Origin of the sequence: Nitrosomonas marina (genome assembly GCF_900111605.1) — a bacterium.
In the GTDB taxonomy this organism is placed as follows: Bacteria; Pseudomonadota; Gammaproteobacteria; order Burkholderiales; family Nitrosomonadaceae; genus Nitrosomonas; species Nitrosomonas marina_A.
This window is the reverse complement of the sequence record NZ_FOIA01000023.1, coordinates 1-57,671: the sequence shown is the minus strand read 5'-3', so window position 1 is coordinate 57,671 and position 57,671 is coordinate 1. Positions and strand designations below refer to the sequence as shown.

The following is a 57,671-nucleotide window of genomic DNA, read 5'->3' as shown; positions in this document are numbered from 1 at the left end:
CCGCTTTGTACGAGTTCATTGCGAATTTCTTTCTGCAATTCGAGATAGCGTTTGTGTAACGCGGATTTGATCTGAGCCAGTTGCTCTTCAGTAAAATTTGCCATAATATTCTCTCCTGCCCGGGATATAGCGTCCTATTCAATCAGCACAATCTGCAATTGCTGATCACAATCAGCGTAACGCGTAATCCTATATACTCAGCGAACACAAGACCTTCAGGCTTGCGATACGCATCCCAAACCATTCATGCCTCAACATGGGCCAATTGTTTCAGATGCTTCAAATCTGAAACAATCTCACCTGCGTTTTGCGACGCCTGTACTGACCAGTAAACCTTGACTATGTTGCCAAACGGATCAATCAGAAAAGTATTGCGTTTAGCGAATTTTACAATACCTAAATTTAAAAGTGAGCAGTAGCGCGCAGCCGTTTCAGCTGTCGTATCAGCCAGTAACGAAAAATTCAGACCGAACTTGTTTGCGAAACGATCATGGCTGCTTACTGTATCAACGCTGACACCGACCACTTCGACTTCGAGTGTCTTCAGTTTGTTAAAATTGTCGCGAAAAGCGCACGCCTGACGCGTGCATCCCGGCGTGTCATCCCTAGGATAAAAATACAATACCAGCCATTTACCTCTGAAATCAACCAGGCGTTGCGTATTACCATACTGATCCGTCAGTTCAAATTCAGGTGCAGCCTGGCCGGGCTTAAGCAACTCGCATTTATTTGCAGGTTTGAGTAGCCAACCAGCCAGACCCAGTAATGCCAAAAAAACTACAACAATCAACCATTCCATCAACCGCCGCTCCGTCTATTCATCACAGATTGTTAACCCAACCCATAACGCTTATCATAGGCCAATTCACACCGGGATGCCAGATACGGAAGAAATGCGAGCAGGCTTCCCTTTTACCAGACATAGACTCTATTTTATATAATTACAGGCTGAGAATGCTGACTATTCAAGCACAATTACTCATCGGTTAAATATCATGATTTATACCCAGAAAAAACCTGCGCTGCTCATCATCGGCTTGTTGATGCTTGCCATTTGGTTCGGTGTGGACACGGGGTTATTAAACCCGGTACTGGCACACCTATCATCGGGAAAACCCTATAAATATCTGAACGAAATTAGCTCTCTGCCACTTTATTTTGGCGTCGTAGCCGTCGTCACGGGATGCTGGCATTGGCTGGGTCCACATGAAGAAGGCCAACTGGATTACTATTCCTCCACGATTGCGGGCGGTATGCTCATACTGCTCATAACCATGTTGATACGCTGGTTCATTGCACCGCAAATCGAGGTTATCAGTGTGGATCTTGGCTTAATCGGCAACACTGGAAAATATATTCACGAATTGCTAGGCCTTAACTACGTCGTCCTTGGCATCGTCGCTGGCATTATTATCGCCAACGTTTTCAAAGTGCCGGATTGGGCCAGGAATGGGGTACGCCTGTCCCGACTGGGACTCAAAACAGGTGTCATTTTGCTCGGCGCCCTGTACAGCGCAGCCGAACTGAAAAATCTGGGAGGCCTGTCTATTATCATGATAGGTTTTTTTGTACTGGGCTCGGTAGGTATCGTGCTATGGATAGGCTCGCGACGCAACATTTCCAATTCAATGGGCGGTGTGCTGTCAGCCGGCATGGGTGTTTGCGGTGTATCCGCAACTGTAGCAGTCGCTCCCGTCGTTCAGGCAAAACCCGTTGAAATCGCCTATACAATTGGAACCATCTTATTATGGGGCGTTGGCTGCATGTTTGCTTTTCCCATTATCGGCCACTTGCTGGACATGAGTTATGTACAGTTCGGTGCGTGGGCAGGCACGGGTATTTTGAACTCTGCCCAGGTCGTAGGCGCAGCATTGGCTTTCCAGCCCGATGGTATAGAGACGCTGATGGTGGCTGAAATTTTCAATATCACTCGCGTCTTGATCCTACCGGTTATCGTGCTCTGGCTGGCCATCTGGTACGTCAAAAGAGAAGGCACAACCTCATCTGGCACAACCTCATCCGGAATTAACGTTGGGCAGGTAATCATTACAAAATTTCCTGTATTTGTGCTGGGTTTTATCCTTATGTTTGCATTGTCCACAACAGGAATGTTTGCGCCGGCCAGCCATTACCAGGGTAAATATTTCGGCAATACGCCGGCACAGGGATTCAAACAGGAGAACCTGTTAAATGCCGAACAGACCGAGCAATTGCGCGCTGAAATAATCGTTATCGACGAGAATGAGGACCGCGTTGCAGTAAACCGCCTGATCAAAAACGGAAAAATCATGACGATTGAAGATGATAATGCCATTCGCAGCATTATCAATGCCGGCACTTTATCCGATGAAGCCACTGCCATTCTTAGCGCCGCACATGACGCGGTGCGACACACCGCCAGGAAAATCGAAGCGTTTCGTCAATGGATTACCTGGCTGTTTGCATTTGGATTGGTCGGTCTCGGTATGCAGATCACGGTCAGCTCAATGAAGCAGGCGGGCGGAGAGCCAGCGATTATTGGTGGCATTGTCGGTTTTATCAAAGCGGCCTTGTCACTGATTGTGGTCATCCTGCTCATTGGTGATACCGTATAAAATACAATTAATCATGGAGATGTGTTATGCAGAACAAAGAGATCAAAACTTTTGAACGAGGTTCAGCCTTGTCGATTTTCAGCAGCGACCGTAAAGAGGATTTGATAGCCCTTATACTGGCTTTTCTTCTGGCCATGGCTATATACTTCATCTATTAGGTAGCCGTCAATTGCCTGCCTTTTCATCCTAAGACTTCAAAACTTTCCGAACGCTATGCTGCTGTTCAGACATATTCTGCTTGCAAGCCACGGTACTCTGGGTGCTATTGCGGCTGAAGACATGGCTTTACAGATTTGCGCCGACAACGGAATGATCGATCACCTGATCGTAGTACCCGAATTCTGGCAAGGGATGACTGGCGATGACTGGCTCAATAACGGCGTTACCCGGGATCAGTTCCAAAGCTATCTGCAAACCGAACTGGGCAGGGAAATCGACCAGCAATGCCAACGATTGCACCGCAAGATTTCTGCATCCGCCTGCACTTACAGCAGTCTGATTCAGTTTGGCAGACCCGATCAGGCTTTGTTGCAGTGCACAAAAAAGCAGAGATACGATCTGGTTGTCCTCGGGTCGCCACGACCACGGCGCATGCCTGATTTGATGGCGTTACGATCCACAATGCTGACCAAACAGCTCGTGACTGCCATGCAGACAGCAATACTGGTCGCTCCCTACCCAAAATAACACCGCCAACAGCACCGTGATATCACAGCGCGAGAACGAAAAATCATCCATATTACACAAACCGGACAGCGATCAGGATGCCGCATGGGCCATATTACACACGCCACTGGACACTGCAGCGCTTAAACTGTTCTGTCAGGACATCGAGCGTCTGTTTCGTATCAACCCGATGGTCAATTTCAACAGATGGCAAAAGACCGGTCACAATCGCTACCATTGCACAGGCCAAAACATCAGCCAGCAACCGCCATTCAATTTTGAACTGACATTTACAGTCAGGCCCTTGCCCGATGGTATCCAGATCGACTACGAACAAGGCTTAAAAACCCGAACAACATTTGTTATTGAACCACTGTCACTTCCTCAGGGGAATCAGCATCCCTGCCAAACAAAACTGACAATTACCGATTTTTATGACGGCATGTCCGAAGATGCACGCAAACAATACTTGCACCTTGTAGATAAAAGCATCACCGCCTGGGCCGGCGATTTACAGCAGTATCTGATCAACTGGAACAAGTGGTCGCGTTATCGGTTGTGGCGCGCCTACATGCGTTATGTCTGGCAACCAATGCGGCCTATGGGCCGGCGCATCGTCGCCATCCTGATATGGTTGACCGTTTTCGAAATGATTTTGATTTTACTGGGTGCAGCGGTATATTATCTGGAGAATACTCAATGACAATATTTAACGTAACGAGGATAAATCATGAATGAAGAACTAAAACCGATCGACCCGGAAATGGTTGCCTGCGAAGTGTGCTTAAAGGAAATCCCATTATCCGAAGCTAAAAGCGGCGAAGCCAGCGACTACGTTCTGCATTATTGCAGCCTGGAATGTTATGCAAAATGGAAAGAGCAATCCAAGGAATAATAATATCGATGCTTTACTTGCGTTCCGCTCACTCCGACTGCTGTCGCTGCAATTGATTGATCTGTTCCATCAACATTTGCCGTTCTTCCTCCAATGCCCTGAAACGCGCATATAGTCTGTCAAGATCGACAGTATATTTTTCAATACGGCCTCTTCTGTCCTGCTGTTGCTGCAGCGCCTCCTCATATTCTGGTGCAGGCCCGCTTTTTATGTTGACATCTGGAAATTCCGCCAGCTGCGAACCCAGCATTTCGTGTCGACGCAACTCCTGAATCATAAGAAATTGCTGATGAGTAGCCTGTGCATCCTGCTGGACGCGCATCAATGCCCGCTCCAGTTCTGAAATCTGCTGTTCCTTTTCAGTTCGGCCATCAAGGGGAAATGCCAGCAACACCAGTAACATCATCACCATACTCGATTTCAAAACCCGACCTCCTTTGCGCGTTATAATCGTTCAAACACTGCCGCGATGCCCTGCCCTCCGCCTATACACAGTGTCACAAGCGCAAACCGCCCGCCTGTGCGGTGCAGTTCATAAATCGCTTTAATCGTCAGTATCGCACCAGTAGCGCCAATGGGATGTCCAAGCGCGACCGCACCGCCGTTGGGATTGGTTTTCATCGGATCAAAGTGTAACTCTTTTGCCACTGCGCAGGCTTGTACTGCAAATGCTTCGTTAGATTCTATAATATCGATAGCGTTCATCTTCAAATGAGCGCGCTCTAGCGCCTGCTGCACCGCCAGTACCGGCCCGATACCCATATACCGCGGATCTACGCCAGCATGCCCATAAGACACCAGACGTGCAATAGGTTTCAAATTACGTTTTTCGGTCGTTTTCCCTTCCATTAAAACAACCGCAGCCGCGCTGTCATTGATGCCGGATGCATTACCCGCCGTCACTGTACCATCATCGCAAAAAACCGGCTTAAGTTTCGCCATGGTCTCCAAATCCACAGCTTCACGGGGATGTTCGTCAGTATCAAACATAGTGACGCCAGTACGCGTTTTTATCTCGACCGGAAGAATCTGCTCCTTAAAATACCCCTGACGAATTGCATGAATAGCGCGGCGATGACTCTCAACCGCATAGGCATCCTGCATTTCACGGCTGATTTGCCATTTGCGCGCAATGTTTTCTGCAGTAATGCCCATGTGTACATGATCAAACGGATCAGTCAGCGCGCCAACCATCATATCGACTGCACCGGTGTCCCGCATCCGCTGCCCCCAGCGCAATGCGGGCAACAAATACCCGCCACGGCTCATTGATTCCGCACCGCCCGCAATTGCGGCGTCGGTATCATTGAGTATAATTGCCTGACTTGCAGAAATTATAGCCTGCAGACCACTGCCGCATACGCGATTGACGGTTAATGCTGCTGTTCCCTGCGGCAGCCCGCCATTGATACAGGCCACCCGCGCCAGATACATGTCCCGCGTTTCACTGTGAATCACATGGCCCAGAACGCCATGACCAATTTCTTCGGGGTCGACCGCAGCCCTGTTTACTGCTTCCCTGACAACTTGTGCGGCCAGATCAACCGGTGCAACACCCTTGAGGGCGCCGCCATAATCGCCAATCGCAGTCCGCACACCGCTCAGCACGTACACTTCTCGCATGGAATTCCCTTTATTGTATTTACACGGTGTTTATGGGTATTTCAGCCGATACCCGGTGAGTACGACTTTCCCCAACAATTCATTAATCACAAAGCCGACATCAAACTCGATCTGTTTCAACCGTTTACCACTTGTTCTTCATTCAGTCTGTCGAGCTGTCTGCCCTTTTTTGAGTCAGGGAGCCACTTTTCCAGCATCGCACGCAGTTGCGCCAAAGAAAAGGGTTTTGCCAGCAGATCATTCATACCGGCATCCAGGCATTTCTTCAGATCGCCCGACAGTGCATTAGCCGTCAAAGCCACGATAGACAACCCAGCATATTCTGGCAATTGCCGTATCAAACGGGTAGCTTCATAGCCGTCCATAACCGGCATCTGGCAATCCATGAATACCAGATCATACTGTTGATGTTGTACCATCTGATAAGCTTCCTGACCGTTCAGGGCAAATGCTACCTCAATTCCGACATTCTGCAACATCGAACTGGCAACCTGCTGAAACCAACATCAACAGGCTGGGTCGGTCATACTGAGAATTTGCCTGTATGGCGTGCGCAAGCTGTAGCCCGTTCATTTCGGGTATATGCAAATCTACAATAACCAGCAGGAATAATAAATTATTCTGCATGGTCCGCTCCATAGCCTGTAGCGCCTCACCGCCATCAGCTGCACATTCAACTCGCATTTTTCCAGCCTGCCAACTGGCTCATCAGAATTTCACGATTGGCCCGGTTGTCATCGACGACTAAAACCGGTATGTCGGTGAGTGGCTCGCTTGCATGTTGATCAAGTATCGGCTCTAACGCCTTGTCTAATTGCACTTCAATATAGAAACGCGACCCTTTCCCCGGACCACTTTCGACCCAGATACGGCCACCCATTAATTCTACAAGTAACCGGCAATTTGCCGCACCCGGACCTGATCCGCCATACTGTCGCGTCGTTCTGGCATCCGCCAGGGAAAATGTTCAAAAATTTCAACATCACTATCAGGCACAATTCCAATGCCGGCATCCTCTACACAAAACCGTATTTTGATTTGTTTTTCAGCTTCATCCATTTTCACCGTTCGCACGATGACTTCAGCCTGCTATGTGAATTTAATGGCATTATTGATCAGATTAATAATTTGCCTGAGTCTAAACGAATCACCATACAGATTTAATGGCATATTCGGCGGCTTAAACTTAACTGCCCGCTCCATCCCCTTGCTTTTAGCTTGTTGCGAAAACATGACAACAGCATCATCAACAAGACGCAACCAATCAAAATAAAATCGACCGACTCCAATTGCATGAAACCGGATTCTATTTTTGAAAAATCAAGGATATCGTTAATGACTGCCAGTAAATGCTGACCGGATGTCTGCACGGATTCAGCCCAGACCATCTGCTGCGGACTCAATTCATTGTTCAGCGGCGAATCATCAATCCAGTGAATATGGCAACGCGCCAATAATGAGCGCCGGACCGCCTGGTTTGCGCCAGCTGAGGCTGCCTGCATTAATGCTGTTTTGCTGTATGACTGCAAGTACGTCATATCCCCCCTCAACTGAAGGCACTGCATTCACAATAGTGCCGCAGGACTGATCCTGCATTTTTGTATCGAACACATCATCCCCTTCGTTAACGGGCTCATCTGTCGCAATCTTTGCCAGATACATGCGACGCTTGAGCTTACCGAGATATTGTGTGCGCGCAACAATTTCCTGCCCCGGATAACACCCTTTCTTAAAACTGACGCCACCAATTATGTCCAGATTGATCATTTGCGGCAGAAACTGCTCCTGTGTTGCCGCGGTAATAACAGGAACACCTTCGTGTATTTCCCGCCTGCGCCAACAGGCTGCACCCGCAGGACGGGCATTGCCATTAAATAAATACCATAATTCCTGCGCATCCTTCTCAGAAACGATAAACTCGAAACGGTCGGGTGCATGACATATCACATGGGCATGTGCGCCGTGGATGATTTTCAACGCTGAACCGGTATTCAGGTCGAGCTCGGCGCCAGTCATTGACCTGGCAAGCTTATTGGCCTGTGCACCCGCAATACCAATGCGCACGTATTGCCCGCTGCGATCATGAATATCAACTTTCGATCGCAACACGAACATGGATAGCCGTTTCTGAATGGACGTGCACAGATCCACGGGAAGCTGTAGCATCCATTCACCGTCTATTTGCATAATGATGAAATTCGCGAGTATGCGCCCTTTTGGTGTGCAGTAACTGCCATATTTCGCCTGATTCGCGTTGACTTCTCTGATATCGCAGCTTAACTGATTCTGCAGAAACACACCCGCATCCGCGCCTGAAAAACCCAGCAAACCGTAATGCGACAGGTCGACCAGTATCGTACCTGCCTGCGCATGCTCCAGCTCCGACACCGGGTCGCCGAAATGCACAACCTGCCCGTTCTCGATCAAGGCATGCTGGGTTTGTAGAAAATTACGCCAGTTTTCCTGCATGTGCTCAATATATAAAATATGTCAAGGGAGCTGATTATACGGCCATTCACATTGAAGCAAAACATCATACGTCGAATGTCAGAATTACTGCGATAGTATTTTGTTTGTATACTGTAACAAGTTTAGGGTATAACAAAGCTTTTGCGCACACGAACCCGAGATACACGATTATGGAGCAAATGGTTCAGGCGATTGAAGACTCGAGAACACCTATCGGGCATATTGAAGAGGTTCACGGCCCGGTTGTTGATATTGTCTGCGAACGCCTGCCACCACTGCACCAGGCCTTGTTTTGCAGTTTAGACCATCAGCACTACCTGTTCGAGGTATACCGGCACCTGGACGCGCAGCGCGCCCGCGCCATCGCTTTGCATTCAACCAGTGGCCTGAAACGTGGAATGACTGTTTTCGACAGCGGCGGACCTTTACGCGTTCCGGTCACACAGGATTGCCTGAGCCGCATACTTGACATGTTCGGTATGCCTCTTGATGACAAACCGCCGCTGAAAACAACGGAAATGCGTAATATTATCGCACCGCCGGCATTGCTTTCTGAAACGGTGCCTGCATCCGAGATCCTCGAATCCGGAATCAAGGTCATCGATTTGCTGTGCCCGTTTATCAAAGGTGGAAAAACCGGACTGTTTGGTGGTGCCGGCGTGGGCAAAACCGTGCTGATCATGGAATTCATGCATGCGATCGTCAACTTGCACCAGGGTGTGTCGGTGTTTGCCGGTGTTGGTGAACGTATTCGCGAAGGCCATGAATTGTGGCATGAAATGCGCGAAGCCGGCGTCATGCCGCAAACGCTCATGCTGTTTGGACAAATGGATGAGTCACCGGGTATTCGTTTCCGCGTGGGACTGTCAGCACTGACTTATGCCGAATATTTGCGTGATTCCATGCACAAGGAAATCCTGTTGCTGATGGACAATGTTTTTCGTTTCGTACAGGCTGGCAGTGAAATTTCCGGTCTGCTCGGGCGCATGCCGGCCACGGTAGGCTATCAGCCGACACTGATGAGCGAGGTCGCGGAGTTGCAGGAACGTATTATTTCAACACACAAAGGCAATATCACAGCTGTAGAAGCCGTTTATGTACCTGCTGACGATATGACGGATCCGGCCGTCAGCACAATTCTGTCACACCTTGACACCACGATAATTTTGTCGCGCAATCAGGCCGCCAAAGGTATTTACCCTGCTGTTGATCCGCTTTCTTCATCCAGCAAAATGATGGACCGCGTGTTTCTGGGTAATCGCCACTATGAAGTCGCAGAGCGTGTGCGTGAACATCTGGCACGGTATCAGGAACTTGAAGACATGATCGCAATGATGGGTATGGAAGCGCTGTCTGAAAAAGATCACCGCATTGTGATGCGCGCACGCAAACTGCAACGCTATTTGACACAACCTTTTCACGTTATGGGGTCACACAGCGGTATTCAGGGCGCATCGGTCAAGCTGGAACAGACTTTGACCGATTGCGAGGCTTTCGTGCGCGGTGATTTCGATACTGTTCCGGAAGAACAGTGTTATATGCGAGGCACCATGGGAGCATTGTCATGAGAACGTTCACTTTGCACCTGCAAAGCGCGACGCAATATACTGTAGTAAAACAAGCAACCAGCTTTGTCGGCGCAGACGCATCGGGCAGTTTTGGTATTCTTGCAGGCCACGCACGGATGATGACTGCACTCGATTACGGCCTTGCGCGTTACCAGACCCACAATGACGACTGGTACTATCTTGCATTTCCGGGCGGAATTCTTTACTTTCTTGACAATCAACTGTATCTCAATTCGCGACGTTTTTTGTGCGACAGTGATTATGAACGTATCAGCGCCGGGCTCATGCAGCAACTGCTGGCGGAAGAGCAGGCACTGCAAACGATAAAAAACAGCCTGAATCAGCTTGAACAGGAAATGTTCCGCCGCCTGTGGGAAATAAAACGAAGCGGCGCTCACTTATAGGCAATAGAGCAATGAACGACAGGCAGTTAAAAAAAACTGTTGAAAAACAAATCAAGCGGATGAAAAAGGCCGAGAAGGAACGATCGACGCTCATCGCACAAACCATCTTTATGGGCACATTGTCATTATTGTTCATTTTACCGGTCCTGGCGGGAATTTACCTCGGCAACTGGCTGGACGACCGGACTGAAGGCTATTCCATCCACTGGACAATAGGTTTGATGCTGCTCGGCATTATTATTGGCATTGTTAATGTTTACCTGTTCGTGCGAGAACACAAATAATGGAAACAACCACTGCCGCATTTTATATCGGACCGTTTGGCATTACATCCATCGTCATCACGACATGGGGGATCATGCTGGGGCTTGGTGTCTTTTGCTGGCTCGCCACCAGAAATCTGTCACTTGAACCCGGCCCCATGCAAACGTTACTGGAAGGCATTGTTTCGGCCAGCGAAGCCGCCATACAATCCGTATTACCCGAACATGCGCGCGAACTGCTGCCGTTTATCACAACCTTGTGGATTTATCTTGTGATAGCCAATCTGACCGGTTTGATTCCACTGTTGCACTCGCCAACCGGCAATCTGTCCGTCACAGCCGGTCTCGCCCTGCTGGTCTTCTTGTCAGTACACTGGTTTGGCATCTACCACAACGGCATCCGTCACTATTTAAAACATTATTTAAGCCCGACCCCACTGTTGCTGCCTTTTCATTTGATCAGTGAAGCAACGCGCACAATCGCGCTGGCCGTACGTTTATTTGGCAATATCATGAGCCTGGAGCTGGTGGCACTGCTGGTATTAATCGTCGCCGGGTTACTGGTACCGATTCCACTGCTCATGCTACATATTGTCGAAGCACTGGTACAGGCTTATATTTTCGGAATGCTGGCACTGATTTATGTTGCCGGCGCTATGCAATCTCAATACAGTAAAAAGGAAAACAACAATGAGTGACATGGCCTGGTTTACCATATTTTCTACCGTATGCGCTGCACTCGCCGTTGCTATCGGCATGATGTTCCCGGCGCATGCAATGGGGCGCACAATCAGCCAGGCGCTCGACGCACTCGCTCGCCAGCCCGAAGCCGAAAAATCCATTATTCGTACATTATTTATCGGTCTGGCAATGATTGAATCGCTGGCAATTTATGTACTTGTAGTTGTGCTGATCATTCTGTTCCGCAATCCGTTGCTGGAATATCTCGTTCAATAACTCGCGACTGTATTCATACGCAGCAGATGGATTTCGACTGGACCACTTTTACTCTTGAGATCATCAATTTTCTGATCCTGATCTGGATCCTGAAACGGTTTCTTTATCAACCCGTATTAAACATTATCGATAAACGACGCGCCGATATCGATCAGGCCATGGCGGATGCGAGACGCATTGAAGCAGAAGCTGTTTCACTCAAAAAGCAAAACGAACAATATCTGGTCGAGTGGGAAAATCAAAAGGAAGCAGCACATGCGCAACTGTCTGCGGAACTGGCAGAAATTCGCAAGAAAAAACTTGCCGAACTAAATCAAAAATTTGATGATGAAAGTGATCGCCGTCGAATCCTTGAAGAGCGCCGACGCATCGAATATGAAAAAAAGATTGAAGAAAAAGCAATTGCGCAAGGCACCAAATTTGTCAGCAAGCTACTGTCCCGACTGGCAACACCCGAACTCGAAACACACCTGTTTGCATTACTGCTTGAAGATCTCGCCAATATTGATGAAGCAGATAAGCATGTAATTTCTGAAGCGACTGCTGACCATGCAACATCTATACTTGTACAAAGTGCCTTTCCGTTGACAGACACTCAAAAACAGACCCTGTCCCGCGTTTTGTGTGAACAATGCCAGACCGAACTCTCGATTGATTTTCAATGCAATGAAACGTTACTGGCCGGCTTCCAGATAACGGTCGGCCCCTGGGTTTTACATGCCAACTTACGTGACGAACTGAAGTTTTTCAGTCAACCGCTGCAGCATGAAAAATAAAACCCCTTCGGCCAAGGCCCAGCCAGCTGAATCTCCGATGGCAAGACGGGCCGACTGGTTGTCCCGATACTCCTACAGGTTACGCTTATCTGAACAAGGCACGGTCATTTCAGTCGGTGACGGCATAGCCTGGATCAGCGGATTACCGTCCGCTTGCCTGGACGAAATGGTTCGTCTTGCAGATGGCAGCACCGCCCAGGTTTTCCATCTGGGGCGTAACCGGGTAGGCGCTATCCTGCTGGAGCAAACGACCCAACTCACCGCTGGCACATCTGTTTTTCTAACAGGCAATCGTTTGCAAATTGGCACCGGGGATATTTTATTGGGTCGGGTAATCGACCCGCTGGGCAGACCTCTGGATGGTGCGGGCTCGTTAACCTTCGAGGCATACCGTTTACTGGATATGCGCTCACCGCCCATTATTTCACGCGATTTTGTTTCCCAACCCATCTACACCGGCAACAAAATCATTGACACGCTCATTCCCGTCGGCAAAGGCCAGCGTCAGTTGGTCATTGGCGATAACGGCTGCGGTAAGAGTACACTTGCAATCGATACCGTCATCAATCAACGCGGAAAAGAAGTTTATTGCGTGTATGTACTCATCGGCCAGAAGCGCTCCGCCGTTGCCAGCACCATTGACTTGCTGCGCCGTTCAGGCGCATTGGCTTACACCGTGATTGTCGTTGCCGAGGCAAACGCAATGCCGGGGCTGAAATATCTGGCACCTTTTGCCGGGTGTACAGTTGCCGAAGCCTGGATGACACAGGGGCGCGACACGCTGATTGTGTATGACGATCTCAGCGCACATGCACGCAGTTATCGTGAATTGTCCCTGTTATTGCGCAGACCACCTGGGCGTGAAGCCTACCCGGGGGATATATTTTACTTGCATTCTCGCCTGTTGGAACGCTCAACGCGCCTTTCAGTCAGTCAGGGCGGCGGAAGCATGACGGCCCTGCCTATCATCGAAACTGAACAGGGCGAAATTGCCACGTATATTCCCACTAATCTGATTTCGATTACTGACGGCCAGATCTATTTGGATCATCGCCTTTTTGTGCGCGGTTTTTTACCCGCAATTGACGTCACCCGCTCGGTCTCGCGTATCGGCGGCAAAGCGCAACACCCGGTGATCAAAAAAGAAGCCGGGCGTATGAAACTGGATTATCTGCAATTTCTGGAACTGGAGATCTTCACGCGCTTCGGCACCAAGCTGGATAAAAGCATGGAAAAACGGATACAGCGCGGTCAACTCCTTCGCGAAATCCTCAAACAGGAATCGCTGTCTCCTGTAACCATCGAATATCAATTGGCATGGTTGATCGCCTACAATGAAGGCTTATTCGATGCAATCCCGCAAGAACACATCAGGTCCGCACTGAAGTATCTACAGGAACAGGTGGACAACTCGGATTTGAATATTGATTCAGGACGCGACCAATGGAAGCGGCTTATCAACGCCTGGTTAAAACAGTATCGCAATGAGCAAGCGGCATGATATAAAAACACATATTGCCACCCTGGGTGAAATAAAAGGAATTCTGAGCGCAATGAAAAATATGGCGCTGCTGGAAATCCGCAAACTGGATGTTTTTTTATCTACCCAGCAACGTGTGATCACCAGTATCGAATCCTTATCACACGATTTTCTCGGTTTTTATGGGCACCTGCAGACTATACCGGACGATTTTCAGCATCTCTGGATTGTGATCGGCTCAGAGCGTGGTTTTTGTGGCGACTTTAATAAAATGTTAGGTGAGTTTGTGCGAACTCATGATAGCCTGGACGGCAATTCGCTGTTCGTAGTTGTCGGGAATCAGTTGCTGACCAAATTTACGGATGATAAGCGCGTGGTGGCAAGTATCAGCGGTCACAGTGTATCCGAAGAAATCCAGGTTACATTACTGCACCTGGCGGAGATACTCAACCAGTTACAGCAGCAATTCAAACTTGAAAAAATTGGCCGGATCAGTGCTGTCTATCATGATAATTATGAAAAAACAGTAAGGTTCCGGCAATTACTGCCACTCGAAACACCACAGAAAGCGCCCGATTTCGCATACCCGCCGCAGTTGCACCTGAAACCCTCTCAATTTTTGGCGCAATTGACCGATCAGTATCTGTATGCTGCGCTGCACCAGATATTTTATTCATCCCTGATGGTGGAAAACCACATGCGCCTGGAGCATATGGAAAACGCCATACATCGTCTGGAAAAAAACGTGGAAAATTTACAACTGCAATATAACAAGGTTCGACAGGAAGAAATTATCGAAGAGATAGAGATTATTCTGCTCAGTGCAGAGGCATTATCAGATACACAGGCGTCCACACTTCGCCTGCACGCACAACAATCCAGGCTCGTGCGCTGACAACCATCTCTTGCCAAACGAAACATCAAACATATGAAAAATAGTATACTGGCGCAACTAATAGACAAGGCCGCACAAAACCGTAATCGATTCCTTATTTGAGAAACAATAACAAGCTGTTATAGGTAGCCATATGAAATCAACTATTTCAAGCCCTCCATGGTATTTTCGTCTGGGAAAATGGATGATCAGGAATCATATTCGGGGCGGTTACCGCCTGCTGAATACTGCCGGAAATCTGGGACTGCTCAATAAAACCGCAGAATACCGGTTAAATGAACGCATCACGATCAATGTTCCACTCAACCGCTCAGGCACATGGTGGGACGGAGAGGATGTTTTGCAATACGATGCACCGACCGTTCGGCTGCTTGCCAGTACAATCGATACACTTGCTGACCCCGCTGTATTTGTCGATTGTGGCGCGGATATCGGCATGATGTCGTTACTTACCGCAATCCACACCGACAATATAGAACGCTTCATCGCGATCGAACCGAATAAAAAAGCCTTTGATATCCTGACTGAGAATTATCGCCGCCTGCCAGTCGCTTCAGAGGCAAAATTTGGCGCAATAGGTCGAATCAAGGGCACGGGCAAACTGAACAGTCCTGATTATCTGCCGGATGACGATCATGCCCGATTCATCTCTGAGTCAAAAGACGGCGATATTCCAATATATACCATAGACGACCTGGGAATAGCGCCACAGAAAAGCGTAGTTCTGAAGCTCGATGTCGAGGGTAGCGAACTGGACGCCATATTGGGCGCCACCAACACACTGGCCAACGCCAGGCAATTTGTAGTGGATCTTGAAGCACACCCATTGGTTGCCAAGAGAACACATATCGACCCGATTGAAATACTGCGTCAGCTGAACGACATCAAACCCTGCCAGTTTACAATTTGCGAGAAACCCGAAATTACCCTGCAACTGGATAAAGATTTTTTTTCACAGGTCGAAACAGTCAATTACGACATCATCGCAGTTTCCAAATAAATAATCCCAATCCAATCAAGACATAACGCAATTATTTGTTTATTCAATGTCACAATTTCCTGCAGTGGACATAAAAGCTAAGGTACTTTCTGGACTTCGCTGGACGATCAGCGCCCGTTTTGCCAGTCAATTAATCAGCTGGATGGCTACCATCTTTGTGATACGGCTGTTGAATCCAGAGGATTACGGTTTGCTCGCCATGGCAACTGTTTTTATTTCGTTTCTGGTTTTACTGAACACACTGGGTCTGGACGCACCACTGGTACAAAAAAAAGATCTGACCGAGGAAGAGCGGCGACGCATTTTCGGTGTGATTATTGTAGCGAATTTGACTATTTTTACCGGTCTGTTTCTTTCCGCGCCGTTCATTGCGGCATTCTTTGACGAACCGTCTCTGACTGCAATCGTCAGAGTATTGTCAACCACGTTCCTGATTGATATTTTCATGACGCTGCCCCTCGCAACACTGGACAGGGAAATTGCTTTCAAGCATCGATCGATTATTGAGTTTGTTACTACAATTGTATCCAGCCTGTTCACTCTGGTATTGGCTTATTATGGATTTGGCGTCTGGTCTCTGGTTTATGGTTCGCTGTTATCGCATCTCTTAAAAACGATTGGGCTCAATCTGATTGCGCCTTGCTGGTGCAAGCCCGATTTCTCCCTGACCGGTCTAAAATCGTTGTTTTTATTTGGCAGTTTCGTGACGCTGGAACGCGGTTTATGGCATATCCATTCTGAATCCGACAAACTGATCGGCGGCCGTATCATGGGAGCCGACCTTCTGGGATATTTCGCCGTTGCTTCACATCTGGCGTCATTTCCAATTCAGAAGCTTTCCAGCCTGATCCAGTCCATAGCTTTCCCTGCATTCTCAAAAGCCAAGCAGATTACAGACAAAACCGGCGTATATTTCCTGAAAGCCAGTCAGGTGGCCAGTGTCATTACATTTCCTGTCTTTTTGGGGATTTCATGCACAGCGCCCGAGCTGGTCAAAATTTTTCTGGGTGAAAAATGGGAACCAGCAATCCTTCCTTTACAGATTCTGGTACTCGTCATGCCATTCCGGGCGCTCGGCAACATTATTACACCATTACTATGGGGAATTGGCATGCCACGGGTCAGCGCAACCAATCTGTTAATCGCAGCCATCGTTATGCCGATAGCTTTCTTGATTGGTTCTCAATGGGGTCCAGTTGGGCTTAGCCTCTGCTGGGTACTCGTTTTTCCCTTCATCTACTTAGTGTACCTGATCAGAACCTGCCCACTCATCGGAATTAAAACATCCGATTGTTTAAAAACAATTACCGGTCCAATGATCTCAAGTATTCTTATGTATCTGTGCGTGATTTCAATTAATCCATACCTGTTCGGTTCATCGGGCGATATACCGCATTTGATGCAATTGATTGCGATCGGAGCAGTTACCTATCTATCTGTGATGCTGGCTTTCTTTCGTAACGATTTATTAACGGCACTCAATTCGCTCAGAAATTAGACTATCATTTCTGTCGACAGCCTTTCCACTTCACTCGCAGCCAGCTGCTCTTCATCCTGATCCGAGTTTACTAATAAAACGGCAAAGACACCGATTAATCCGGCGATTAAATTTTGTTTTTTTCGTTAAGCTTGCAATATTCATCTGACAGATACAACTTCGCATCAAAACCGACAGTTTCAATCAAATCCGTATGTGATTCACAATGGACGGTTTATACTGGCTACTGCGTTTGTTAACAGTCATGTGATACAGGAGAACATTGTTTTGGGAAAATTAGCTTTTTTCTTGATGATCGCCGTTCTGGTTTATTGGCTTATCAAAACACGATCATCTGAAGATACTGACAATCTGGAAGATAACAGCGACGAGGAAAGTGCGGCGTCAAAATCGCTCGAAGACATGGTGCGTTGCGCGCAGTGCGGCGTACACCTGCCAAGAAGCGAAAGCGTTACCAGTCAGGGTGAATTCTATTGCTGCAATGAACACCGCCTCGAACATCAACGTGAGGACTCTTCTTCATAACCACTGTGATTACGGATATTTTTTCACCGTCACTGCTTGAACCTAAAACCGGTCTGAACAGTCCGGCGCCATCCTATCCGGATTCATTCTGGCATTCGCTTTATTTATTCAACGTTTCGCGCATTATCATAACCTGCGGGCTGGCCATATTCGCGTGGTCGTTTCAATATTCCACGCTGGGCTCACACGACGACACGCTGTTCTTTTATACGGCGTCACTCTATTTGCTATTGAGCTGCCTGTTTACACTGCTGATCAAATTGCGTAAACCCGATTTTAACTGGCAGTTAATCCAGCAGGTTTGCGCCGATGTCATTTTTATTTGCGTGATGAGTTACGCCAGCGGCGGACTGGCAGGAGGGCTGGGCATATTACTCATGATATCCCTGGCTGGCGGCGGCCTGATCAGCAAAGGAAAGCTGGCATTGTTTTTTGCGGCAATTGCCACGATCGGTATTTTATTACAGGAAATTTATGCGTTTCTCTATATCGATTCCTACACGCCTCAGTTAACCCATGCCGCATTGCTTAGCATGGGCTACTTCGTTGTTGCCTGGCTTGCACACAGGCTGGCATCGCGGGCGATAGCCAGCGAGAAGCTCGCTTTTGAGCGAGGCATCGACCTGGCAAATATGGCACAGATTAATCAGCTGATTATTCAGGATCTGCAGGAAGGGGTTCTGGTTGTCGATAAAAATGGAAACATACGTCAAAGTAATCAATATGCTGAAAAACTATTGAATCTGGGGTCGCAGTTCGATTACTTCGAACCCTGCAATCTTGCCGACCATACGCCTGAACTCGCATCCAGATTATCCTGCTGGCGTGACAACACCAATATTGCTTTCGATCTGCTGCGCCTGCCCCAGAACAACACACTGGTCAGGACCCGTTTCATTTCGATCAAAAATAACCCGCATGCAAGCGTTATCATTTATCTGGAGGATACCAGCCGCTTCCAGTCGCAGATACAGCAGTTAAAGCTGGCCGCTTTGGGTCGGCTCACAGCAAACATAGCCCATGAAATCCGGAACCCGCTGTCATCCATCAGTCATGCAGCGGAATTGCTCGAAGAGGACGAACACTATGCCGGCAACGGCAGTCACAGCGAAATTGACAGTAATCGCCGTCTGCTGCGAATTATCCACGACAACACACAACGTCTGAACAGAATTGTGCAGGACGTTCTGCAGTTGAACCGTCGTGATAAAGTCAAATCAGAAATCATCGATGCCACGGAATTTATCCGGCATTTTGTGAACGATTTCTGTCTGACCGAAAAAATCGACCATACGGTTTTTCAGTTGGACACCACACTGGATGATTCTACTTGCCGAATCGACTTTGACCGGAACCATCTGCACCAGATTCTCTGGAATCTATGCCGCAATGCCTGGCGGCATTGCCGACAACAGCAAGGCAGTATTACAATCGGGTTCGATCGCTGCAGTCACAGCAACAGTCTCTGTCTGGATATCGGGGATGACGGCCCAGGAGTCCCGGCGCACCAGATCAAACAGCTGTTTGAGCCTTTTTTTACCACGGCTTCCAATGGCACCGGTCTGGGGCTTTATATTGCACGGGAGCTGTGCGAAGCCAATCACGCCTCGCTTGAGTATGTTAATCTTGAAAACGGCTTTTTCAGGTTGATCTGCAAGGATGCCAGTTGCCATGTTTAACAAAAACATTCCCGGCTCGTCGCCAGCCGGTCACCAGTCAGCACCGCATGTTCTGATTGTTGATGACGAACCGGATATTATCGAATTGCTCGAGTTGACGCTGGCACGCATGGGCATGCAAGTGATCAGCACAATGAATACGCAGGATGCCAGGACGCTGTTGCAGTCTCGCCCGTTTCAACTTTGCCTGACCGACATGCAGTTACCCGACGGCACCGGGATCGACCTGGTACAGTATATTTCCCGACACTGCGCCGGACTGCCAGTGGCTGTGATCACAGCATACGGAACAGCCGAGAATGCAGTTGCGGCGCTGAAAGCAGGTGCCTTTGATTACCTGACCAAACCGGTTTCTTTGAAACAGCTTCGCGCCCTGGTCAAATCGGCACTGAGTCTGCCGCCGATCCGCACCGAAGCCCTGCCTGAGAAAAATACCGGCAACCAGCGCACCCTGCTCGGCGAATCGGAACCCATGCGCGAGCTGCGTTTAACCATAGAGAAACTGTCACGCAGTCAGGCCGCCGTTTATATCAGCGGCGAATCCGGTAGCGGCAAGGAACTGGCCGCCCGCATGATTCATGAACGCAGCGCGCGCCGCGATCTGCCATTCGTCCCCGTCAATTGCGGCGCGATTCCTGAAAACCTGATGGAAAGCGAGTTCTTCGGTTATAAAAAAGGCGCGTTCACTGGCGCCGACAAAGACCACGACGGCTTTTTTCTGGCCGCCAACGGTGGCACGCTGTTTCTTGACGAGGTCGCCGACTTACCCCTTGCCATGCAGGTAAAACTGCTCAGGGTTATCCAGGAAAAACAGGTACGCCGGTTAGGCGATACCCAGGAAAAAAACATCGATGTGCGCATCATCAGCGCTACCCATAAAAAACTGGGCGAATGCGTTGAAAACGGGCAATTCCGTCAGGATCTGTACTACCGGTTGAATGTAATAGAACTGGATATGCCCGCGCTGCGCCAAATGCGTGAGGATATACCGCTCATCGCAAGCAGTATTCTGACCAAAATCTGTCGCGACACGAACAGGCCGCTCTGCCGACTCGATCAGGGCGCGCTTGACACACTTACCGGATACGACTTTCCCGGTAATGTGCGCGAACTGGAAAACATTCTGGAGCGTACACTGGCGCTCTGTTCCGCCGAAAAAATTGGTAAAAACGAATTGCAGCTCAAACCCAGGGAAATGCATCAGACACCTGACAGCATACCGGCCACGGCCGGTCCTGAACTGCCACTGCAGGATTATCTGGACCGTCTGGAAAAAGAATCCATCGTCAAGGCACTTGAACAAACCCGCTATAACAGAACAGCTGCGGCAAAGCTGCTGGGGATAACGGTTCGGTCCATGCGCTACCGCATGGATCGTCTGGGACTCGATTTGAAAAAACCATTCAGATAATAGTCGCCACAGTTGTTCGCCCTGCGTTTCTTGAAATTTCAGTTGAACAATCTGCTGCGTTGTAATAAATTGCCGGATTTAAATTGAATACTTATCGTCGCTCAGACACCCGCTTGCTTATCATCTTCCTGATTCTGAACGGCGCAAGCATCCTGTTCACAAGCAGAGCCCTACAGGCGCAATGGTTACTGAACGATCTGTTGCCACAAGGCTTTTCAATACAAGTCAATCATCGCAGTCGATACGAATTCATGGACGATGAATTCAGGGCCAATCAGACTGGTCAAACAGATGTCATCGTGTTTCGCACTCTGGTCCATGGCCGCGTTCAACTGCCGGCCGGTTTTACAGTGGGCGGCGAATTTCAGGATTCACGCACGACTGTTGACAGCAATGCATTGCTCAATACGACCATCGTCAATTCCGCTGAACTGCTGCGCGCCTACCTGGAATACACTCGGCCGGATATACTGGGCGGAAATCTGACCATGCAGGCCGGCAGAATGACGCTGGATGTCGGCAGTCGCAGATTTGTTTCTCGCAACCGATTCCGCAATACCATCAACAGTTTTACCGGCGTCGATATTAACTGGCACGGCAGTGCCGGCCACAACGGACTGCATCTGCGCGGTTTCTGGACACTCCCCGGCATTCGCCTTCCCGACACGCCAGCGCTGCTGCACCAGAACAGAACCGTATTTGACGATGAAGGATTCGATTTGCAATTGTGGGGAGTTTTTGCCGCAACCAATCTTTCCAGATACGGGCGTGGCGAATTGTTCGTATTCGGCCTGCATGAAAAGAATTCACCAGGCAGTCCAACCCAGAACCGGCAGCTGTTCACGCCGGGTTTTCGAATTTTCAAGACGCCGGCAGCGTCCAATATTGACTACGAATTCGAGTCAGCCTTTCAAATAGGACGGTCCCGCGCATCGCCGGCCGATTACAGGACCATGGACCATTTTGCGCATTTTCATCATCTTGAAATCGGTTTTACGCTGCCAATGGCCTGGTCGCCCAGAATCACAGCACTCTATGACTTCGCCAGCGGCGATGAAAATCCCGATGACGGCAACAATGGCCGTTTTGATACCTTGTTCGGCTCGCGCCGCTTTGACTTTGGGCCAACCGGAATTTTCGGTGCACTGGCACGCACCAACATGCATTCACCCGGACTGCGTTTACAGTTTATTCCAAATGCCCGACTCAATGCGGCAGTGGATTATCGGGCATTATGGCTTGCCTCCGATCGGGATGCATGGGGAAACAGCGGTGTCAGGGACGAAAGCGGCCGCTCGGGAAGTTTTGTCGGTTCACAGATCGATACACGCATGCAATGGCAATTGTTGCCGGGAAATATGGACATTGAACTGGGATATACGCACATTTTTTCCGGTGAATTCATGCATCAGGCGCCCAATGCGGGCCATCGAGACGATATCAACTACTTCTATACCCAGGCTACAGTCAGCTTTTAGTTTTTTTCCTGCGAGGTCTTGTTGTCGTTGCGACCGGTTTATTGTCGGCCTGCGGCTGTCGCCCCGCCCATACGATCAGAGCAGCACCGGCCATTATCATTGGAATCGACAGCCACTGCCCCATGCTGACACCGAATGTAAGCAGCCCCATGAAGCCTTCGGTCGGTTCGCGGAAAAACTCCGCAATAGAACGCACCACGCCATAGCCGATCATAAACATACCTGTCACAGCACCCATTGGTCGCGACTTTGACGAATAAATCCAGACCAGCAGAAACAGTACAATACCTTCCAGAAAAAACTGGTACAGCTGTGACGGATGGCGCGGCAAATCGTCGACATACGGAAAAACCATTCCCCAGGACACATCGGTCGGGCGTCCCCAGAGTTCGCCATTGATAAAATTACCGATACGCCCCGCTCCCAGCCCCAGCGGTACCAGCGGCACGCCGAAATCGGTAATGTTCAACCAGTGAACACCATGCTTGCGGGCCAGAATGACCATCGCCACAATGACTCCGAGAAAGCCGCCGTGAAATGACATGCCCCCTTCCCAAATGGCGAAAATACTCAACGGATTTTCCAGATAGTAACCGAACTGATAAAACAAAACATGGCCCAGCCGTCCGCCGATAATCACGCCCAGCATGCCGTAAAACAGAATATCGTCGAGCAGTTCATTGGTAACGACTGTTTTCGGACCATATTTGATGCGATAACGCCCCAGCATAAAAAACAGCAAAAAACCGATCAGATACATCAATCCGTACCAGTGAATAGACACCGGCCCCAGGGAAATGGCTACAGGATCAATCTGTGGATGAACAAGCATGGGTGATCGCCTTTTATTACGGTAAAATACGCTTATTATAACAAGGGCGCATATCACAATAGAATGCTTTCTCTGTTACATTTTTAGAACACAGACACATTACAATATAAAAATTTCAGGAGTCAGTATGCCAGACAACAAACGCAGCCAGGCCATCACGCAAGGCACCCAGCATGCGCCAAGCCGCGCAATGTTACGCGCAGTCGGTTTTACCGATGGCGATTTCAACAAGCCTATCGTCGGTGTCGCGAACGGTTACTCCACAATCACACCGTGCAACAAGGGCCTGAATGATCTGTCGCTAAAGGCTGAACAGGCATTGCGCCAGGCCGGCGCAATGCCACAGATGTTCGGCACCATCACCGTATCGGACGGCATTTCCATGGGCACAGAAGGCATGAAATACTCGCTCGTTTCAAGGGAAGTCATTGCCGATTCGATTGAAACCTGCGTACAGGCCGAAAGCATGGATGGCGTCATCGCCATTGGCGGCTGCGACAAGAATATGCCCGGTGCGATGATTGCCATCGCCCGCATGAATGTGCCCGCTATTTTCGTTTACGGCGGTACCATCAAGCCCGGCAAATACAAAGACCAGGATCTGACCATCGTCAGCGTGTTCGAAGCCGTCGGTCAGCACAGCGCAAAAAAAATAGACGATAACGAATTGCTGCAGATTGAACGGCACGCCTGCCCCGGCGCAGGTTCCTGCGGCGGTATGTTCACAGCCAATTCGATGTCGTCCGCGTTCGAAGCAATGGGCATGAGCCTGCCCTACTCCTCCACGATGTCGGCCGAGGACGAGGACAAGCTGATCAGTTCGGGCCAGTCAGCCGAGGCGCTGGTAAACGCAATCAAAAAACAGATCCTGCCGCGCGACGTTATTACCCGCAAATCAATTGAAAATGCGATAACCGTGATCATGGCTGTCGGCGGATCGACCAATGCCGTTCTGCATCTGCTGGCAATCGCTCATGCTGCTGAAGTCGATCTGACCATTGACGATTTCGAGACAATCCGCGCACGTGTTCCGGTCATCTGCGACCTGAAACCATCCGGTCGCTACGTCACGGCAGAACTGCATGAAGCGGGGGGCATTCCACAGGTGATGAAGATGCTGCTGACGAACGGTTTGCTGCATGGCGACTGCATCACTATTACTGGTCAGACAATTGCAGAAGTACTGAAGGACATACCCGAAACGCCCCGCGCCGATCAGCAGGTCATCCGCCCGTGGAGCAATCCATTGTACGCACAGGGACATCTGGCCATCCTCAAAGGTAATCTGTCTTCCGAAGGGGCCGTCGCAAAAATATCCGGCATTAAAAACCCCAAGATTACCGGCCCCGCACGCGTGTTTGAATCCGAAGAAACCTGTATGCGCGCGATTCTGGACCGCAAAATCAACCCTGGCGACGTTGTCGTGGTCCGTTACGAAGGCCCTAAAGGCGGACCCGGCATGCGCGAAATGCTTTCACCGACATCCGCCCTTATCGGCGAGGGGCTTGGCGACTCCGTCGGTCTGATCACAGATGGTCGCTTTTCCGGCGGCACTTACGGTATGGTCGTCGGTCATGTCGCACCGGAAGCTTTTGTCGGCGGCACAATCGCACTGGTCCAGGAAGGCGATTCGATCACCATCGACGCCGAGCAACGTCTGCTGCAGCTGAACGTGTCCGACGAGGAACTCGAAAAACGCCGCGCGGCCTGGCATCCACCCGAACCACGATACACCCGCGGCGTTCTGGCCAAATATGCAAAACTGGTATCAACGGCCAGCAAAGGAGCGATCACGGATTAAAAAAACCAACCAGAAAGGTGCCATGTCATACAGATACGGCACCCGTCTCGCTCTTTTACCCGGTCAGGCAACTCAATCTGCGCACTGTGCCTGGTCAGACAGGCAGGTTTCATCAATAGCATGAGGCAAGCGTAATGTTCAGGATTAAGCATATCGATCATGTAGTGTTAAGAGTAATCGATATAAAACGGATGATGCGTTTTTATATCGATGTGCTCGGCTGTGAACTCGAAAAAACCCAGGAAAACGTTGGTTTGTACCAGTTAAGGGCAGGTTCCTCGCTGATTGATCTGGTGCCAGTGGACAGCAGGCTCGGGAAAATGGGAGGCGCTGCTCCCGGTATGGAAGGCCGGAATCTGGATCATTTCTGTCTGAGAATTGAATCGTTCGATGGTGAGTCAATTTTGAGCCACTTGTGTGAAAAAGGGTATGACGGAAGCCGTGTCGAATCAAGGTACGGTGCCGAGGGAGATGGTCCATCCATCTACGTGAAAGACCCGGAGGGTAACACGATTGAACTGAAAGGCGCACCCTGGGAAACACAGGATACCTGAAACCCTTCCTGGCGAGTACTTGCAATCGAAACATGCGATATGACGCCAGTTCAAATACCGCAGCATTTTAAAATCGAAAACCCATGTAACGCAATGCATACCTGTTATCGTTACCCACCCTGTTTCACCCAGAATGTTGCAGCAAACCCGGTCGACACCCAGAAGCAGGGCATTCTATTCTCAATGTGATATGTCCTCCACTCTCAAGCAAAAACAGTACAAAAACTGATATCTCGTATCCTGATCCACCTTCTTCTGAATTTTAAACGACCAAGCAGGTTTTCTCCCTTCTCCGCTGACAGGTTCATACGTGTCTGTTCTTTTTCAATACTCACAAAAAAACAACACTTTTCATGATGTTTTTTGACATTGATAAAGTAAATTATTATTTATACCGGTCAACCAATTGTAAAAGATAAATAAAAATGCTATAAGCCAATCAAAAGGATCAGGGCTGCGGAATTATCGTTGAAATAAATATAAGCAATAGTTAACGTCCGGGCCTTCGTGTAAACGTCTGTGCGGGTTGTACTGTTATGCAGAAAATAATAGCTGGATCAATATTGCTATTGACCGTATTGAACGGTTTTGCGCATCAGCCGTACACCGGTGCCGATCATCATGAACCGGCTGACGTGGACGGTACCGCGGTCATTGTTATGCAGCCGGATGAAAATAATTATGACGAAATTCCTGACATCGGGATCGCAAGACAACCGCAACAGCTCCTGAACATTCTTTCAACCGAAGTTCCTCCCGCGCGCGCCATGCGTCTTTCCTGGCAGCCGCAGCAATCCCTGGACGGATTGCACTTGCCCACACCCGTGCTCGTCGTCAACGGCGCCCATACAGGACCAGCAGTATGTCTGACCGCAGCAATCCATGGCGATGAATTGAATGGCATCGAAATTGTTCGCCGCATCCTTCATGATCTGAACCCGGAACAATTATCGGGAACGGTAATCGGTGTCCCGATCGTTAATCTGCAGGGCTTTCACCGAACATCACGTTACCTGCCTGACCGCCGCGATCTGAATCGCTATTTTCCGGGTAATCCCGATGGCAGCTCGGCTGCTCGCATCGCACATTCTTTTTTTCAGGAGATCATTCAGCACTGCCATTTTCTTGTCGATTTGCATACCGGTTCCGCCTATCGTACGAATATGCCGCAGATCAGGGGAAATCTGAATGTTCCCGAGGTTGCCGCTTTTGCACATCTGTTTGGCATACCTGTCATTCTGCATAGCGAGGGAACAGAAGGCATGCTGCGCCATGCCGCAGTTAACGCAGGCATTCCGTCGGTCACGCTGGAAGCAGGAAAATCTCAGACGCTTCAGGAATCCGCAATTCGATATGGCGTCAAAAGCATACTGACATTACTCAACAAACTAAATATGATTGAAGTCGATAGCGATCCGGTCATGCTTGAAGCTGTTTTCTATCAATCCGCATGGATTCGCGTCAATCAGGGCGGTATTCTATTCAGTCATGTCCAGCTTGGCGAGCAGGTAATGAAAAACAGCGTGCTTGGTGTCGTGACCGACCCGATCACCAATGCGCGCAGTCAAATTGTTTCTCCCTATGACGGCCGGATCATTGGCATGGCGGTTGACCAGGTGGTGATGCCGGGTTTTGCGGGTTTTCATATTGGCATTCAGCAGACGGAAGAAAAAATGTCAACAATAGGCGGAATGCTCAATTTACCGTCTTTCCCGCTTTCAGGCCGCACTCCTGAATCGGAATAGGATATGTCACATTGGGGTACTGCAAGCCTGTGCCTGCCATTATCATGCCAGAAACGACTGAAATTGAATCATCACCTGCCCGATTCAGGCAGCGCATGCAGAACCGTTATCCGCATTATTAGTAGCCGAACACTCCATTAACTGCAAAACGGCCAGAACTGGTACCAGCGCCGGCAGCGGAACTGTTCATCGCAACGGCGCAGCTGGGCACCATATTCGCGTGCTGTATGGTCGACGCGTTCGGCTGTCCGCAGCAGCCATTGTTTGTTGCGATAGGTGCCACGGCGGTAGCCGCCATGCCCTTCATGATATGCCAGATACAGGTTTTTCGGGTCCCACTTGGAAATACCAAGCTGCTGATTGCTTTTATGGTTATACCAGCCGACAAAATCCAGTGCATCCGCCATATCTGAACGGCTTTTGAACAAACCGCCGGTCGCATCCTTGTAGTCCTTCCATGCCGGGTCCTGGACCTGCGCATAGCCACTGGCTGAAGAGGCCCTGCCCAGTGGAATAAACAAAAACCATTCGAACGGCGGTTTGGCATTGTGACGATAACTGGATTCATGCCGCACAAAAGCCATCAGTATATGCGCCGGAACGCCCCATTTGTCCTCTGAAGCTCTCGCGTAATCGTACCAGTCAGGTTGCTGTTCAAATACAGCGCACAAATCATGCTGCTGACGTGGCGGGCTGGCGGCGCAACCGGCCAGCCCGGCAAACAGCAGCAGGACAACAACCGCTTTGAAACCCGGTCCGGTTGAACGCACTGATTGAAACAGTCTGGAAAAGAAGACGCGCATTGCTTTGTGTAACATAGTGAGTATTGACCGCTACCAGCGTACCGTCACAACATACAGTTATTCCACATCCTGACTTCGTGCAAGGCAGGTTCAAGGAGCGGATTCTCGGTCTGCACCGGATTTGAAGCACTGATAGACGCCGAACCTGCGCCTGCCGTCATGAATTTCGGTAATCGGCACAATAGTATCGCCACCCAACAGCGCAGCTTCGTTGCGTGCAAGATTGGCCAGTTCTGCGGCAACTTTCTCGGCGTCACGATCAAAAACGAATTTGCTGACCACCCTGGCGTTGACATTTCCCAGTCTTTTACACGACTGGACCGCCCGTGTCGATTGAACCAGCCGAACACCTTCACCCAACGAACTCACCTTGACCCACGCACAGGAAAACAACATCAGACAGCAGCAAACAACAACCGCAATATTTCTCATCGCGCACCTTGATTCAAAAAAATCGAAAATTAATAACATGATGAATATACGAATCGATCACACGAACTACAGGACATGTTTCAAACGCTTGATCGGATTCCGGGAATATTGAATAAACACGAAAAAGTAAAAGCAGTCATTACCGTAATCACGCACATCGCATCGATTCTGAATGCCATCACTATATTTTAGCATCGACAGCTCAAACCAGACACAACCTGTTTTGCCCTGGCAAAAACAAACTTTCACATGGGATTGACTTCAATCGCAATATAGAACAGTAACGTACCGACACCGGCGGTACCGATACGTTACCAGTTAAAGTCGCCAGTCAGTATAAATTATCAAGCGGTTTTGACTGACACAGGGTTAATGACTCAATTATTTACACAATTCGCAGGCTACTTGCGCCACAGTCCCGCGTATCTGTGTTTTGAAGCAGCGCCGTCAAATGCAGTCAGCATCATGGTATTAAAACCGCTGTCCACGGCACTTTTCCATTCCTTCTGCAAAACGGATGCACTCATGCCGTGTCTGGCTTTTAGACTGCCGCCGCCGTTATGTGCAAAAATCGCAGAAAAATAAGTAGTGCCTTTGTGCTTGTAGGCGTTGAGATAAACGGGTGTTTTACCTTTCTTCCTGAAATCACGAAACACGTTTTGGTAATCGCTCTCTTTGATCCGGGATTTTATGTTCCAGCCACCATAGTTCCTGTTTCTGTAAAGCACCGTATATTTCAGCGTACTCCCGGTTGAAGCAACGGAAACGTTCACCGGTTCGAGGTTTCTTTTTTTGGCCACTTCCATAACCTTCATGTGCTGGTCATAAGTCAATCCATGACGGGCCAAATAATCTCCCTGAACTGCTTTCATAATTACGTTGTAACGAACATTCCCCCCTATTGTGTAGCTGTCAACAAAAATGGGGGCCAAATGCTTGTTGGTGTTAAATCGCTTTTGATACGCTGCGCCGCTCAAACCGAAATATGCCTTCCATTTTTTGCCTGAAGCCGGTTTCCAGCTAAAATTGAGATATCCCTGGTTCTTCACACTGTATCCATCGATCCATTCCAGCTCATAACCCGAATCGACCAGATGATCAAACAACCGCTGAAAATCGTCATCTTTATAACCAAACCGCGTGTACTCATTGAAAACTGTCCGCGGTGGCCAGATTAGAATCTTTCCGTCAGGGATTTCTTTTTTGGCAAAGCTTTTCCATCCGTTCAGATCAGCGTCGGTGCTGCTTTTGTATAAACCGCGCTCAAAAAACATTTTTGCTGCTTTACCGTTCTGTACCATATGAAGATGCAGATGCGGGCCAGAAGAACTTCCTGAATTACCCGCTTTCCCCAAAAACTGGCCTTTTTTGATCGTTACCGTTTTATTGGCCGGTAACATCACATAATTTTTCTCAGGATTGGCATCGGATTTTGGCTTGGGAAACAGCTCTGCATTGTTAGCGCATAATTTACCGGGAATCGAGCCCGGAATCATATGAGCATACAGTGCTCTGGTTCCATCAGCATGATCCACCCAGAGCATGTTACCGCCTCCCGGAATTTTATCTTTCCGGGCATGCCGCTTTCCGGGGGCCGGGTTTTCAGGTGCATTACGCCAGCAGCCGACTATCGTGCCATCCCCAATAGCATAAATCGGTTTGCCATATATCAGATAATCTGAATTTTTCTTGCCGTCAGCGCCCTTTTTGACAAAACTCCACTTTCTGTTGCCCAGATAACGCTTTACGTTAAAATCTTCGCCCTCGCCCTGTATCCCGCTGGCATGATCTCCGGTAAAGACCCGTTCACCCGGTTTTAAATCCTCGGCTTTGAAAGGCAGGGCATAGTACGTCACTGATCCTGCCTTACTGTAAGCATCCTGCATATACCCGATAAACAAACCGATGCCAATAATCATCATCCAGCAAAACCTGAATGATCGATTCCTAAATATATCGTGTATTCCATACGTTGTGATTGTATAGCTGTTCATTGACCTATCCTCCAATCCAGTCATTAATGAGTCACTGTGACTGCAGACCGATTGATCCAGCACAACTGTTTATTTCGAACCGAATTCAGGCAGCGCTGGAAGCGTTCTAAGCGGACTCATCAAATCCAGAGATAATCAAAAACAAAGAAAAAGCGGATGGCTTTTTCTTGTCAGGAGTAAAACACTTTAGCGGTGATACACAAGACAGGCAGTGGCAAATGCCACATTTACATCACATATCGGTCAATTTTTCTGAATAACTGCAAACGGCTTCGACAAGACAGAAATTTTCTAAAGAACCAGGGGGCATTTAACCTGACAGGATCATACTGTCCGGTACAGTCCTGCTCAGCCATGTCACAGACACAGCATGGTTACCGGCACTTTAGCGCTGGTCCCAGTTTGTCCCTGCTCACGACTCCAGTCGGGGCGCCTTTTCATCATCTCTTCGATGAATCAGAAAATACACCACCGGAATCACCAGCAGGGAAAACAGTGTTGAGGCGAAAATGCCGAAAATGAAACTCCAGGCCAGCCCGGAGAATATTGGATCGAGAATGATCACGAAGGCACCGAGCATGGCAGCTCCGGCGGTCAGGAAAATGGGGCGCAGACGGATCGCACCGGCCTCGATCAGAGCCTCTGCCAGCGTAACATCGCCACCGGCGCGGATACGCTCGATAAAATCGACCAGTATGATTGAATTGCGCACAACGATACCGGCAAGCGCAATCATGCCGATCATGGCGGTTGCTGTAAAATAGACTGGATTGGAATAGCCCTCGATGGGCGAGGCCGCAACCAGATTGAGCAGCCAGAAGCCGGGCATGATACCGATTATCGTCAAGGGAATGGCGATCATCATGACCAGCGGCATGGTCAGCGAACCGGTTTGACCGACCAGCAGAATATAAATCATCACCAGCGCGGCCGCAAACGCCAGTCCCAGATCGCGGAACACATCAACTGTGATTTTCCATTCTCCCTCACCAGCCAGTTCCACGGTGTAACCTTCAGGCAGCGGACGCTCGGCAAGTATGCTCTGCAGATCAAAAACTGCCTCAACAGGGCTGCGTCCCGCCATTTCAGCGATAACAAAATGCACCCGGCGCAGGTTCTTGTGATAAACCGGCTGATCCGCATTCAACACGACTGCATTCGCTATCTCGCTCAAAGCAATCAGGTCGCCTTGCGCGTTTTTCACCCGCAGCGCCAATAAATCGGCAGCCGATGAGCGCGACGCGCGCGGCAGTTGCAGCAGGATTTCAAGCGGCTGACGTTCGTTACCGGCATGCACAATGCCGACGGTATGACCTGCGGCAGCAATACGCAGCGTTTGTGCAACCTGCGCGGCGTTGATCCCGGCCAGTGCGGCTTTTTCACGGTTCAACTGAAAATGAATCTTGTCATGCACCGCTTCGGAAAAATCATCGACATCGACTACGCCGTCTATCGTTTCGATATCGGCGCGCACCCGTTTGGTAACAGTCACCAGATCACCAATACTGGCCTCGGGCGGGCCGTAGATTTCCGCAACCAGACTGGCAAGCACGGGCGGGCCGGGGGGGATTTCCACGATTTTCAGATTGGCACCAAATTGTTTTCCAATCCGTTCTATTTCAGGCCGAATGCGCAATGCGATTTCATGCGATTGATGCCTGCGCATGTCTTTGGGTAGCAGATTTATTCGAACATCACTCATATAACCGCCATTGCGCAGATAGTACCGACGCACCATGCCATTGAAATCCATCGGTGATGCCACGCCGGTATAGGTCTGATAATCGGTGACCTCATTGACGGTAGCAAGATATTGCCCCAGGGTGCGCGCGACTTCGTCTGTCTGCTCCAGCGTTGAGCCGCGGGGCATGTCGATGACGATCTGCAATTCGTTTTTGTTATCGAACGGCAACAGCTTCAACGGAACTGCACGGGTAACCGCCAGCATCACGGAAACCAGAAAAGCGGCCAGAATAATCAGCAAAAAAAACCATGCCCTTCCAGACGTTGCCAGCAACGGCTGCAACGTGGCGCGATAAATCCGGTAAACCGGCGTGTGCTCGAGATCGTCAGACGTTTCATGCTTCGGCTTGTGATAGTCACTTTGCAGCAGTTTATAACTTGCCCATGGTGTTACGGTAAAGGCAACAATTAACGAGATGAGCATGGCTACAGGAACATTGAAAGCCATCGGTGCCATGTACGGCCCCATCATCCCGGTAATAAAAAACATTGGCAGGAATGACACGATGACAGTAAACGTCGCCAGTATGGTTGGCGGCCTGACCTCGTCAACGGCTGTCAGCAAGGCATCCAGCGGCGGTTCCTTGCGCAGCTGGTAATGCCGGTGAATATTTTCGACATCGACGATCGGGTCATCGACCAGCAGCCCCAAAGACAGAATCAACGCGAACAGCGTGACCCGGTTGATGGTATAGCCGGTAAGATAATCCAGCAGCAGCGTCAGCGCCAGTGTCATCGGCACTGCAATCGAAACAATAAACGCTTCTTTCGGTCCCAGCGAGAATGCCAGCAGCGCCATGATTATCACAATCGCAAAGCACAGATGCTTGACCAGCTCGTTGACTTTGTGATTGGCGGTCTCCCCGTAATCCCGCGTCACGCTCAGCAAAACATCCTGCGGAATCAGCGTACCATGCAGCTCCTCAGCCATCGCGAGAACGTCTTCGGCCACAGTGACCGCATTACTGCCCTTGCGTTTGGCGATGGCAACCGTCACCATCTGCCGCTCCTGTCCGGCGTGCGGCTGCTCACCCGTTGCCTGGCCGACCGTGACCATATTCTCAACCGCGGGGCCAAAACCGATGCGCGTATAATGCTCGACATCGGCAGGCCCATCGACTATGCGTGCCACATCACGCAGATAAACCGGTCGATTGTCGACGCTTTTGACAACGACGCCCCCCACCTCAACGGCAGAACCGAAATGCGGTCCGGCCTCCAGCAGAATTTCACGATTACTGCGTTGAAAGCTGCCGGCCTGCACATTGACATTGGTTTCCGTCAACGCGCGCGCAACTTCCATCAAAGTCACACCGTGCGCTGCCAGCCGCGCCGGGTCGGCGTAGACCGACACGCGCCGCTGTTCGCCGCCGACCACCCAGCTTTTACCGACATCGTCGATACTCCTGAACGCGGTAATCAATTCATCTGCGATACGGCGCAGTGCCATTGAATCATAGCGGCTGTGTTGCGATGACAACGTCAATAACACGATAGGCACATGATCGATCTCGACCGGATTGACTCTCCAGCCGGTAACGTCCGGCGGAATCAGATGCTGATTGGACAGCAGCTTGTTCCAGGTTTTGATCAGACTGTCTTCATAGCTCTGGCCGACATAATAACGGACAGTCACCACCGCAGCGCCTGGCCTGGAAACGGAATAAACATACTCCACTCCCTCAATCTGCTTCAGTAATACCTCCAGTGGCGTTGCGGCCAGCTTTTCCACCTCCTCACTCGACGCACCGGGATACTCAAGCAGCACGTCCATAACCGGCACAACAATCTGAGGGTCTTCTTCACGGGGTGTCAGTATGAGTGCGACAGCGCCCGCCAGCATTGAGATAATCAGAAACAATACTGACAGCTGCGAGGTTGTAAAGACTTTGACGATTCTTGTCGTCAAACCATGCTTTATCGCTTGTTTGTTTTCGCTGCCCATGCCCATCACTGCGGCTGACTGGAACCGGTCATGACAATTTCACCTGCGCGCAAACCGGAAATAACCTCGACCCGGTCACCGATGGTTTTTCCTGTCCTGATATGACGCATGGACTGACGCCCGTCCGACAATACCCGGACAACTTCCAGTTGCCCCAGATACTGCACGGCACTGACCGGTATCAGGAGTGCCACATGCTGACCGCAGGACTGCTCCAGCCAGCCGAAATGGCCCGGCTTCAACCCTTCGATGGCCGGCAATCCAACTTTGATCAACTGCGAGTGCGTCTGTGCATCCATTTCGGGAATAATTTCATCAACTGGCGCACTGAAAGTCTGGTTCAGCGTATCAATCCGCACCGTCACTGCCTCACCGACACTGAATTCGCCGGCACAGGCAGCCGGAACTTCAACTTCCAGCCTAAGCCCGTGGGGTATCTGCAGCGTCACCACGGGCACGCCCGGCAATCCCATGTCCCCCGGTTGTTTGAGACGCTTGATAACAATACCGTCAAAAGGCGCCCGCAACAGTGTGTCCGCCAGCCGCGTCCTGATTTCGTTCAACGCGCCGGCAGCCTGGTCGGCGCGCGCGCGCGCTTCTTTTGCCAGCGCGACTGCGGCGTCATAACTTTCGCGGGTTGCAGCTTCTTTTTCAAACAGACTGCTGATCCGCTGCTCGTCTGCGCTGGTACGGACCGCATGCGCACTGGCACCGGCCAAAGCAGCGAGCGCCGCTTTTTCCCGAGCCCTGAGATCACGCTCATCCAGACGCGCTATCACATCGCCTTTCTTAACAGCGTCCCCCGCATTAACGTTGATCTCTGTAATCAGGGCTGTCAGTCTGGGAGCAATACCTGCAACGGTTCTCGACTTGACGGTACCGGGCCAGGCAAGCATATTGCCAACCAGTTCCTGTTCGACGACCGCCGTAGGACTGGCTTGTGTACTTGTTTCACCTGTCAGTGGATTTGTCCCCGGGCCTATTTTGCTGATGAAGCCCCCCTGCATATAAACCAGCAAGAGAACCAGAACCAGTGTCACCGCGACAATCGACATATATTTTTTGATAGTGTTCTGTCCACTTGCCCAAGACATAAGTATTCCTTTATTTCCAGTCGCCAACTGCTTTTTTTAGTGAAATTTCAGCGCTCAGTGCGTCGTAATGTGCTGCGATGGAATTGGACTGCGCTTTATTTCGCGCGACTTCGGATTCAATATAGCGTGTGACCGTCGCCATGCCGGCGCGCCGTTCTTCGTTCACCAGCCTAAACGCCTCCTCCGCTGCGACAACCGAAGCCTCTGAAACCTGCAACCGCGCCAGCGCTTCTTTCAACCTTAAAAAAGCAGTTTTAACTTCCTGCTCTATTGCCAGCCTGGTTTTCCGCTCCACTTCGCGCATTTCTTTTACTTTTCGTTGCGCGGCGCTGACACGCTGCCTGGTGCCGAATCCTGAAAACAGATTCATTTCAACAGCGACGCCGACAGTGACATTGTCCTGCTGACCGGAAAAACCGGGTGACTGGCTGTTTTGACCGTAACTGACAAATGCGTCCGCCTTAGGCAGATAAGCGCCCAGCTCGACTTTCAATTCGCGCTCGCTGATCTCAACCTGTCTGGCAGCCGCCATGATTTCCGGACGTTCAACCAGAGCCCGTTCAAGCAGTTCGTTAAACGATGTGCGTATACTGGGTCTGTTCAATCTGGATGCAGCCGCGACAGCAAACGCTCCAGGTTTCTCCAGACCGAGTAAATTGGCAATACTGGTTTTGGACAGCTCTATACCGTTGGCCGCACGGATTTCCGCCTCCTTCGCCTCTGCCAGCTTGACGTCCAGCGACAGCACCTCGGACTTCAACGTGGTTCCCGCTTCGTACTGCAGTTTTGTCTGATTGAGCTCGCTGGAAATGGCATAAATGGAATCTCGCGCCACCTTCACCGCTTCCTGCGCGGACAGATAGGCATAATAAGAAACCGTTACCGCTTCGACCAGCGCATTTCTTACCGACGAACGTTCAAATTCGGCTGCATCGACGCCGAGTTCAGCCGCCCTGCTTTTTTGATAATCCTGCCCCCCTCGAAACAACGATAATGAACCAATGATTTCCGGACGAAAGTTTTGCCGGTAGCCGGGGCTGTTAATGTTCTGCATAGCACTGGCATCAAAATCACGCTGCGCCACTATCATGGCAAAAACCTGCGCCGGATTGTTGGAATGTTCGTAACTTGCCCTGGCTGAAACCTGTGGATAAAAGGCAGCCAACGCCACACCCAGACGGGCTTCAGCCTGTTTGATGCGTTCGATGGCGATTTGCAGATCGGGATTGTTTGACAGAGCATAGTCAATCGCCTGATCCAGCGTAAACATCTGGGCAGCAGATTCTCTGCCTGCCGCTTCACCGGCATCAGGTGCAAACACGGCGCTTTCGTCTGCCGCCAATTGCGACGATATGACAGTTAATATCAGAATTAATACCAGCTTGTTTTGAATTATTCTTGGCATATCTCCACGCATGAACAACGATTAGCAGTGACATCCATGAAACCCGGAGAAACTGTCGACACACACGCTCGGCTGAGATTCAGGATAAATGTCATACCTACTTTTACAGTTGTTCCATCCGCAATCCGTATAAAACAGACCGATAATACATAAAGTGAACGTTAACCGCTTGTTGATCAACCTTTGTTCGACTTAAGCAGGCCTTCAAAAGGCGCCACCGGGTTTGATGCCCAGTTTTTTAAGAAGCATGGCCATAGGACAGAATCCGGTAAATGCCGATTGCAGCAGGTTTGCACCGACAAAAGCAGTAAACCACAACCAGTTTGCCGAATGAAAATGCGCCAGCAGCAGGCTGATTAAAATAAAGCTGCCGGCAACTGCCAGTACCGCCCTGTCAATCGTCATTTCATTCACCTTTTTCCTTTAACCGGGTCAACCCCATGAGTTTAAGAACTAACTTTTCATAGTAAGGCTCGGTAATGCCTTTGCGTATTTTACGCATAAAATATTTCTCGAAACCGATTTTGGCAAGATGCACCCATTTGCCTTCAGAAGACCAAGTCGTATTGCGTGGAGGAATTTGCGGCTGTGCCAGAAAAGCCACGCCGGTATCGCCGAAATCGGCCAGGCATAATGCATTCCATGTCGCCTTGTGTGACGGTTCTTTGCCGGACAATTCTTCAGCAATGTTATGCGCGACCGTCGTTACCATGGATTCAATCATGTAACCGGTTTTTGGCGCTCCAACCGGCAGAGGTGTTTTTTCTATCGGTGGTATGGCGATGCAGACACCAACGGAATAAATATTTTTAAAAGCCATATTACGCTGAAATTCATCCACCAGCACAAAACCGCGCTGATTTACAAGACCTTCCGCCTTGACATGACGCACCGCATCGACACCTGTAAAGGCGGGCAGCATCATGGAATGCTTAAATGGAAGCTCGTGCTGCTTTTTGTTTTTTCCTTCGTCGTCGACTTCGGTCACAAAAATCATTCCAGGCTCGATCTTGTCGACCCGGGCATTTGTTATCCATTTAATCGTTTTGTCGCGCAGCGCACTTTCCAGCAATCCTTTGGTATCGCCCACGCCACCCAGACCAAGATGACCGATATAGGGCTCTGAAGTGACAAACGTCATCGGCACCTTGTGACGCATTTTGCGTTTACGCAGTTCCGTTTCAAGAATCATCAGGTACTCATAAGCCGGACCAAAACAGGAAGCACCCTGCACTGCACCTACAACAATCGGGCCGGGGTCTTCGATAAATCTGCGCCAGTCTTCCGCAGCGGTGGCAGCATGATCGACGTGACAGACCGAAGACGTATAACCTTCCGGCCCCAGGCCGGGAATTTCGTCAAAAGCCAGGCGCGGCCCCGTCGCTATGACCAGGTAATCATAAACCACAGTCGACTGATCATCGAGCAACACCTGATTGTTGTCCGGGTCGATAGATGCTGCCGCTTTCTGAATAAACTCAATGCCCTTTTTGCTCATGACCGGCGCAAGCTCGATCTTCAAGGCCTCTGCCGTCCGCCATCCGGACGGCACCCATACATTTGACGGTACAAAATGAAACGTCGGTGTGTCGGAAATCACAGTCACTTCATGGTGCTTGCCAACGGCCTCCTTCATTTCATAAGCCATCGGTACGCCGCCGATACCCGCACCCAATATTACAATACGCGCCATGTTTGCCTCCCATTGACTGATACCAAGCAAATACCCAGCCGTTCAGAAATCTGACCAGGACCCCGTCCCGCCCGTATTACCGCAAATCATGTTTCAACCAAGCATAAAACAAAACAACCAAAAAAGGAATAATATTCAAGCGAAGCCGATTCTGCTGCTGCAATCAACGATATACGAATGCCAACCACAAAACAATTAACACATTACTGTCTCCACCTGAAAATTATGTTCCGCCGATTACAAAATCCTTGTCGACAACACAGCCGCATGGCGTTTTCAGGAATGGACAAAGATCAGAAACGGCTGAACTCCCATTTTAGTATTCTGCTTTTATGTTTTACTTATTTTTGATAGCACCGCTACAATAATTGATTGCCCGGCCATCTTCGATTAAGGAAAATCTGCGACGGTTTCACATGCCCACAACGGAAACAGTCGATAAACCGGTTGTAATTTGTGTACTATGCGATCTGGCATTTAAACAAACATCTTGTACATTCAATGAAACCAACCAAGCTGATATCCTTCCTGTTTATTATTTTCTTTCTCAGCGGGTGTTTATCGCCACTCACGCTGAACAGAGCAGTCATAGTTTATGATGACGCGGTTACCAAGGCAGAATCCGAACAGCTATTGATCAATATTGCCCGGGCTCAGCATCATGAACCGATTCATTTCACCAGAGTGCCGAACATTGCGGCCACATTCGATTTTCGCATGAATGCAGGGGGTACACCTGCGCTGACAGGTGACTCGGGCGGGTTACTGATGCCGTTATTCGGCGGCAGCATTGCCGAGAATCCCACGTTTACCATTATTCCGATCGAAGGCGAGGAATTTACCAGGCGATTGCTGACACCGTTTCATCAGAGTAAACTGACCCTGCTGTTGCGTCAGCACTTTGATGTCGATCTGCTGCTGCGCATGATGGCGCAGGAAGTGCACCTGCACCCTCATCATTCACATGACATCGAAATCAGCCCTCCGGTCGATTTCGAGCAGCATTTCCGCTTCAAACGGGGCAGGCATCGGAATGCCTCCGACAGAAATACGATAGAGCTGACGAGGGAGCAGGCTAACCGGGTGCGCATGCGTAGTCAAAGACACCAGAAACAGGTCACTTATCACAACAATCCATCCGATAACCCGGGATACGAAATGTTCCGCAAGGTGGCATTGCATCTTTCGGCCATTCAGGACCAGAAACAGCTTTACGTCGAGCCGTTGACCTTTGAGCGGAGCTGGACCATTCCAGCCGCATCTGTATCAGCGGAGGGATTTCAGGCACTGGAAAAGGAATTTACCGTGCGCTACAACGCGGAAGACAACACTTACACACTCAGCAAACAGTCTTTGGGACCAATCCTCATTACAAATTATGATCCCGATATCGTCTGCTGCGAGGAACGCGCGGAGCTATTCGAAATGACCAGTCCGTGGATCACACATGATGTCGCTTTTGATATCCACCCCGACTATGCGGGCGGTGAATGGCCCATTCAAGGGTCTTTCCGGCTCAGAAGTTTTCATTCCATACTCAATTTTCTGGGCCACGCACTCGGCGAAAACCCGGAATATGACGTTGAAAAAGACGCGCGGACACCACCCATCGCCCACGATGAAAACCCCAGAATGACACTGGATCTTAAGGTATCGGACACACCGCTGTCAGGCGCCGGACTGACCGTCAAATCACATGGCAATTACTATGCGATAAACACCGCGGAACCAGACGCGCACTGGAACCGGAACGCCTTTCAATTGCTGTATATTCTTTTTCGCATGACAATCACGGACGCACCGCTTCTAGGCGCGCCAAGTATTACCATTGCCAAATAGCTGGCCGTCGGCTCCGGTACCATAGGAATATTTCACTCAGGAGGCTTAGTTATGCACAATCTAACCGAGATAGAAATCAACGCACTGAACGCGGCGCTGGATGATGAATACAAGGCCTGGTCTGTCTATGATCAGGTGATCGCCGATTTTGGAACAGTACAGCCTTTCAGCAATATTCGCGCAGCGGAAGAAAGACATATCGCTGCACTGCATACGCTGTTTACGCAATACGCTCTGCCAATTCCAGAAAATTCCTGGCCCGGCAAAGTGGAGCGTTTCGCCAGCATACACGCTGCCTGCGAAGCCGCTGTGGCTGGCGAAATCGCCAATAGCAAAATGTATGACCGGTTAATGAAAGCAACAGATCGGCCGGACATCCTGGCAGTATTGCAGAACCTTCAGGAAGCATCGCAGCAACGCCATTTACCGGCCTTTCAGCGCTGCATTGAGCGCCACGCCCGGCAGAAAAGGTGATCCCAGCCAAAAAATATTCCACGACTTACAAAATAGCAGCAAGTAATGAGCGATCGGCAGGTTCAGAACGTGTATCAAAGCAAATACGTATTAACACGTATTTATTTAACTACTCCGTTTTGATACACTGCAATAAATATAGTCTGGTGTTGTTACCATTCCAATAATGGATAATCAGCAGAACTTTTCGAGCGGCTAGGTAGAGTGATGAAGAGAAGCGAGAAGCTTGTATCTTTTCTGAATTTCATTTTGCCCAATTTCAAAGGAGAAACGTTATGCGAAGAATTTATTTTCTTGTTCCGAATATTTCTGTCACCAAAAAAATTGTCGATGAGTTGCTGCTGGCCAAGATCGAGGAAAAGCATATTCACGTCATCGCAAAACGCGGCACCCCGCTGGAGGATCTGCCCGAGGCCAGCCTGCTACAAAAAAGCGACTTTATACCTGCCGTTGAGCAGGGCGTTGCACTGGGCGGCGCGACCGGCCTGCTTGCAGGACTGGTTGCCGTGGCATTGCCACCTGCATCGACCGTAGTCGCCGGCGGCGTTTTGCTCGCCACCACGCTTGCGGGAGCCGGCGTGGGATCGTGGCTGGGCGGCATGGTTGGCATGAATGTCGGCAATCGCCGCATCAAGGAATTTGAAGATGCTATTGAAGCAGGAGAATTTCTGGTATTGGCGGATGTCGCACCTGAACGCGTTGATCAGATAGAAGCATTAATCAAGCAACATATACCGCAGGTTGAAGTCGAGAAGACCGAGCCGAGAATACCCGCTTTTCCATAAGCCAAGTTGCTTTGATATTGCCCGGAATACGCTTGGCCGTTCACTCCTGCACTTACTGCACTTGTGATGCGAGAGTGAATGGTTTTTTTGATCTTTCTGACACATGCCATCCGGCACCATGTTGATAACGTTCAGTCAAAAGCCTGCGTGCCTGCTGCCTGTCATGGCCAGATTCCTCGAATCAAGGTTGCATTTGCCACACGCTCAATCGCGGTCATCAGGGCGACGGTACGAAAATCAGGATTACCAGGCTGCTCACCGGATATCGTATCAGCACATTTTTCTTCGCCGACAACGAAATTCTGCCAGCGTTTAAATACTGTATCCACACAATCATAAATTTTCCGTTTCAGCTTGGTATTCACAGTTTCCAGATCCCACTGCTCGTTGGCATGATTCTGTACCCATTCAAAGTAGCTCACTGTTACTCCACCCGCATTGGCGATGATATCCGGAATCAGATAAATTCCATTCTGTTGCAGAACCAGATCCGCGGCAGGTGTCGTCGGATTATTGGCCGCTTCGACAATGAGTCTGGCTCTGACATGATGTGCGTTACCGGCATGAATCTGGTTACCGACCGCAGCGGGAATCAGGATGTCGCAATCCAGTTCGATCAGTTCCTCATTAGTCAAGGATAATGTACCCGGCATGCCCACCAGGCAACCGTGTTCCTTTTTGAACTGAATGACGTCATCCAGGTTAAGGCCCGATTCGGCAAAAATACAGCCGCTGCTATCGCTTAACGCCACAATTCTGGCACCCCGCCTGAAAAACTCCTGTGCGGCAACTCTGCCTACATTGCCAAACCCCTGGATAGCAATCCGTGCGCCCGCCACCTCGGAAATCTCCGGGACCAGCCCTTTTGTCAAGAAACGTTCAGTTGCATACAGGCAACCGAGGCCTGTTGCTTCCGTACGGCCGTACGAGCCTCCTAGTTCAATGGGTTTTCCAGTGACGATCGGGCGGTTGTTTCGACCAGGGTTGAGCACATCATAAGTGTCGTAAATCCAGGCCATCGTCTGCTCGTCAGTATACATATCCGGCGCCGGAATGTCGGTATAAGGTCCGATGACTTCCAATAATTCCGAAGTAAACCGTCGGGTAATCCGGCGCTGTTCATTTTTACTGAGCGCTTTGACATCGCAGCAGACTCCTCCCTTGGCGCCTCCGAACGGGATATTTACCAGCGCACATTTCCAGGTCATCAGCTTGGCCAGTGAAATCACTTCCTCTTCTGTTATGTCGGGATGATACCGCACCCCGCCCTTACCCGGTCCAAAGACAAGGTTGTGAATCACCCGGTAACAGCGAAACGTCCTGACCGAACAATCATCCATCTCGATGGGAAAATGAATGATATGAACACGCTTCGGCTGTTTCAGAAAATCAACCAGGCCGCTTTGCAGATGCTGGATATACAGACGCGCCCGGTCAAACTGCTGCTCGCTGATCACCAGCGGATCAAGTATCTCTTCAGTCATTGCAGGATTATTGTTCAGTTACGTAAGTTCTGGTCGAATGAATCATAACACGGTATTTTTAAACCAGGAAAACGGCACAATTAAACTGACAACCGGCATGGCATAATCCTGCCGAAATGGCGGGCGGTCATCAATGACTGACCATTGAAAGGATTGTAAGCATACTGATTCAATCGCCTTCGCCACCGAGATAAGCAGTCCATGCAGCCAGCCCGTCGCTCATTTACAAGACGACACAAACCCCTTTACTGATGATTACCGGATTGAATAAAACTTACAAATCCACCAAGGAACGCTTCAAGCTGATCCCGTACAGTTTCATCTGTTAATTCACCGGTTTCATCGAAAACCTGCTGCGCTCTTGAAACCATTAACTGACCGCCAAACCAGGTACGCGTGCCCAGTCTCTTAAGCACAGGAAGCCAGGCATTCTGTGATAAAGCGGTACCGAAACCGCCCGGTGTCGCTCCAATAACAGCAACCGGACGCCCGCCGAATACTTTTGAGATTGTTTCTGGCGGGCGCGACAACCAGTCGATGGTATTTTTGAAAACACCCGGTATCGAATGATTATATTCAGGTGTGGCCAGCAATATACCATCGGATCTGGCGATTTTATCCTGCAGCATGACAACAGCGTGCGGCACGCCTTTCTCAGCCTCGAGATCGCCGTCATACAGCGGAATGCCTTCGGGCGTGACTACTTCAAGCTCGACATCCGCTGGTATCAACTTTCCTGCTGCCCGCAGCAAGGCAGTATTCAGCGATCTTTTACGCAGACTACCCGAAATACCGACGATTCTAATCACAAGTCCTCTCTGGTTTATCTGAACTCGATTTTCAGAAAATTGCTGCTTGATCTGTAGCAAGCATATGCTGTCTCGGCACGCCAGCATTTCCGACCACAATAAACGCTGCATACCCCTTTATAGGGTCACGGCCACCCTCTTTTCGATTGGCCTGATGAAATCGCCTGTAGCGGCGCTAAAGGCTGCCGAGGCGGATTCAGGGCCTTCATAAAATACCTGACACACTCTGACTGCTGGCCGGTCGGCATCGAGGATAGAAACAACTCTGAAATACAGCAGGTTTTACAACGCGCTAAAAGGCAAAATACGCTTGAGAACAGGCAATGTCAAGAAAATTGACAGCCTGTCCATTGGTGCAGAAACTCAAGAAAGCTGGATCGCCCACATTACAGAGGCCAGCAATAAACAACAACATTGGCCTTTTAGGACAAAGCAGATAAAATTTCAGGCATATCGAATATATGTGCTACTTCTTGCCCTTTTGCTTGTAGCTTCTTTACCACCAATACGCCGTGTGACATCAGAAAAAACACAAAGAAAATAACAGATTTCCAGCATACCATACATTAGAACGCAAGAAAAAAACGCAGATACGTCAACGATAAGCACAGGCAGTTCAGCAGATCAATATTTGGCGCAATTCTATGAAGAAACAGAATGAAATCACCGTAGAGTCACTGGATCAGGAAGGTCGTGGTGTCGCACGACAAAACGGCAAGGTCATTTTCATCGAAGGCGCGTTAACCGGCGAAACAGTGACGTATCAAACGTTTAAGCGCAAGCAATCCTACGAAATGGCGCAGGTTGAACAAATAAAGTGTGAATCACCGATGCGCGTTAAACCCAAATGCCGACACTATGGTGTCTGCGGCGGCTGTTCCATGCAGCATGTGGATGCAATGACCCAGGTAGCCATTAAACAGCGTATTCTGGAAGACACTCTCGCGCACATCGGCAAAGTCAGACCGGATGAAATTCTGCCGCCAGTTTACGGCAGCAGCTGGGGCTACAGGCAACGCGCGCGTATTTCGGTACGTTATGTCCGGCGGAAGAACAGAACGCTGATCGGTTTCCATGAAAAACACAGCAGTTTTGTCGCTGATATGCAGCACTGCGAAGTTCTGACACCCAAAATAGCCAGTTTGCTGCCCGAGCTGGCATCCGTCATTGATCAGCTGTCGATTCGCGACCGACTGCCGCAGGTCGAAGTCGCATCGGGTGATCATATTGATGTTCTGGTACTGCGCATTATGCAACCGTTAACAGATACCGACAAGCAACTGCTGCGCGATTTTGCGGATGAACACCGGATTCAGTTCTGGCTGCAACCCAAAGGTCCGGACAGCATTTATCCGTTTCACCCGCTGAATGCGGCACAGTTGTCTTACAGCCTGCCGGAGTTCAATGTGGTCATGCCATTTGCACCCACCGAGTTTACCCAGGTCAACGGCACAATCAACCGCGTCATGGTCGGTCGCGCGGTACGCCTGCTTGATCCACAACCAGGCGAACACATTGGCGATTTTTTCTGCGGCCTCGGCAACTTTTCCCTGCCGATTGCGCGCAGCGGCGCAACAGTCACCGGTATAGAAGGCAGTGACGCACTGGTCAAACGCGCACAACAGAATGCGGCGATCAACGGCTTGTCCGCCAGCACCCGTTTTTTAGCAATGAATCTGTTTAAAATGACACCGGAGGCATATGCCAGCCTGGAAAATTTCGATAAGCTGCTGATCGACCCGCCGCGCGATGGCGCAGTTGCGCTGGTCAAATCGCTGACAGGCATTCACGCACCGCGACGTATCGTCTACGTATCGTGCAAGCCTTCCACGCTGGCGCGCGACGCCCAGATACTGGTCCATGCACAGGGTTATCAACTAAAAGCTGCCGGCGTCATGAACATGTTTCCGCATACGTCACATATAGAATCAATTGCGGTGTTTGAACGCCTATAAAACGATACCTGCATTTCATTCTCGCTTACCGCAAACTGCGGCCGCTATCAGTATTGAAAACACGTACGCAAGTATGCCACTCTCAAACGTTGAAACAATTCATGCTTTGGCATGTTGCACGTCACCCGGCACGTGCAGAGCTGATTAAGATAGAATGTGCTATTCCTGAACACAGGGGTCCTATCATGAATCTCGAATACCCGCGATGGCATCGCCTGCATCAACAACAAGACAAAACCGCGTCAATCAGCGCCGCCGATAAATCGGGACTGCCGCCCGGTGCCCTGATTCATGTTGGTGAGAAACATGAATCCCCGGGGAAAATTTCAGTCGTCCAATACAACGATCAGACCATAACCGAATGCGAAATTGAATCCATAACCGATTTGCAGCAGCTGCAAAGCAATGAAGCCATCACCTGGGTAAACATCGACGGCCTGAGTAACACGCGTATTATTGGTGATATTGGTACGCAATTGAATATTCACCCGCTGATTCTCGAGGACATTCTCAGCACGCACCAACGCCCCAAGCTGGAAGAATACGATGACTATATTTATCTGGTGGTAAAAGGTATCGGCGCGGACTACCACGACCGGCTGGAGCTGCGCTATGAACAGATCAGCATTCTGCTGCTTGCAAACTGCGTCATTACATTCAAGGAGAAAGCCGACGATATTTTCAGGCCGGTCCGTTTCCGGCTGCAGAACCGCAAAGACCGCCTGCGCCAGTATGGCAGCGATTATCTGACCTACGTGCTGCTGGATACTGTCGTCGATGAATATTTTGTGATTGAAGACCATCTGGACGATATTATCGATCCACTGGAGGACAACCTGCTGGCCAACCCCGATCAGAAAGCACTGCGGACGATCCAGCACTTCGTCGTGAATTGATCACCATGAAGCGCAGCATTTCGCCGTTGCGCGAACTGCTATCGACTATACAGCATGCCAATACAGGCCTGATCCAGGAAAAAACACTGCGGTATTTCGGTGACATCTACGATCATGTCCTGCGCGTTACCGATTCACTGGATTCCTACCGCGAACGAATCGCAGTCATCCAGGATGTTTACTTATCCAGCATCAGTAACAGAATGAACGAAACCATGAAAATCCTGACTATTTTCGCGGCAATCTTCATTCCGTTGACATTTTTGGCGGGAATTTACGGTATGAATTTCGAGTATATGCCCGAACTGAAATGGCGCTGGGCGTACCCTGCGCTATGGCTTGTGTTTATTGCCATCAGTATTGGCCTGGTCCTGTATTTCAAACGCAAAAAATGGTTGTAATGTGCAGTTCAACGTTGATTTCGTACACAATGTTTTTCAGCGATTTACGCAATGGCGTTACTTCTGACACAGTCGCGGCATTCATTGCAGTATGGCTAGTACGCTATAAATATCATATTGATAGCGTACTAGAATGTATTTTCAGACAAATAATAAATCGCCTCGTTGTATTTACCCAGCGATTTGAGATTATCGAATACTTTTTGCTCTTCCTGATCAAGAACCGATCTGAACATCAACGCAACCACACGCATCGAGCGGTTAATGGCGAATACATAATAAATGGTTAACCCGGTTGTTTCCGAAGAAACGTGATACACGTCCACGTCAATCGTCCTGGTCCAGTCACATGCGCGATCACCGCGCACGAGGCGCAACAACTCACCCGAGATGACCTGCACGGGCCTTAGTTGCCGTTCCAACGCTATTTTTTCCAGTACATCATAAAGCGGTTCGAATGCATCGGGTTCCGGCAGTTCGAATCTTGTTTTCATCTATTATCCTCAGCTCTCTATCAGCAGCACTCACAGATAATCGGCTTTATTGATACGAAATATCTTCATTCTGTAGGCCAGCGTGGACGGCTTGACACCGAGCAGTTCTGCGGCACCATCCGCACCGGAAATACGCCAGTTTGTACTTTTGAGGACGGCGATCATGTTCATTTTCTCCTGCTCGCGAAAATCCGCATCGGTTAGAAGTTTTGTTTTTTCTACCGGCTTGGCAGACAACTGACCGGCCGGCCTGTTCCGTCGAATATGATCAGGCATTGCAAGATCCAGCCTGAGCCTTTGACCATTTGTGAGAATAACTGCTCGTTCAATAATATTTTTAAGTTCCCGGATATTGCCCGGCCAGTCATAGCTGCTCAACTGGTCAAGCTGCTGGCGAGTCAGTTTGAGCGGCTCGCGACCGAATTCCTGACAGATATTTTTCAGAAACTGCATGGCCAGCGGCCCGATATCATCGATTCGTTGGCGCAGCGGCGGCACTTCGACAGGAAAAATACTCAACCGGTAGTATAAATCCATACGAAAGCGCCCGGCTTCGACTTCCGCTTTCAAATCACGATTTGTCGCCGCAACAATGCGAACATCCACTTTAATCGTTTTGTCGTCGCCCACACGCTCGAACTCCTGTTCCTGCAAAGCCCGCAGCAGCTTTCCCTGCAAATCCAGCGGAATCTCTCCCACTTCGTCCAGAAACAGCGTTCCACCATCAGCCAGATGCAGCCGGCCTACCCGGTCACGATGCGCGCCTGTGAACGAACCGCGCACATGTCCGAAAAATTCGCTTTCAAAAAGCTCTTTGGGAACAGAGGCACAGTTAACCTTAACAAGCGGCTTATCGGCCCGGGAACTGTTGGCATGGATCGCGCGTGCAATCATTTCCTTGCCGACACCCGATTCGCCCAATATCAGAACGCTGGTCGAGGTTCTGGCAACAGCCTCTATCTGGGCCAGCGTACGCATCAGAGCCTGGCTTTCACCGATAATTTCACCAAAATTAGCTGTGATATTGATTTCATCGCGCAAGTAATCGCGTTCCCGTTCCAGCAGTTCCTTCAGTTTTTTTATCTCCAGATAGGCTGCTTCGCGCTGCTGCTCGTTTTTTCTTCGCTCTGTAATGTCCCGATAGACAACAACCGCCCCTTTCAGTTCACCATTCTCGCGAATAGGTGTGCTGGTATATTCAACGGGAACCGGCGTACCGTCTGTGCGCCAGAAAAATTCGTCATCTCCGCGGTGTATGTCGCCATCTGTAAATGCGCGATAAATCGGGCATTCGCTGCTTGGGTACGGCCTGCCGTCCGGATAGGAATGATGGTGAATATCGTGCAGCGACTTTCCGATAACATCTTCGGCACGCCATCCCAGAATCTGGGTCGCCGCTTCATTGACAAAGGTTGTATTACCCCGCGCATCGACACCGTAAATCCCTTCGCCTACCGCGTTGAGAATCAGTTCATGCGTTTTTTGCAACTGCTTGAGCTTAGCGACCGCACGACTGTATTCTGAGGTCTCAGTAAACACCAGCAACGCGTAATATCGCATGCCGCCGGCCTGTTTTACGCGCCAGGCCGACAGCATGCCCTGAAGCCCCGCAGTCGCACCATCACTCTGTTCGCTTTCCTGCCGGCAGAGTGATACCGCTCTGCCGTTCATTGCAGCGCCGTTCTGTATGACATGCGTAATCTGCCGGGTAAGCGCGGTATCGTTCTGCCGGTTGAACAACGCCTCGAATGGGTATGACACGGCATCATCGGTAGCCGGCAACCCCAGATATTCTCGCCAGACCGTATTGATATCGCAACAGATGCATGTTTCATCGACAATCGCTGCAAACAACGGTGAATGACGGAAGCACAAATCAAAATTAACCATCACAAAATCACAAATTTTTGTGAATCGTATCACAAAAATTTGTGATTCATAACTTTTTGATACTGGCATTTGCAATAAATTATTTATTAAACAACCAGTTAATAGTTGGCACGATTATTGATAGATCTATTGCATGAAAAAGATTTTCACCCTTTGCAGTTTCTTATCGAACACGCAATCACCAATGGCTTCTATCGCCATCATAATTCAGAGGAAATATTTTTTATGCAAACAACTAAAGGACGCATTACACGATCGACCGGCGCTGCATTCGTGCATTATTCGCTGCTATGTTGCCTGACCGGCATCGTAATCCTGGCAACGCAATCGATCTTCGCGAACACTGCAGCAGGTACTGCAGCAGAACAGAATAAAACAAGCACCGACTGGAGCAGTGTTCCTCCCGTCACCTCACCGCCAAAACCGGGAATGTTTTCGCGCCCGGCAGCACCCCAGGCAGGTTATTATTCAATTCTGGATTTGCTGACCGGAAACAAACAGTCTCAACCGCCAGTTTCTCCGTACCCACGGTTCGGCTTAATGACAACGCCCCAGTTCGATATCGATTTCCGTTATCTCGAGAAACCGGGGCACGAAACAGACATCTTTGATCCAGTTAAGCGGATCCCGATTGCGGACGACTGGCTTTTGTCATTTGGCGGCAGCTTCTGGTACCGGTATATGCATGAAACCGATTCCCGTCTGAACGAAAACGGGCTGAATAATGATTATCACCTGATCAGGACGCGCCTTCATGCCGATTTGTGGTATCGGGACCGCGTGCGTCTATTTGCTGAATTTATCGATGCGCGATCATTTGATCCCGAACTTGCACCATCGGGAATTGACAGAAATCATACAGACATGCTGAATCTGTTTGCAGACATCAAGGTAGCCGATGTCAATGGGCCGGTTTATGTTCGGGTTGGCCGCCAGGAACTGCTCTACGGTTCCCAGCGATTGATTTCCACGCTGGACTGGGCAAATACGCGGCGCACATTCCAGGGCGTCAAGACTTTCTGGCGCAGTGACACGATTGATCTGGATGCTTTCTGGGTACGTCCCATGCGAACCGAAAAAGGGGACTTCGATAACTGGGACACAAAGCAGAATTTCTGGGGCCTCTGGGGCACCATCAAACCGCGACCTGATCATTTGATCGATTTGTATTATTTAGGGCTGGATAACAGGCACACCGTGTCCGACGCAAATATAGCAGCGGGTAACATCATGCGGGGCGATACGATTGTCCATACGCTGGGTGGAAGGCTGGCGGGAAATTTCGATCGTATTCTGTATGAACTGGAGGGCATGTATCAATTTGGCGAGCGGTCCGGACTGGACGTGTCGGCATTTGCTGTTGCGACAGGCGTTGGCTATCAGCTGCCACTCCCGATGAACCCGAATATCTGGATCCGCTATGACTTCGCATCCGGGGACAGTAACCCGCAGGATGGCCGAAGCAACACATTCAACCATTTGTTCCCGTTCGGCCACTATTATCTCGGCTATATCGATCTGGTCGGCAGGCAGAATGTCCACGATATCAATGCGCAGATCACCTTAAAACCTCAGCCCTGGTTTACATTTATCGGACAATATCATCGCTATTATCTGGCAAACGAGCGCGATTTCCTGTACAACGCAGGCGGCGTTCCGCTGCTGCGAGACCCGACAGGGCAGTCCGGCAGTCATATCGGCGACGGCATCGATTTTCTGGCTAATTTTCATATTGCCCGCCATCATGACGTCATTGTCGGCTACTCGAAACTGTTTTCCGGGGATTTCATCGAAAACCAGAGACCCGGCATCAATTCCGATCTGTTTTATGTGCAGTATAATTTCAGATTCTGACAAGGATTCTTTTGACATGATACAGTTTATTTTGACAGTTTTTTTTCTTATCGCAACCACGGCAAATGCTGCGAGCGACCCGCCTGACGACATGGCAGAGCGCGTTAAATCCTGCACGATATGTCATGGCGAATCAGACCGTGCCGAGCAGCACGTTTACTATCCGCGCATAGGCGGCAAGCCCGTGGGCTATCTGTACAACCAGTTACGCAATTTCAGGGACGGTCGGCGCCATTATCAACCAATGGCCATACTGCTGGAGAATATGCCCGACGACTACCTGATGGATATCGCGCGTTATTTTTCAACGCAGTCGCTGCCGAAGTATCAGCCGGAACGACACAGCTTGCAGCCTGATGAACGCGAACTGGCCGAAATGATGATTTTTTCAGGTGATTCTGACAGGGATATTCCGGCATGCAGCGACTGCCATGGCCGCGCATTGATGGGAAAATCGCCTTTTATTCCAGGGCTGCTGGGCTTGCCGCGGGCGTATTTGTCCGCCCAGTTTGGCAGCTGGCGCAACGGTGGACTGGTTCGTGGCCAGGTATCCGACTGTATGTCGAAGATAGCGGAAAAGCTGACAGACCGTGAAATCATCGCGATTGCAAAGTGGCTGTCGATTCAGGAAGTTTCCGGCAACCCGGAACCGGCGGGAAGCTTGTCCCCCGCACTGGCCCAACGTTGCAGCAGTATTGTTGAGGTGGAGATTTCATCATGAACGATTTCACGGCCTTGACCGGCAGACTTGAAGAGCTGGCTGCGCATTTGGTAGCAGGCGCTGCATTGCTGTTTCTGGCAACAGACGCCGCGGCATATGGTAATTCAGACGATCCGTTCTATCGTGCCGGACTTGATTCGCAGCAGCAGCGTGGCGCGTATCTGACACGAGCAGGTAACTGCATGGGATGCCATACCGCTCGCGGCGGACAACCGTTTGCAGGCGGTCGCCGCCTGACCACCGCATTTGGCGTTTTCGTCACACCCAATATCACACCCGATGAAGAAACAGGAATCGGTAACTGGACTGAAGCGGATTTCTGGCATGCTTTGCATGAAGGCAAATCGCCCGATGGCCAGTTGCTTTACCCTGCATTTCCTTACACCGAATATACCAAAGTGACCCGGCAGGACGCCAACGCGATTTTTGCCTATTTGCAGTCGCTGCCCGCAATCAGGCAAACCAACCCGCCGCATGCCATCCGTTTTCCGTATAATTTCAGGCCGCTGCTGCATATCTGGCGCGCGCTGCACTTCACCCCTGGCGAGTATGTGCCCGACTCATCGAAAACAACGCAGTGGAACCGCGGCGCTTATCTGGTACAGGGGTTGGGGCACTGCAATGCCTGCCATACCAACCGCAGCCTGCTCGGGGGTGCAGACAATGAACTGGCGGGCGGGCAGATCATGGGCATGAACTGGTACGCACCCTCGTTGACATCGCATCTCGAAGCCGGCAGCAGTGACTGGACCATTGATGAAATTGTGGCGTTGCTGTCCATTGGCATTACAGACCGCGCGGTGGCTTCAGGGCCGATGGCTACGATTATCCGGCAGAGCCTGCAGCATCTGTCCGAGGAAGATCTGCGCGCCATGGCTGTGTACCTGCAATCCATATCGGACAGCAAATCGGATTATGCGGCGGCTTCGGCCGCGCCTGCGCCGATCAGCGCATACAGCAGCCTGGTGCATGGCGAGCAGCTGTATCAGACTTATTGCCAGGACTGCCATGGCGTTTCGGGAAAAGGCGTACCTGGTGTTTACCCGCCGCTGGCAGGAAACCGCAGTGTGGTCATGGCATCACCGCTCAATACCATTCGCAGCATTCTGGAAGGCGGTTATCCTGCCACAACCAAAGGGAACCCGCGCCCTTACGGTATGCCGCCTTTTCAGCAGATTCTGCACGACTACGAGATCGCGAATCTCGTGTCATATATCAGGAACGCCTGGGGTAACAGCGCGGACAGGGTCACCGTGTATGATGTGGAGCAGAGCAGGCGTATCGGAGTTGAGTGATGTTTGAAACATGACGGGCGAATGCTGGATCTTCGGGAACCAGTATGAATCGATGGTGTGTCAGAATTTGCAGCAACATATTCATCATTTGGTTCTTAAACAAATACTTTGAAATTCAACCTTTATGCTATTAGGTGCGTTTCATGGGCTATTCCCGATTTGCTGATATAGAGCTTTCCAAGCGCTACAGGCAACTTGAACCGGCGGGGACCAGCGCTGCCCGGATTGAAATACAACACACCTTCCCTGATTTTGGAGCTGGGCATATGCGAGTGCCCAAAGACAACAACATCAAATCCTGCTGCGACCGGGTCGAGATCGATTTCGTCAATATTGTGAATCATGTAAATCAATTTTTCATCAGCCTCCACCACTTCGGTCTTTGGAAACTGGTCACCGAACGAACCCCTGTCAATATTCCCACGAATCGCAACGACAGGACAGACAGCCTGCAAATCCCGGATTACATAATCCGACCCGATGTCGCCCGCGTGTACGATGATATCTGAACCGGCAAGATATTCCAAAGCTTCCGGACGAACAAGACTGTGGGTATCCGAGATGACGCCAATTATCATTTTAGGGTCAAGTCTATTTATTAATTATAATTATACTCACTACTTCAGGCATTAGTTGGACCAAATCCGGATTTTATCAATCTTTCAATCAATAATGGACAGGATATAAAAGTAAACATATCATATTTTTATTATTAATCAACAGATTTGATATCACTTGATAAGCATATCGATTTACCAGTCGCTACTGTTTTTCAACATCTAAAAGGAGCCAAGTTACGCAGGCTGACTGGACCACATATGCATTACGCCGAAGCGCATGGGAAGTTTCCTGTAAATCACTAACTGCACAATTTTTAACCGACATCTAAAAACAGAAAAAATCAACCGACTAAAAGGAGATAAAATCGTGGCCTATGTCAAGCCGGAAGAAATCGTTGAAAACATGCTGCAGACTGGCGCCAGGAAAACCGGTTTAACGATCAAGGATCTGTTATTGCGTGGTTTTCTTGCCGGCGCTTTTCTCGGTTATGCTACAACACTGGCCATTCTGGCGGCAACACAAACCGGTCTCGGTATTGTCGGTGCCCTGGTTTTTCCGGTTGGTTTTGTCATGATTGTATTGCTTGGCCTTGAACTGGCAACAGGTAATTTTGCACTTATACCGATCGCTGTCAAAGATAGGCGAACACATATCGGCGCTTTACTCTATAACTGGTACTGGGTATTAATCGGCAATCTGGTCGGCGGAGTCGGCTATGCCTTTCTTTATACGATCGTCACAACGAAAATGGGACATATTGACCCCTCAACGATTGCCGCTGCACAACGTTTGATCGATATCGCCGAGAATAAAACACTGGGTTACGCACAATACGGTTTTGATGGCACTATCACAGCCTTTACCAGTGCACTGCTTTGCAACTGGATGGTTACACTGGGTGCTGTCATGGCCCTCACATCAACCACTACAACTGGAAAAATCGCGGCCATGTGGCTACCCATCATGACTTTTTTTGCCCTGGGCTACGAACATGCCATTGTCAATATGTTTTTAATTCCAGCCGGCATCATGCTGGGTGGAAATATCACAATTGCCGACTGGTGGTTATGGAATGGTTTACCGGTAATTGCCGGTAATATTGTCGGTGGAATGCTCTTTACCGGTTTTATGCTGTATTGGGCATATAATACACGCAAAAAGAAATCTTATTAATGACGCTATACAACCCATACCCAGCCTGTAATCTTTAAAACTCCAAAATGTATCAGTAGCAATACTTGGCAGAAAAATTAACCGCACATGAAATATTTAATAAAAACAAAGATTTGCCATCATTAGCAAACGAGTTTGTTTTTTTGCCGTTGAAAGCACACAGCTCACCATGCATACATGCTCGATTTTTTGTTCATGATAGTCAGCCCATATCTCTCTGTACAAGGTGTCTTTGCCACGCCGTAGCACACATGCAATGGCAAAAGGTGCTCTTCTCTCGGATGGCAATAACGCGCACCGGGCGCCTCTTCCCATAGAACCAGCAATTCACTTCTCTGCTCCTCTGAGTACCCCCTATCAACACAAACGGTCTGCAACCAATTCTCAAATTTTTCGTTAAGCTGGTCTGGTTCCACGGTATCAGGCGCAAAAAAAGTTTTCAAATTATGAAAAGAGAAACCGGAACCCATGACCAGCACATTCTGTTTATGCAGATCCCTCAACGCGGATCCGATCTTAATATGCCGGGAGGGGTTCAGTGTGTTAACCAAAGAAATCTGGACACACGGCATGTCAGCATCGGGATACATGATCTTGAGAGGGACAAAGACGCCATGCTCGAATCCCCGGATTTCGTCCAGGCGCGCATCGATTTCCTCGTTTGCAAACAAACGGAATATTTCCCCAGCCAATGCAGGCTCACCTGGACACGGATATTGAATTTGATATGACCCAGGTGGAAATCCGTAGTAGTCGTAAATTAATGGTGGATTTCTTGCCGCGGTAATTGTAGGGACCTGTTCTTCCCAATGCGCGCTGAACACCACTATCGCCTCCGGCCTGGGCATGGTTTCAGCAATACGCTGCAGGTATGCCACCATTTCATCGTGCCGCAGATCTCCCAGCAATGGCAACGGCCCTCCGCCATGGGATATATACAGGGATTTGGGCAATGTCATCATGCTAAAACAAATCTATTCATTAATTTTCTTCTCTACCTCGTGCACCAATTCTGCCAACCCTGCATCTTCACAAATCTGCCGCTCAAATCTGGCGACCGAACCTGACACACTGCCATAGTGACTGAGGCCAAAGGCTGTTGCTATCTCATTCAGTGACAAGCCTGCAAATTTACGGCAGCAATAAATTCCTGCAGACCGCGCGTGACTTTTCATTCCACGCCCCCGTACCGCTTGCAATATTTCTTTTTCAGGAGAGGCAAACACAAGCGAAACAGCCTGGATAATGGCTAAGACTGAGGGAACTGGTCTGAGTTTCTTTATTTCCGGTATTTCCGCATTGACTGGCAACCTGGAACAAATTGATTCTCTGAAAGTGTCACTGCCCATTACAGCGGGTAGTTTATTTTTGCCATAAAACAGTTGCGTTTCATCATCAACGCCCTTTTCAACAAATGACCGGTAAGACCTCCGCCGTTGCTGCCGCCCCAGCATATTCAGCACAAATTTTGTATGCAGCCACTCCGGCATTGCTTTAGCACCCATATAATACCGGTAACTGGACCATTGGTAAGTTCTGGCTGAAGAAGTCACACCGGCCACAACTGGGTTCAAATGAATGTATCGGCTTACATTTAACAAATAAGCATCCGGCTCGATAAGGATTGCCTTGTATCGCCCGCGAAACAAAGGACCGTCGGTAGTTTCCAAACGGTTATGACGTTGCGTGTAAACACCATTCAGATGCCGCATCGCCCGTTGCAGGTTACCCTCAGGCGTATGGATCAATAAATGATAATGGTTACCCATTAAGCAAAACCCGTGAATTTCCACACGAAACATCTTGCTTATCTGTGACAGCAAATCCAGAAAAAGCATGCGGTGGGTATCGCTGCTGAAAATATTGCGATAACCCGCTCCCCGGTTCATTACATGATACCAGGCATTTGGATATTCAATTCTTAACGGACGGGACATAAACGAGAAAATATCATAAAAATTATTATGAATAAACAGACTTGACCCTAATTTATTTAAGGCAGTTAGTGTTTTGTAGCTAACAGACGCCGATGGCAGAACTGTATTAACGTACCAAATGTGGCAACTTTGAGTGACCACGAATTAATACAGGAGAATTCACATGAAAGTAATTTCACCACGTACACACGGTTATCTTGATTTTTTGACTGTTGTTATATTTTTACTCGCCCCAATAGTGTTAGGATTAAGTGAGTTACCAGCAATTCTTGCTTATAGCCTGGCCGTCGTTCATTTGATTGTTACATTGACTTCTGATTTTCCCTTTGGGATAGTCAAGTTGATTCCATTTACCATTCATGGCTGGATTGAGCGCCTGGTCGGACCTTCACTAATTGCCTTACCTTTCATTTTTGGCTTTGCCACTGACGAAATCGCGAGAAATTTTTATATCGGCATGGGTATTGTGATTATCGCCGTTGGTATTCTCACAGACTATCAGAGCCAGCCCAGACAAAGAGGCGGTATTGAAAAAGTAAAAACACAATAACACAATTCGATCATGGTTTTACCCGGGTCAGTGCTTTTCCGGGTAAAACTGCATAATTATAATTAATGGCCAAGTCTATGGATTAATTCATTCCCAAACTTTTGCATCAATTCCGCCATGCGCCAATCGGGCATCTTGTTTATGACATCGATCCAAAGCAGGTGGGCACAAACTAGATTGCGTCGTCACAAGTTAGAAATTACTGTATAATTATGCTGTAAGTGATTATTATACATGGTAATAGTATGTCAGAAGCTTATCGTAGACATGATCTTTCAGATCATGTGTGGTCGTTACTGGAACCCCATTTGCCAGGGCGATCAGGCAAGTG

Annotated in this window: 59 protein-coding genes (1 of these 59 running past the window's edge); 33 read left to right on the top strand and 26 right to left on the bottom strand. The window is 49.6% G+C overall.

The window, feature by feature from the left end; translation table 11 throughout:
* Positions 1 to 104 carry the start of a TraR/DksA family transcriptional regulator gene (locus BMY62_RS11020; RefSeq protein ID WP_090659680.1) on the bottom strand. Its footprint begins 268 nt before the window's first position, so only the first 104 of its 372 coding nucleotides appear in the window; it begins with the start codon at positions 102 to 104; the stop codon falls past the left edge of the window.
* Positions 105 to 244: 140 nt separating this feature from the next.
* Complete coding sequence (locus BMY62_RS11015) at positions 245 to 799, bottom strand: peroxiredoxin (protein WP_090659677.1); 555 nt, start codon at positions 797 to 799, stop codon at positions 245 to 247.
* A 196-nt stretch (positions 800 to 995) separates the two neighbouring features.
* Between BMY62_RS11015 and BMY62_RS11010 the strand changes: the two genes are divergently transcribed.
* From BMY62_RS11010 to BMY62_RS10995, 4 genes are all read left to right on the top strand, one after another.
* A complete protein-coding gene (locus tag BMY62_RS11010; RefSeq protein WP_090659674.1) occupies positions 996 to 2,594 on the top strand; it encodes a YeiH family protein in 1,599 nt (532 codons plus the stop codon).
* Positions 2,595 to 2,807: 213 nt separating this feature from the next.
* On the top strand, positions 2,808 to 3,281 hold the full coding sequence (locus tag BMY62_RS11005) for a universal stress protein (RefSeq protein WP_090659671.1): 474 nt from the start codon (positions 2,808 to 2,810) through the stop codon (positions 3,279 to 3,281).
* A gap of 16 nt (positions 3,282 to 3,297) precedes the next feature.
* Positions 3,298 to 3,963: a hypothetical protein gene (locus BMY62_RS11000; protein ID WP_090659668.1), complete on the top strand. Its 666-nt coding sequence runs from the start codon at positions 3,298 to 3,300 to the stop codon at positions 3,961 to 3,963.
* 27 nt (positions 3,964 to 3,990) lie between these two features.
* A complete protein-coding gene (locus BMY62_RS10995; RefSeq protein ID WP_090659665.1) occupies positions 3,991 to 4,155 on the top strand; it encodes a DUF3330 domain-containing protein in 165 nt (54 codons plus the stop codon).
* A 28-nt stretch (positions 4,156 to 4,183) separates the two neighbouring features.
* Here BMY62_RS10995 and BMY62_RS10990 read toward each other — a convergent pair whose 3' ends face one another.
* From BMY62_RS10990 to ygfZ, 8 genes are all read right to left on the bottom strand, one after another.
* Positions 4,184 to 4,579, bottom strand: coding sequence for a hypothetical protein (locus tag BMY62_RS10990; RefSeq protein WP_143058798.1), 396 nt, complete (start codon positions 4,577 to 4,579; stop codon positions 4,184 to 4,186).
* Between the two features lie 20 nt (positions 4,580 to 4,599).
* Complete coding sequence (locus BMY62_RS10985; protein ID WP_090659659.1) at positions 4,600 to 5,778, bottom strand: acetyl-CoA C-acyltransferase family protein; 1,179 nt, start codon at positions 5,776 to 5,778, stop codon at positions 4,600 to 4,602.
* A 116-nt stretch (positions 5,779 to 5,894) separates the two neighbouring features.
* Positions 5,895 to 6,257 (bottom strand): response regulator, encoded by a 363-nt coding sequence (locus tag BMY62_RS10980; protein ID WP_090659656.1) that lies wholly within the window; start codon positions 6,255 to 6,257, stop codon positions 5,895 to 5,897.
* Complete coding sequence (locus BMY62_RS10975; protein ID WP_090659653.1) at positions 6,235 to 6,462, bottom strand: response regulator; 228 nt, start codon at positions 6,460 to 6,462, stop codon at positions 6,235 to 6,237. Before BMY62_RS10975 ends, BMY62_RS10980 begins: the two co-directional genes overlap by 23 nt.
* Complete coding sequence (locus BMY62_RS10970) at positions 6,452 to 6,736, bottom strand: ATP-binding protein (protein WP_090659650.1); 285 nt, start codon at positions 6,734 to 6,736, stop codon at positions 6,452 to 6,454. Before BMY62_RS10970 ends, BMY62_RS10975 begins: the two co-directional genes overlap by 11 nt.
* A complete protein-coding gene (locus BMY62_RS15960; protein ID WP_177170365.1) occupies positions 6,664 to 6,837 on the bottom strand; it encodes an ATP-binding protein in 174 nt (57 codons plus the stop codon). Before BMY62_RS15960 ends, BMY62_RS10970 begins: the two co-directional genes overlap by 73 nt.
* A 101-nt stretch (positions 6,838 to 6,938) precedes the next feature.
* Complete coding sequence (locus BMY62_RS10965; protein ID WP_177170364.1) at positions 6,939 to 7,166, bottom strand: hypothetical protein; 228 nt, start codon at positions 7,164 to 7,166, stop codon at positions 6,939 to 6,941.
* 37 nt (positions 7,167 to 7,203) lie between these two features.
* A complete protein-coding gene (gene ygfZ / locus BMY62_RS10960) occupies positions 7,204 to 8,247 on the bottom strand; it encodes a CAF17-like 4Fe-4S cluster assembly/insertion protein YgfZ (RefSeq protein WP_090659645.1) in 1,044 nt (347 codons plus the stop codon).
* Between the two features lie 170 nt (positions 8,248 to 8,417).
* On the opposite strand from ygfZ, the gene atpD reads away from it, so the two are divergent.
* The 14 genes from atpD to BMY62_RS10890 all read left to right on the top strand — a co-directional run bounded on the left by atpD (position 8,418) and on the right by BMY62_RS10890 (position 22,181).
* Positions 8,418 to 9,815, top strand: a complete 1,398-nt coding sequence (gene atpD, locus BMY62_RS10955) for a F0F1 ATP synthase subunit beta (protein ID WP_090659642.1) — start codon at positions 8,418 to 8,420, stop codon at positions 9,813 to 9,815.
* Positions 9,812 to 10,219 (top strand): F0F1 ATP synthase subunit delta/epsilon, encoded by a 408-nt coding sequence (locus tag BMY62_RS10950; RefSeq protein ID WP_090659639.1) that lies wholly within the window; start codon positions 9,812 to 9,814, stop codon positions 10,217 to 10,219. The genes atpD and BMY62_RS10950 overlap by 4 nt, the downstream gene beginning before the upstream one ends.
* An 11-nt stretch (positions 10,220 to 10,230) precedes the next feature.
* Entirely contained in the window at positions 10,231 to 10,503 is a 273-nt protein-coding gene (locus BMY62_RS10945) for an AtpZ/AtpI family protein (RefSeq protein WP_090659636.1), read from the top strand.
* Entirely contained in the window at positions 10,503 to 11,180 is a 678-nt protein-coding gene (locus BMY62_RS10940) for a F0F1 ATP synthase subunit A (RefSeq protein WP_090659633.1), read from the top strand. Before BMY62_RS10945 ends, BMY62_RS10940 begins: the two co-directional genes overlap by 1 nt.
* Positions 11,173 to 11,439 (top strand): ATP synthase subunit c family protein, encoded by a 267-nt coding sequence (locus BMY62_RS10935; RefSeq protein ID WP_090659630.1) that lies wholly within the window; start codon positions 11,173 to 11,175, stop codon positions 11,437 to 11,439. The genes BMY62_RS10940 and BMY62_RS10935 overlap by 8 nt, the downstream gene beginning before the upstream one ends.
* 26 nt (positions 11,440 to 11,465) lie before the next feature.
* Positions 11,466 to 12,215, top strand: a complete 750-nt coding sequence (locus BMY62_RS10930) for a F0F1 ATP synthase subunit delta (RefSeq protein ID WP_090659627.1) — start codon at positions 11,466 to 11,468, stop codon at positions 12,213 to 12,215.
* Positions 12,205 to 13,716 carry a F0F1 ATP synthase subunit alpha gene (locus BMY62_RS10925; protein WP_090659623.1) on the top strand — a complete coding sequence of 504 codons (1,512 nt, stop codon included), beginning with the start codon at positions 12,205 to 12,207 and terminating at the stop codon, positions 13,714 to 13,716. Before BMY62_RS10930 ends, BMY62_RS10925 begins: the two co-directional genes overlap by 11 nt.
* The gene (locus BMY62_RS10920) at positions 13,700 to 14,590 is read left to right on the top strand and encodes a F0F1 ATP synthase subunit gamma (protein WP_090659620.1); all 891 of its coding nucleotides are present in this window, start codon (positions 13,700 to 13,702) and stop codon (positions 14,588 to 14,590) included. The genes BMY62_RS10925 and BMY62_RS10920 overlap by 17 nt, the downstream gene beginning before the upstream one ends.
* Before the next feature lie 133 nt (positions 14,591 to 14,723).
* Positions 14,724 to 15,590 (top strand): FkbM family methyltransferase, encoded by an 867-nt coding sequence (locus BMY62_RS10915; protein ID WP_090659617.1) that lies wholly within the window; start codon positions 14,724 to 14,726, stop codon positions 15,588 to 15,590.
* Positions 15,591 to 15,636: 46 nt separating this feature from the next.
* Entirely contained in the window at positions 15,637 to 17,088 is a 1,452-nt protein-coding gene (locus BMY62_RS10910) for a lipopolysaccharide biosynthesis protein (RefSeq protein WP_090659614.1), read from the top strand.
* Positions 17,089 to 17,355: 267 nt separating this feature from the next.
* Positions 17,356 to 17,613 (top strand): PP0621 family protein, encoded by a 258-nt coding sequence (locus tag BMY62_RS10905; RefSeq protein ID WP_143058795.1) that lies wholly within the window; start codon positions 17,356 to 17,358, stop codon positions 17,611 to 17,613.
* Positions 17,614 to 17,618: 5 nt separating this feature from the next.
* A complete protein-coding gene (locus tag BMY62_RS10900; protein WP_090659608.1) occupies positions 17,619 to 19,292 on the top strand; it encodes a two-component system sensor histidine kinase NtrB in 1,674 nt (557 codons plus the stop codon).
* Positions 19,285 to 20,703 (top strand): sigma-54-dependent transcriptional regulator, encoded by a 1,419-nt coding sequence (locus BMY62_RS10895; RefSeq protein ID WP_090659605.1) that lies wholly within the window; start codon positions 19,285 to 19,287, stop codon positions 20,701 to 20,703. The genes BMY62_RS10900 and BMY62_RS10895 overlap by 8 nt, the downstream gene beginning before the upstream one ends.
* A gap of 83 nt (positions 20,704 to 20,786) precedes the next feature.
* The gene (locus BMY62_RS10890; protein WP_090659602.1) at positions 20,787 to 22,181 is read left to right on the top strand and encodes an alginate export family protein; all 1,395 of its coding nucleotides are present in this window, start codon (positions 20,787 to 20,789) and stop codon (positions 22,179 to 22,181) included.
* On the opposite strand, the gene lgt is transcribed toward BMY62_RS10890, so the two are convergent.
* Positions 22,171 to 23,013: a prolipoprotein diacylglyceryl transferase gene (gene lgt / locus BMY62_RS10885; protein WP_090659599.1), complete on the bottom strand. Its 843-nt coding sequence runs from the start codon at positions 23,011 to 23,013 to the stop codon at positions 22,171 to 22,173. The two genes, BMY62_RS10890 and lgt, sit on opposite strands and share 11 nt — an antisense overlap.
* Positions 23,014 to 23,140: 127 nt before the next feature.
* Between lgt and ilvD the strand changes: the two genes are divergently transcribed.
* From ilvD to BMY62_RS10870, 3 genes are all read left to right on the top strand, one after another.
* The gene (gene ilvD, locus BMY62_RS10880; RefSeq protein WP_090659596.1) at positions 23,141 to 24,814 is read left to right on the top strand and encodes a dihydroxy-acid dehydratase; all 1,674 of its coding nucleotides are present in this window, start codon (positions 23,141 to 23,143) and stop codon (positions 24,812 to 24,814) included.
* Between the two features lie 134 nt (positions 24,815 to 24,948).
* A complete protein-coding gene (locus tag BMY62_RS10875) occupies positions 24,949 to 25,368 on the top strand; it encodes a VOC family protein (RefSeq protein WP_090659594.1) in 420 nt (139 codons plus the stop codon).
* A 536-nt stretch (positions 25,369 to 25,904) separates the two neighbouring features.
* Positions 25,905 to 27,113 (top strand): succinylglutamate desuccinylase/aspartoacylase family protein, encoded by a 1,209-nt coding sequence (locus tag BMY62_RS10870; RefSeq protein ID WP_090659592.1) that lies wholly within the window; start codon positions 25,905 to 25,907, stop codon positions 27,111 to 27,113.
* A 137-nt stretch (positions 27,114 to 27,250) separates the two neighbouring features.
* Here the strand turns inward: BMY62_RS10870 and BMY62_RS10865 are convergent, their stop codons facing one another.
* The 8 genes from BMY62_RS10865 to BMY62_RS10830 all read right to left on the bottom strand — a co-directional run bounded on the left by BMY62_RS10865 (position 27,251) and on the right by BMY62_RS10830 (position 38,222).
* A complete protein-coding gene (locus BMY62_RS10865) occupies positions 27,251 to 27,931 on the bottom strand; it encodes a transglycosylase SLT domain-containing protein (protein WP_218142972.1) in 681 nt (226 codons plus the stop codon).
* A gap of 75 nt (positions 27,932 to 28,006) precedes the next feature.
* The gene (locus BMY62_RS10860) at positions 28,007 to 28,348 is read right to left on the bottom strand and encodes a DUF4156 domain-containing protein (protein ID WP_090659588.1); all 342 of its coding nucleotides are present in this window, start codon (positions 28,346 to 28,348) and stop codon (positions 28,007 to 28,009) included.
* A gap of 401 nt (positions 28,349 to 28,749) precedes the next feature.
* On the bottom strand, positions 28,750 to 30,342 hold the full coding sequence (locus tag BMY62_RS10855; protein ID WP_177170363.1) for a hypothetical protein: 1,593 nt from the start codon (positions 30,340 to 30,342) through the stop codon (positions 28,750 to 28,752).
* Between the two features lie 412 nt (positions 30,343 to 30,754).
* Positions 30,755 to 34,030 carry an efflux RND transporter permease subunit gene (locus BMY62_RS10850; RefSeq protein ID WP_090659707.1) on the bottom strand — a complete coding sequence of 1,092 codons (3,276 nt, stop codon included), beginning with the start codon at positions 34,028 to 34,030 and terminating at the stop codon, positions 30,755 to 30,757.
* A gap of 5 nt (positions 34,031 to 34,035) precedes the next feature.
* Positions 34,036 to 35,124, bottom strand: coding sequence for an efflux RND transporter periplasmic adaptor subunit (locus BMY62_RS10845; RefSeq protein ID WP_090659583.1), 1,089 nt, complete (start codon positions 35,122 to 35,124; stop codon positions 34,036 to 34,038).
* Positions 35,125 to 35,134: 10 nt separating this feature from the next.
* Positions 35,135 to 36,529 (bottom strand): TolC family protein, encoded by a 1,395-nt coding sequence (locus BMY62_RS10840; protein WP_090659580.1) that lies wholly within the window; start codon positions 36,527 to 36,529, stop codon positions 35,135 to 35,137.
* A gap of 204 nt (positions 36,530 to 36,733) precedes the next feature.
* Positions 36,734 to 36,934, bottom strand: a complete 201-nt coding sequence (locus tag BMY62_RS10835) for a YgaP family membrane protein (protein ID WP_090659577.1) — start codon at positions 36,932 to 36,934, stop codon at positions 36,734 to 36,736.
* A gap of 1 nt (position 36,935) precedes the next feature.
* Positions 36,936 to 38,222 (bottom strand): NAD(P)/FAD-dependent oxidoreductase, encoded by a 1,287-nt coding sequence (locus BMY62_RS10830; RefSeq protein WP_090659574.1) that lies wholly within the window; start codon positions 38,220 to 38,222, stop codon positions 36,936 to 36,938.
* A 501-nt stretch (positions 38,223 to 38,723) separates the two neighbouring features.
* Here BMY62_RS10830 and BMY62_RS10825 point away from each other — a divergent pair.
* From BMY62_RS10825 to BMY62_RS10815, 3 genes are all read left to right on the top strand, one after another.
* The gene (locus tag BMY62_RS10825; RefSeq protein WP_090659704.1) at positions 38,724 to 40,061 is read left to right on the top strand and encodes a hypothetical protein; all 1,338 of its coding nucleotides are present in this window, start codon (positions 38,724 to 38,726) and stop codon (positions 40,059 to 40,061) included.
* Between the two features lie 51 nt (positions 40,062 to 40,112).
* Positions 40,113 to 40,535 carry a ferritin-like domain-containing protein gene (locus BMY62_RS10820; protein ID WP_090659571.1) on the top strand — a complete coding sequence of 141 codons (423 nt, stop codon included), beginning with the start codon at positions 40,113 to 40,115 and terminating at the stop codon, positions 40,533 to 40,535.
* A 275-nt stretch (positions 40,536 to 40,810) separates the two neighbouring features.
* Positions 40,811 to 41,320: a DUF1269 domain-containing protein gene (locus BMY62_RS10815; RefSeq protein WP_090659568.1), complete on the top strand. Its 510-nt coding sequence runs from the start codon at positions 40,811 to 40,813 to the stop codon at positions 41,318 to 41,320.
* Between the two features lie 161 nt (positions 41,321 to 41,481).
* On the opposite strand, the gene BMY62_RS10810 is transcribed toward BMY62_RS10815, so the two are convergent.
* Both BMY62_RS10810 and BMY62_RS10805 read right to left on the bottom strand, forming a co-directional pair.
* Positions 41,482 to 42,804, bottom strand: coding sequence for a Glu/Leu/Phe/Val family dehydrogenase (locus tag BMY62_RS10810; RefSeq protein WP_090659565.1), 1,323 nt, complete (start codon positions 42,802 to 42,804; stop codon positions 41,482 to 41,484).
* Positions 42,805 to 43,049: 245 nt separating this feature from the next.
* Entirely contained in the window at positions 43,050 to 43,613 is a 564-nt protein-coding gene (locus BMY62_RS10805) for an NADPH-dependent FMN reductase (RefSeq protein ID WP_177170362.1), read from the bottom strand.
* Between the two features lie 310 nt (positions 43,614 to 43,923).
* Here BMY62_RS10805 and BMY62_RS10800 point away from each other — a divergent pair, with 310 nt between their 5' ends.
* The 4 genes from BMY62_RS10800 to BMY62_RS16510 all read left to right on the top strand — a co-directional run bounded on the left by BMY62_RS10800 (position 43,924) and on the right by BMY62_RS16510 (position 46,865).
* Complete coding sequence (locus BMY62_RS10800; protein WP_090659562.1) at positions 43,924 to 44,157, top strand: hypothetical protein; 234 nt, start codon at positions 43,924 to 43,926, stop codon at positions 44,155 to 44,157.
* 100 nt (positions 44,158 to 44,257) lie between these two features.
* Positions 44,258 to 45,568 (top strand): 23S rRNA (uracil(1939)-C(5))-methyltransferase RlmD, encoded by a 1,311-nt coding sequence (rlmD, locus tag BMY62_RS10795; protein ID WP_090659559.1) that lies wholly within the window; start codon positions 44,258 to 44,260, stop codon positions 45,566 to 45,568.
* Positions 45,569 to 45,753: 185 nt separating this feature from the next.
* The gene (locus BMY62_RS16515) at positions 45,754 to 46,464 is read left to right on the top strand and encodes a CorA family divalent cation transporter (protein WP_256207566.1); all 711 of its coding nucleotides are present in this window, start codon (positions 45,754 to 45,756) and stop codon (positions 46,462 to 46,464) included.
* A gap of 5 nt (positions 46,465 to 46,469) precedes the next feature.
* Positions 46,470 to 46,865 carry a CorA family divalent cation transporter gene (locus BMY62_RS16510; RefSeq protein ID WP_256207565.1) on the top strand — a complete coding sequence of 132 codons (396 nt, stop codon included), beginning with the start codon at positions 46,470 to 46,472 and terminating at the stop codon, positions 46,863 to 46,865.
* Positions 46,866 to 46,993: 128 nt separating this feature from the next.
* Here BMY62_RS16510 and BMY62_RS10785 read toward each other — a convergent pair whose 3' ends face one another.
* Positions 46,994 to 47,359, bottom strand: a complete 366-nt coding sequence (locus BMY62_RS10785; protein WP_090659556.1) for a hypothetical protein — start codon at positions 47,357 to 47,359, stop codon at positions 46,994 to 46,996.
* A gap of 30 nt (positions 47,360 to 47,389) precedes the next feature.
* Complete coding sequence (locus tag BMY62_RS10780) at positions 47,390 to 49,249, bottom strand: sigma 54-interacting transcriptional regulator (protein ID WP_090659698.1); 1,860 nt, start codon at positions 49,247 to 49,249, stop codon at positions 47,390 to 47,392.
* 225 nt (positions 49,250 to 49,474) lie between these two features.
* On the opposite strand from BMY62_RS10780, the gene BMY62_RS10775 reads away from it, so the two are divergent.
* Genes BMY62_RS10775 through BMY62_RS10765 form a run of 3 tightly spaced genes read left to right on the top strand, consistent with a single transcriptional unit; the run spans position 49,475 to position 53,119 of the window.
* Entirely contained in the window at positions 49,475 to 51,103 is a 1,629-nt protein-coding gene (locus BMY62_RS10775; protein WP_090659695.1) for an alginate export family protein, read from the top strand.
* Between the two features lie 16 nt (positions 51,104 to 51,119).
* Positions 51,120 to 51,824, top strand: a complete 705-nt coding sequence (locus BMY62_RS10770; RefSeq protein WP_090659691.1) for a c-type cytochrome — start codon at positions 51,120 to 51,122, stop codon at positions 51,822 to 51,824.
* Positions 51,821 to 53,119, top strand: a complete 1,299-nt coding sequence (locus tag BMY62_RS10765) for a cytochrome c (RefSeq protein ID WP_090659553.1) — start codon at positions 51,821 to 51,823, stop codon at positions 53,117 to 53,119. The genes BMY62_RS10770 and BMY62_RS10765 overlap by 4 nt, the downstream gene beginning before the upstream one ends.
* A gap of 122 nt (positions 53,120 to 53,241) precedes the next feature.
* Here BMY62_RS10765 and BMY62_RS10760 read toward each other — a convergent pair whose 3' ends face one another.
* Positions 53,242 to 53,697 (bottom strand): metallophosphoesterase family protein, encoded by a 456-nt coding sequence (locus BMY62_RS10760; RefSeq protein ID WP_090659550.1) that lies wholly within the window; start codon positions 53,695 to 53,697, stop codon positions 53,242 to 53,244.
* A gap of 349 nt (positions 53,698 to 54,046) precedes the next feature.
* Between BMY62_RS10760 and BMY62_RS10755 the strand changes: the two genes are divergently transcribed.
* Positions 54,047 to 54,853: a formate/nitrite transporter family protein gene (locus tag BMY62_RS10755; protein WP_090659547.1), complete on the top strand. Its 807-nt coding sequence runs from the start codon at positions 54,047 to 54,049 to the stop codon at positions 54,851 to 54,853.
* Positions 54,854 to 55,017: 164 nt separating this feature from the next.
* Here BMY62_RS10755 and BMY62_RS10750 read toward each other — a convergent pair whose 3' ends face one another.
* The gene (locus tag BMY62_RS10750) at positions 55,018 to 55,815 is read right to left on the bottom strand and encodes a DODA-type extradiol aromatic ring-opening family dioxygenase (RefSeq protein ID WP_218142971.1); all 798 of its coding nucleotides are present in this window, start codon (positions 55,813 to 55,815) and stop codon (positions 55,018 to 55,020) included.
* Between the two features lie 12 nt (positions 55,816 to 55,827).
* Positions 55,828 to 56,790, bottom strand: a complete 963-nt coding sequence (locus BMY62_RS10745; protein ID WP_090659544.1) for a transposase — start codon at positions 56,788 to 56,790, stop codon at positions 55,828 to 55,830.
* 163 nt (positions 56,791 to 56,953) lie between these two features.
* Here BMY62_RS10745 and BMY62_RS10740 point away from each other — a divergent pair, with 163 nt between their 5' ends.
* Entirely contained in the window at positions 56,954 to 57,340 is a 387-nt protein-coding gene (locus tag BMY62_RS10740; RefSeq protein WP_090659541.1) for an SPW repeat domain-containing protein, read from the top strand.
* Positions 57,341 to 57,671: the final 331 nt, after the last annotated feature.

Bases quoted from the DNA above. Each gene is read 5' to 3' on its own strand.
- BMY62_RS11015 (WP_090659677.1), bottom strand. From the start codon at position 799: ATGGAATGGTTGATTGTTGTAGTTTTTTTGGCATTACTGGGTCTGGCT.
- BMY62_RS11010 (WP_090659674.1), top strand. From the start codon at position 996: ATGATTTATACCCAGAAAAAACCTGCGCTGCTCATCATCGGCTTGTTG.
- BMY62_RS11005 (WP_090659671.1), top strand. From the start codon at position 2,808: ATGCTGCTGTTCAGACATATTCTGCTTGCAAGCCACGGTACTCTGGGT.
- BMY62_RS10995 (WP_090659665.1), top strand. From the start codon at position 3,991: ATGAATGAAGAACTAAAACCGATCGACCCGGAAATGGTTGCCTGCGAA.
- BMY62_RS10985 (WP_090659659.1), bottom strand. From the start codon at position 5,778: ATGCGAGAAGTGTACGTGCTGAGCGGTGTGCGGACTGCGATTGGCGAT.
- BMY62_RS10980 (WP_090659656.1), bottom strand. From the start codon at position 6,257: ATGTTGCAGAATGTCGGAATTGAGGTAGCATTTGCCCTGAACGGTCAG.
- BMY62_RS10975 (WP_090659653.1), bottom strand. From the start codon at position 6,462: ATGCGAGTTGAATGTGCAGCTGATGGCGGTGAGGCGCTACAGGCTATG.
- BMY62_RS15960 (WP_177170365.1), bottom strand. From the start codon at position 6,837: ATGGATGAAGCTGAAAAACAAATCAAAATACGGTTTTGTGTAGAGGAT.
- BMY62_RS10965 (WP_177170364.1), bottom strand. From the start codon at position 7,166: ATGGTCTGGGCTGAATCCGTGCAGACATCCGGTCAGCATTTACTGGCA.
- ygfZ (WP_090659645.1), bottom strand. From the start codon at position 8,247: ATGCAGGAAAACTGGCGTAATTTTCTACAAACCCAGCATGCCTTGATC.
- atpD (WP_090659642.1), top strand. From the start codon at position 8,418: ATGGAGCAAATGGTTCAGGCGATTGAAGACTCGAGAACACCTATCGGG.
- BMY62_RS10950 (WP_090659639.1), top strand. From the start codon at position 9,812: ATGAGAACGTTCACTTTGCACCTGCAAAGCGCGACGCAATATACTGTA.
- BMY62_RS10945 (WP_090659636.1), top strand. From the start codon at position 10,231: ATGAACGACAGGCAGTTAAAAAAAACTGTTGAAAAACAAATCAAGCGG.
- BMY62_RS10940 (WP_090659633.1), top strand. From the start codon at position 10,503: ATGGAAACAACCACTGCCGCATTTTATATCGGACCGTTTGGCATTACA.
- BMY62_RS10935 (WP_090659630.1), top strand. From the start codon at position 11,173: ATGAGTGACATGGCCTGGTTTACCATATTTTCTACCGTATGCGCTGCA.
- BMY62_RS10930 (WP_090659627.1), top strand. From the start codon at position 11,466: ATGGATTTCGACTGGACCACTTTTACTCTTGAGATCATCAATTTTCTG.
- BMY62_RS10925 (WP_090659623.1), top strand. From the start codon at position 12,205: ATGAAAAATAAAACCCCTTCGGCCAAGGCCCAGCCAGCTGAATCTCCG.
- BMY62_RS10920 (WP_090659620.1), top strand. From the start codon at position 13,700: ATGAGCAAGCGGCATGATATAAAAACACATATTGCCACCCTGGGTGAA.
- BMY62_RS10915 (WP_090659617.1), top strand. From the start codon at position 14,724: ATGAAATCAACTATTTCAAGCCCTCCATGGTATTTTCGTCTGGGAAAA.
- BMY62_RS10910 (WP_090659614.1), top strand. From the start codon at position 15,637: ATGTCACAATTTCCTGCAGTGGACATAAAAGCTAAGGTACTTTCTGGA.
- BMY62_RS10895 (WP_090659605.1), top strand. From the start codon at position 19,285: ATGTTTAACAAAAACATTCCCGGCTCGTCGCCAGCCGGTCACCAGTCA.
- lgt (WP_090659599.1), bottom strand. From the start codon at position 23,013: ATGCTTGTTCATCCACAGATTGATCCTGTAGCCATTTCCCTGGGGCCG.
- ilvD (WP_090659596.1), top strand. From the start codon at position 23,141: ATGCCAGACAACAAACGCAGCCAGGCCATCACGCAAGGCACCCAGCAT.
- BMY62_RS10875 (WP_090659594.1), top strand. From the start codon at position 24,949: ATGTTCAGGATTAAGCATATCGATCATGTAGTGTTAAGAGTAATCGAT.
- BMY62_RS10870 (WP_090659592.1), top strand. From the start codon at position 25,905: ATGCAGAAAATAATAGCTGGATCAATATTGCTATTGACCGTATTGAAC.
- BMY62_RS10865 (WP_218142972.1), bottom strand. From the start codon at position 27,931: ATGTTACACAAAGCAATGCGCGTCTTCTTTTCCAGACTGTTTCAATCA.
- BMY62_RS10860 (WP_090659588.1), bottom strand. From the start codon at position 28,348: ATGAGAAATATTGCGGTTGTTGTTTGCTGCTGTCTGATGTTGTTTTCC.
- BMY62_RS10855 (WP_177170363.1), bottom strand. From the start codon at position 30,342: ATGAACAGCTATACAATCACAACGTATGGAATACACGATATATTTAGG.
- BMY62_RS10850 (WP_090659707.1), bottom strand. From the start codon at position 34,030: ATGGGCAGCGAAAACAAACAAGCGATAAAGCATGGTTTGACGACAAGA.
- BMY62_RS10845 (WP_090659583.1), bottom strand. From the start codon at position 35,124: ATGTCTTGGGCAAGTGGACAGAACACTATCAAAAAATATATGTCGATT.
- BMY62_RS10840 (WP_090659580.1), bottom strand. From the start codon at position 36,529: ATGCCAAGAATAATTCAAAACAAGCTGGTATTAATTCTGATATTAACT.
- BMY62_RS10835 (WP_090659577.1), bottom strand. From the start codon at position 36,934: ATGACGATTGACAGGGCGGTACTGGCAGTTGCCGGCAGCTTTATTTTA.
- BMY62_RS10830 (WP_090659574.1), bottom strand. From the start codon at position 38,222: ATGGCGCGTATTGTAATATTGGGTGCGGGTATCGGCGGCGTACCGATG.
- BMY62_RS10825 (WP_090659704.1), top strand. From the start codon at position 38,724: ATGAAACCAACCAAGCTGATATCCTTCCTGTTTATTATTTTCTTTCTC.
- BMY62_RS10820 (WP_090659571.1), top strand. From the start codon at position 40,113: ATGCACAATCTAACCGAGATAGAAATCAACGCACTGAACGCGGCGCTG.
- BMY62_RS10815 (WP_090659568.1), top strand. From the start codon at position 40,811: ATGCGAAGAATTTATTTTCTTGTTCCGAATATTTCTGTCACCAAAAAA.
- BMY62_RS10810 (WP_090659565.1), bottom strand. From the start codon at position 42,804: ATGACTGAAGAGATACTTGATCCGCTGGTGATCAGCGAGCAGCAGTTT.
- rlmD (WP_090659559.1), top strand. From the start codon at position 44,258: ATGAAGAAACAGAATGAAATCACCGTAGAGTCACTGGATCAGGAAGGT.
- BMY62_RS16515 (WP_256207566.1), top strand. From the start codon at position 45,754: ATGAATCTCGAATACCCGCGATGGCATCGCCTGCATCAACAACAAGAC.
- BMY62_RS16510 (WP_256207565.1), top strand. From the start codon at position 46,470: ATGAAGCGCAGCATTTCGCCGTTGCGCGAACTGCTATCGACTATACAG.
- BMY62_RS10785 (WP_090659556.1), bottom strand. From the start codon at position 47,359: ATGAAAACAAGATTCGAACTGCCGGAACCCGATGCATTCGAACCGCTT.
- BMY62_RS10780 (WP_090659698.1), bottom strand. From the start codon at position 49,249: ATGGTTAATTTTGATTTGTGCTTCCGTCATTCACCGTTGTTTGCAGCG.
- BMY62_RS10775 (WP_090659695.1), top strand. From the start codon at position 49,475: ATGCAAACAACTAAAGGACGCATTACACGATCGACCGGCGCTGCATTC.
- BMY62_RS10770 (WP_090659691.1), top strand. From the start codon at position 51,120: ATGATACAGTTTATTTTGACAGTTTTTTTTCTTATCGCAACCACGGCA.
- BMY62_RS10765 (WP_090659553.1), top strand. From the start codon at position 51,821: ATGAACGATTTCACGGCCTTGACCGGCAGACTTGAAGAGCTGGCTGCG.
- BMY62_RS10760 (WP_090659550.1), bottom strand. From the start codon at position 53,697: ATGATAATTGGCGTCATCTCGGATACCCACAGTCTTGTTCGTCCGGAA.
- BMY62_RS10750 (WP_218142971.1), bottom strand. From the start codon at position 55,815: ATGATGACATTGCCCAAATCCCTGTATATATCCCATGGCGGAGGGCCG.
- BMY62_RS10745 (WP_090659544.1), bottom strand. From the start codon at position 56,790: ATGTCCCGTCCGTTAAGAATTGAATATCCAAATGCCTGGTATCATGTA.
- BMY62_RS10740 (WP_090659541.1), top strand. From the start codon at position 56,954: ATGAAAGTAATTTCACCACGTACACACGGTTATCTTGATTTTTTGACT.